Source organism: Pseudomonas sp. MF08875, from assembly GCF_059862525.1.
Genome location: NZ_JCBCUW010000031.1, coordinates 1 through 56,189 on the forward strand (window position 1 = coordinate 1; position 56,189 = coordinate 56,189).

General features: G+C 59.9%; 55 protein-coding genes and 1 pseudogene (1 of these 56 running past the window's edge). 21 read left to right on the forward strand and 35 right to left on the reverse strand.

Annotated elements, in window-relative coordinates; translation table 11 throughout:
* The first annotated feature begins 198 nt into the window (after positions 1-198).
* The 3 genes from AC19YT_RS18085 to AC19YT_RS18095 all read left to right on the forward strand — a co-directional run bounded on the left by AC19YT_RS18085 (position 199) and on the right by AC19YT_RS18095 (position 3,520).
* Positions 199-1,113 (forward strand): replication initiation protein, encoded by a 915-nt coding sequence (locus AC19YT_RS18085; RefSeq protein ID WP_500610752.1) that lies wholly within the window; start codon positions 199-201, stop codon positions 1,111-1,113.
* Positions 1,114-2,047: 934 nt separating this feature from the next.
* On the forward strand, positions 2,048-2,431 hold the full coding sequence (locus tag AC19YT_RS18090) for a hypothetical protein (protein ID WP_500610753.1): 384 nt from the start codon (positions 2,048-2,050) through the stop codon (positions 2,429-2,431).
* Positions 2,432-2,728: 297 nt separating this feature from the next.
* Positions 2,729-3,520, forward strand: coding sequence for a hypothetical protein (locus AC19YT_RS18095; protein WP_500610754.1), 792 nt, complete (start codon positions 2,729-2,731; stop codon positions 3,518-3,520).
* Positions 3,521-3,629: 109 nt separating this feature from the next.
* Here AC19YT_RS18095 and AC19YT_RS18100 read toward each other — a convergent pair whose 3' ends face one another.
* Positions 3,630-3,923 carry a hypothetical protein gene (locus AC19YT_RS18100; protein ID WP_500610755.1) on the reverse strand — a complete coding sequence of 98 codons (294 nt, stop codon included), beginning with the start codon at positions 3,921-3,923 and terminating at the stop codon, positions 3,630-3,632.
* 161 nt (positions 3,924-4,084) lie between these two features.
* Here AC19YT_RS18100 and AC19YT_RS18105 point away from each other — a divergent pair.
* A pseudogene (locus AC19YT_RS18105) lies at positions 4,085-6,178 on the forward strand (ATP-binding protein); the annotation flags it as partial.
* 209 nt (positions 6,179-6,387) lie between these two features.
* On the forward strand, positions 6,388-9,336 hold the full coding sequence (locus AC19YT_RS18110) for an HD domain-containing phosphohydrolase (RefSeq protein WP_500610756.1): 2,949 nt from the start codon (positions 6,388-6,390) through the stop codon (positions 9,334-9,336).
* Here AC19YT_RS18110 and AC19YT_RS18115 read toward each other — a convergent pair whose 3' ends face one another.
* On the reverse strand, positions 9,337-9,819 hold the full coding sequence (locus AC19YT_RS18115; RefSeq protein ID WP_095107509.1) for a free L-methionine (R)-S-oxide reductase MsrC: 483 nt from the start codon (positions 9,817-9,819) through the stop codon (positions 9,337-9,339). It abuts the gene before it with no gap.
* On the reverse strand, positions 9,816-10,706 hold the full coding sequence (locus tag AC19YT_RS18120; protein WP_500610757.1) for an ATP-binding protein: 891 nt from the start codon (positions 10,704-10,706) through the stop codon (positions 9,816-9,818). Before AC19YT_RS18120 ends, AC19YT_RS18115 begins: the two co-directional genes overlap by 4 nt.
* Before the next feature lie 165 nt (positions 10,707-10,871).
* Here AC19YT_RS18120 and AC19YT_RS18125 point away from each other — a divergent pair, with 165 nt between their 5' ends.
* Entirely contained in the window at positions 10,872-13,193 is a 2,322-nt protein-coding gene (locus AC19YT_RS18125; RefSeq protein WP_095107507.1) for a hybrid sensor histidine kinase/response regulator, read from the forward strand.
* Here AC19YT_RS18125 and AC19YT_RS18130 read toward each other — a convergent pair.
* From AC19YT_RS18130 to msrB, 3 genes are all read right to left on the reverse strand, one after another.
* Positions 13,177-13,638: a MarR family winged helix-turn-helix transcriptional regulator gene (locus AC19YT_RS18130; protein WP_095107506.1), complete on the reverse strand. Its 462-nt coding sequence runs from the start codon at positions 13,636-13,638 to the stop codon at positions 13,177-13,179. The genes AC19YT_RS18125 and AC19YT_RS18130 overlap by 17 nt on opposite strands.
* Positions 13,635-14,120 carry a glutathione peroxidase gene (locus AC19YT_RS18135; RefSeq protein ID WP_095107505.1) on the reverse strand — a complete coding sequence of 162 codons (486 nt, stop codon included), beginning with the start codon at positions 14,118-14,120 and terminating at the stop codon, positions 13,635-13,637. The genes AC19YT_RS18130 and AC19YT_RS18135 overlap by 4 nt, the downstream gene beginning before the upstream one ends.
* A gap of 113 nt (positions 14,121-14,233) precedes the next feature.
* Positions 14,234-14,629: a peptide-methionine (R)-S-oxide reductase MsrB gene (gene msrB / locus AC19YT_RS18140; RefSeq protein WP_095107504.1), complete on the reverse strand. Its 396-nt coding sequence runs from the start codon at positions 14,627-14,629 to the stop codon at positions 14,234-14,236.
* Between the two features lie 212 nt (positions 14,630-14,841).
* Here msrB and AC19YT_RS18145 point away from each other — a divergent pair, with 212 nt between their 5' ends.
* The gene (locus tag AC19YT_RS18145) at positions 14,842-16,053 is read left to right on the forward strand and encodes a pyridoxal phosphate-dependent aminotransferase (protein WP_095107503.1); all 1,212 of its coding nucleotides are present in this window, start codon (positions 14,842-14,844) and stop codon (positions 16,051-16,053) included.
* A gap of 315 nt (positions 16,054-16,368) precedes the next feature.
* Positions 16,369-17,256 (forward strand): protease HtpX, encoded by an 888-nt coding sequence (htpX, locus tag AC19YT_RS18150; RefSeq protein ID WP_095107502.1) that lies wholly within the window; start codon positions 16,369-16,371, stop codon positions 17,254-17,256.
* Between the two features lie 51 nt (positions 17,257-17,307).
* Here htpX and AC19YT_RS18155 read toward each other — a convergent pair whose 3' ends face one another.
* Entirely contained in the window at positions 17,308-17,964 is a 657-nt protein-coding gene (locus AC19YT_RS18155) for a thiopurine S-methyltransferase (RefSeq protein WP_500610758.1), read from the reverse strand.
* A gap of 102 nt (positions 17,965-18,066) precedes the next feature.
* Here AC19YT_RS18155 and AC19YT_RS18160 point away from each other — a divergent pair, with 102 nt between their 5' ends.
* A complete protein-coding gene (locus AC19YT_RS18160; protein ID WP_500610759.1) occupies positions 18,067-18,834 on the forward strand; it encodes a DODA-type extradiol aromatic ring-opening family dioxygenase in 768 nt (255 codons plus the stop codon).
* A 90-nt stretch (positions 18,835-18,924) separates the two neighbouring features.
* Here the strand turns inward: AC19YT_RS18160 and AC19YT_RS18165 are convergent, their stop codons facing one another.
* On the reverse strand, positions 18,925-20,598 hold the full coding sequence (locus AC19YT_RS18165; protein ID WP_095107499.1) for a DEAD/DEAH box helicase: 1,674 nt from the start codon (positions 20,596-20,598) through the stop codon (positions 18,925-18,927).
* A gap of 142 nt (positions 20,599-20,740) precedes the next feature.
* On the opposite strand from AC19YT_RS18165, the gene AC19YT_RS18170 reads away from it, so the two are divergent.
* Complete coding sequence (locus AC19YT_RS18170) at positions 20,741-20,932, forward strand: hypothetical protein (protein WP_176465052.1); 192 nt, start codon at positions 20,741-20,743, stop codon at positions 20,930-20,932.
* A gap of 109 nt (positions 20,933-21,041) precedes the next feature.
* On the opposite strand, the gene AC19YT_RS18175 is transcribed toward AC19YT_RS18170, so the two are convergent.
* Positions 21,042-21,797, reverse strand: coding sequence for a spermidine synthase (locus AC19YT_RS18175; RefSeq protein ID WP_500610760.1), 756 nt, complete (start codon positions 21,795-21,797; stop codon positions 21,042-21,044).
* A gap of 149 nt (positions 21,798-21,946) precedes the next feature.
* Here AC19YT_RS18175 and AC19YT_RS18180 point away from each other — a divergent pair, with 149 nt between their 5' ends.
* A complete protein-coding gene (locus tag AC19YT_RS18180; RefSeq protein ID WP_095107497.1) occupies positions 21,947-23,293 on the forward strand; it encodes a class II 3-deoxy-7-phosphoheptulonate synthase in 1,347 nt (448 codons plus the stop codon).
* Positions 23,294-23,310: 17 nt separating this feature from the next.
* Here the strand turns inward: AC19YT_RS18180 and AC19YT_RS18185 are convergent, their stop codons facing one another.
* Positions 23,311-23,520 (reverse strand): YjiS-like domain-containing protein, encoded by a 210-nt coding sequence (locus AC19YT_RS18185; RefSeq protein ID WP_256576509.1) that lies wholly within the window; start codon positions 23,518-23,520, stop codon positions 23,311-23,313.
* Positions 23,521-23,613: 93 nt separating this feature from the next.
* Here AC19YT_RS18185 and AC19YT_RS18190 point away from each other — a divergent pair, with 93 nt between their 5' ends.
* Entirely contained in the window at positions 23,614-24,468 is an 855-nt protein-coding gene (locus tag AC19YT_RS18190) for a LysR substrate-binding domain-containing protein (RefSeq protein ID WP_500597027.1), read from the forward strand.
* Here the strand turns inward: AC19YT_RS18190 and AC19YT_RS18195 are convergent.
* The gene (locus tag AC19YT_RS18195; protein ID WP_095107495.1) at positions 24,458-25,207 is read right to left on the reverse strand and encodes a sulfite exporter TauE/SafE family protein; all 750 of its coding nucleotides are present in this window, start codon (positions 25,205-25,207) and stop codon (positions 24,458-24,460) included. The two genes, AC19YT_RS18190 and AC19YT_RS18195, sit on opposite strands and share 11 nt — an antisense overlap.
* A gap of 105 nt (positions 25,208-25,312) precedes the next feature.
* On the opposite strand from AC19YT_RS18195, the gene AC19YT_RS18200 reads away from it, so the two are divergent.
* Positions 25,313-26,284, forward strand: coding sequence for a LysR family transcriptional regulator (locus AC19YT_RS18200; RefSeq protein WP_095107494.1), 972 nt, complete (start codon positions 25,313-25,315; stop codon positions 26,282-26,284).
* Between the two features lie 63 nt (positions 26,285-26,347).
* On the opposite strand, the gene AC19YT_RS18205 is transcribed toward AC19YT_RS18200, so the two are convergent.
* The 3 genes from AC19YT_RS18205 to AC19YT_RS18215 form a co-directional block, all read right to left on the reverse strand.
* Positions 26,348-26,974 carry a LysE family translocator gene (locus tag AC19YT_RS18205; protein ID WP_500597024.1) on the reverse strand — a complete coding sequence of 209 codons (627 nt, stop codon included), beginning with the start codon at positions 26,972-26,974 and terminating at the stop codon, positions 26,348-26,350.
* Between the two features lie 98 nt (positions 26,975-27,072).
* Positions 27,073-27,342 carry a hypothetical protein gene (locus AC19YT_RS18210; RefSeq protein WP_095107492.1) on the reverse strand — a complete coding sequence of 90 codons (270 nt, stop codon included), beginning with the start codon at positions 27,340-27,342 and terminating at the stop codon, positions 27,073-27,075.
* 67 nt (positions 27,343-27,409) lie between these two features.
* Positions 27,410-27,844: an antibiotic biosynthesis monooxygenase gene (locus AC19YT_RS18215; RefSeq protein WP_095107491.1), complete on the reverse strand. Its 435-nt coding sequence runs from the start codon at positions 27,842-27,844 to the stop codon at positions 27,410-27,412.
* A gap of 95 nt (positions 27,845-27,939) precedes the next feature.
* Between AC19YT_RS18215 and soxR the strand changes: the two genes are divergently transcribed.
* On the forward strand, positions 27,940-28,413 hold the full coding sequence (gene soxR / locus AC19YT_RS18220; protein WP_095107490.1) for a redox-sensitive transcriptional activator SoxR: 474 nt from the start codon (positions 27,940-27,942) through the stop codon (positions 28,411-28,413).
* 111 nt (positions 28,414-28,524) lie between these two features.
* Positions 28,525-28,989 (forward strand): VOC family protein, encoded by a 465-nt coding sequence (locus AC19YT_RS18225; RefSeq protein ID WP_095107489.1) that lies wholly within the window; start codon positions 28,525-28,527, stop codon positions 28,987-28,989.
* A gap of 146 nt (positions 28,990-29,135) precedes the next feature.
* Here AC19YT_RS18225 and AC19YT_RS18230 read toward each other — a convergent pair whose 3' ends face one another.
* Positions 29,136-29,570, reverse strand: a complete 435-nt coding sequence (locus tag AC19YT_RS18230; RefSeq protein ID WP_095107488.1) for a DoxX family protein — start codon at positions 29,568-29,570, stop codon at positions 29,136-29,138.
* Positions 29,571-29,672: 102 nt separating this feature from the next.
* The gene (locus tag AC19YT_RS18235; protein ID WP_095107487.1) at positions 29,673-31,094 is read right to left on the reverse strand and encodes an MltF family protein; all 1,422 of its coding nucleotides are present in this window, start codon (positions 31,092-31,094) and stop codon (positions 29,673-29,675) included.
* Positions 31,095-31,312: 218 nt separating this feature from the next.
* Here AC19YT_RS18235 and AC19YT_RS18240 point away from each other — a divergent pair, with 218 nt between their 5' ends.
* From AC19YT_RS18240 to AC19YT_RS18250, 3 genes are all read left to right on the forward strand, one after another.
* Positions 31,313-32,119, forward strand: coding sequence for a TatD family hydrolase (locus AC19YT_RS18240; RefSeq protein ID WP_500610761.1), 807 nt, complete (start codon positions 31,313-31,315; stop codon positions 32,117-32,119).
* A gap of 112 nt (positions 32,120-32,231) precedes the next feature.
* On the forward strand, positions 32,232-33,713 hold the full coding sequence (locus AC19YT_RS18245) for a methyl-accepting chemotaxis protein (RefSeq protein ID WP_095107485.1): 1,482 nt from the start codon (positions 32,232-32,234) through the stop codon (positions 33,711-33,713).
* Positions 33,714-33,878: 165 nt separating this feature from the next.
* Positions 33,879-34,241, forward strand: a complete 363-nt coding sequence (locus tag AC19YT_RS18250) for an Mpo1-like protein (protein WP_500610762.1) — start codon at positions 33,879-33,881, stop codon at positions 34,239-34,241.
* A gap of 7 nt (positions 34,242-34,248) precedes the next feature.
* Here the strand turns inward: AC19YT_RS18250 and AC19YT_RS18255 are convergent, their stop codons facing one another.
* The 3 genes from AC19YT_RS18255 to AC19YT_RS18265 all read right to left on the reverse strand — a co-directional run bounded on the left by AC19YT_RS18255 (position 34,249) and on the right by AC19YT_RS18265 (position 36,258).
* Positions 34,249-35,043 carry an acyl-CoA thioesterase gene (locus tag AC19YT_RS18255; RefSeq protein ID WP_095107483.1) on the reverse strand — a complete coding sequence of 265 codons (795 nt, stop codon included), beginning with the start codon at positions 35,041-35,043 and terminating at the stop codon, positions 34,249-34,251.
* A 97-nt stretch (positions 35,044-35,140) separates the two neighbouring features.
* Positions 35,141-35,908, reverse strand: a complete 768-nt coding sequence (locus AC19YT_RS18260) for a CHAD domain-containing protein (RefSeq protein ID WP_095107482.1) — start codon at positions 35,906-35,908, stop codon at positions 35,141-35,143.
* A gap of 71 nt (positions 35,909-35,979) precedes the next feature.
* Positions 35,980-36,258: a hypothetical protein gene (locus tag AC19YT_RS18265; RefSeq protein WP_095107481.1), complete on the reverse strand. Its 279-nt coding sequence runs from the start codon at positions 36,256-36,258 to the stop codon at positions 35,980-35,982.
* Between the two features lie 223 nt (positions 36,259-36,481).
* Between AC19YT_RS18265 and AC19YT_RS18270 the strand changes: the two genes are divergently transcribed.
* A complete protein-coding gene (locus AC19YT_RS18270; RefSeq protein WP_095107480.1) occupies positions 36,482-37,522 on the forward strand; it encodes a patatin-like phospholipase family protein in 1,041 nt (346 codons plus the stop codon).
* Between the two features lie 27 nt (positions 37,523-37,549).
* On the opposite strand, the gene AC19YT_RS18275 is transcribed toward AC19YT_RS18270, so the two are convergent.
* The 6 genes from AC19YT_RS18275 to kdpF form a co-directional block, all read right to left on the reverse strand.
* Entirely contained in the window at positions 37,550-38,239 is a 690-nt protein-coding gene (locus AC19YT_RS18275; protein ID WP_095107479.1) for a response regulator, read from the reverse strand.
* 47 nt (positions 38,240-38,286) lie between these two features.
* Positions 38,287-40,944, reverse strand: a complete 2,658-nt coding sequence (locus AC19YT_RS18280; protein ID WP_500597014.1) for a DUF4118 domain-containing protein — start codon at positions 40,942-40,944, stop codon at positions 38,287-38,289.
* 113 nt (positions 40,945-41,057) lie between these two features.
* Positions 41,058-41,603: a potassium-transporting ATPase subunit KdpC gene (kdpC, locus tag AC19YT_RS18285; RefSeq protein ID WP_095107477.1), complete on the reverse strand. Its 546-nt coding sequence runs from the start codon at positions 41,601-41,603 to the stop codon at positions 41,058-41,060.
* 48 nt (positions 41,604-41,651) lie between these two features.
* Positions 41,652-43,706 carry a potassium-transporting ATPase subunit KdpB gene (gene kdpB / locus AC19YT_RS18290; protein ID WP_095107476.1) on the reverse strand — a complete coding sequence of 685 codons (2,055 nt, stop codon included), beginning with the start codon at positions 43,704-43,706 and terminating at the stop codon, positions 41,652-41,654.
* Positions 43,707-43,723: 17 nt separating this feature from the next.
* On the reverse strand, positions 43,724-45,427 hold the full coding sequence (gene kdpA, locus AC19YT_RS18295; RefSeq protein ID WP_095107475.1) for a potassium-transporting ATPase subunit KdpA: 1,704 nt from the start codon (positions 45,425-45,427) through the stop codon (positions 43,724-43,726).
* A gap of 8 nt (positions 45,428-45,435) precedes the next feature.
* Positions 45,436-45,525: a K(+)-transporting ATPase subunit F gene (kdpF, locus tag AC19YT_RS18300; protein ID WP_095107474.1), complete on the reverse strand. Its 90-nt coding sequence runs from the start codon at positions 45,523-45,525 to the stop codon at positions 45,436-45,438.
* A 353-nt stretch (positions 45,526-45,878) separates the two neighbouring features.
* Here kdpF and AC19YT_RS18305 point away from each other — a divergent pair, with 353 nt between their 5' ends.
* Both AC19YT_RS18305 and AC19YT_RS18310 read left to right on the forward strand, forming a co-directional pair.
* Positions 45,879-46,046: a DUF2897 family protein gene (locus AC19YT_RS18305; RefSeq protein WP_095107473.1), complete on the forward strand. Its 168-nt coding sequence runs from the start codon at positions 45,879-45,881 to the stop codon at positions 46,044-46,046.
* A 227-nt stretch (positions 46,047-46,273) separates the two neighbouring features.
* Positions 46,274-46,897, forward strand: a complete 624-nt coding sequence (locus tag AC19YT_RS18310; protein ID WP_500610763.1) for a TetR/AcrR family transcriptional regulator — start codon at positions 46,274-46,276, stop codon at positions 46,895-46,897.
* Here the strand turns inward: AC19YT_RS18310 and AC19YT_RS18315 are convergent.
* From AC19YT_RS18315 to rpsA, 10 genes are all read right to left on the reverse strand, one after another.
* Positions 46,894-47,223 carry a ComEA family DNA-binding protein gene (locus tag AC19YT_RS18315; RefSeq protein WP_095107471.1) on the reverse strand — a complete coding sequence of 110 codons (330 nt, stop codon included), beginning with the start codon at positions 47,221-47,223 and terminating at the stop codon, positions 46,894-46,896. The two genes, AC19YT_RS18310 and AC19YT_RS18315, sit on opposite strands and share 4 nt — an antisense overlap.
* 112 nt (positions 47,224-47,335) lie before the next feature.
* Entirely contained in the window at positions 47,336-49,330 is a 1,995-nt protein-coding gene (locus tag AC19YT_RS18320) for a polysaccharide biosynthesis protein (RefSeq protein WP_095107470.1), read from the reverse strand.
* A 215-nt stretch (positions 49,331-49,545) separates the two neighbouring features.
* Entirely contained in the window at positions 49,546-50,556 is a 1,011-nt protein-coding gene (locus AC19YT_RS18325; protein ID WP_500610764.1) for an MraY family glycosyltransferase, read from the reverse strand.
* Complete coding sequence (locus AC19YT_RS18330; RefSeq protein ID WP_500610765.1) at positions 50,553-51,515, reverse strand: UDP-glucose 4-epimerase family protein; 963 nt, start codon at positions 51,513-51,515, stop codon at positions 50,553-50,555. Before AC19YT_RS18330 ends, AC19YT_RS18325 begins: the two co-directional genes overlap by 4 nt.
* Positions 51,512-52,438, reverse strand: coding sequence for a glycosyltransferase (locus AC19YT_RS18335; RefSeq protein ID WP_500610766.1), 927 nt, complete (start codon positions 52,436-52,438; stop codon positions 51,512-51,514). Before AC19YT_RS18335 ends, AC19YT_RS18330 begins: the two co-directional genes overlap by 4 nt.
* A gap of 54 nt (positions 52,439-52,492) precedes the next feature.
* Positions 52,493-53,383 (reverse strand): glucose-1-phosphate thymidylyltransferase RfbA, encoded by an 891-nt coding sequence (rfbA, locus tag AC19YT_RS18340; protein WP_500610772.1) that lies wholly within the window; start codon positions 53,381-53,383, stop codon positions 52,493-52,495.
* 173 nt (positions 53,384-53,556) lie between these two features.
* Complete coding sequence (locus AC19YT_RS18345; RefSeq protein ID WP_095107466.1) at positions 53,557-53,793, reverse strand: lipopolysaccharide assembly protein LapA domain-containing protein; 237 nt, start codon at positions 53,791-53,793, stop codon at positions 53,557-53,559.
* Between the two features lie 21 nt (positions 53,794-53,814).
* Positions 53,815-54,111 carry an integration host factor subunit beta gene (gene ihfB, locus AC19YT_RS18350; protein WP_007899751.1) on the reverse strand — a complete coding sequence of 99 codons (297 nt, stop codon included), beginning with the start codon at positions 54,109-54,111 and terminating at the stop codon, positions 53,815-53,817.
* Positions 54,112-54,273: 162 nt separating this feature from the next.
* Positions 54,274-54,555 carry a hypothetical protein gene (locus AC19YT_RS18355; RefSeq protein WP_500610767.1) on the reverse strand — a complete coding sequence of 94 codons (282 nt, stop codon included), beginning with the start codon at positions 54,553-54,555 and terminating at the stop codon, positions 54,274-54,276.
* A gap of 222 nt (positions 54,556-54,777) precedes the next feature.
* Positions 54,778-56,189 carry the 3' portion of a 30S ribosomal protein S1 gene (gene rpsA, locus AC19YT_RS18360; protein WP_095107465.1) on the reverse strand. 283 nt of this gene lie beyond the right edge of the window, so only the last 1,412 of its 1,695 coding nucleotides appear in the window; its start codon lies beyond the right edge, outside the window; its stop codon occupies positions 54,778-54,780.

Consider the following 56,189-nt stretch of genomic DNA (forward strand, 5'->3'; position numbering starts at 1 on the left):
GGCTGAAACCTTGGGCAAGGCCGAGTTGAAGGGTCGCACGTTCGGGGATACTGAGTTCGTGATAGGACATAGTGGCAGCACCGTACCGGAAAGGTCAGGTGTTGCACTCAGTTTTTGCGGCCGCCCATTATAAAAATTATTGTCAAGTCATCTCCCGAGGTTTTCTTTTTCTAAATAAACAATTAGAAGAGGATAACGATGGGATGCGTAAAACTATTTGAGGACTACTTACCAAAGAGACCTTATCACACTGACGATTTATTCAGCGGCTTAAAAATAAACAAAAAAGAAAAAGCAAAACTTGCAAGGCTTGTGCAACCTAACGGCCCTACGCATAGATATTGGATGGTTTTTGACTTGGATAGATCTGACGCCGGTATGCACTGGGATAACGTGGGGGCACCAGCTCCGAACCTAATAGCTCGCAATCCGGCCAATGGGCACGCTCATTTACTCTACCTGCTACAAACCCCTGTCCGAACAGCTATGGACGGCAAAACCGCCCCTTTACGCTACGCTGCAGCCGTTGAGGCAGGATTGCGTAACCGTCTAGGAGCAGACAGAGGCTACAGCGGCCTGATCTGTAAGAACCCCATAAATCCCCACTGGATAGTGACCCAATGGCAGGCCGATCCATACACCTTGGACGACTTGGCCGACTACATCGACCTAACCCCTGAAAAGGCCAAAGAAAAGCCCATAGAGGATTATGGCTTGGGTCGTAACTGTATGCTTTTTGACCAATTAAGAGCGTGGGCATACAAGGCGATTCGTCAGGGTTGGCCGACCTATGAACAATGGCTAAACGCTTGCCTAGACCGTGCCACCGGCTACAACGTTAATTTTACTACGCCGCTGGACATTTCCGAAGTAAAGCACACGGCCAAAAGCGTGGCAAAGTGGACGCATAGAAACTTTAACCGGGGCACCTTTGACGATTATGTCGCAAGAACCCATACAAGCGAGATACAGGCTTTCAGGGGTAAACAGAAGGGCAAGACCAAGAGAGAACGAGGTATTATCTTACTTGAAGCAGGAGCAACCATTAAGGAAGTCATGAAGGAGTTAAATGTAAGCCGTAGAACTGTATTTTATTGGAGAAAGCAACCCTAGCATTATAATTAGTGCAAAAGCCTATATCAGATAATAGCACGCCACCGGGTGTTTCTTCTTTCCACCCCATCCCCCCTTCCCTCCCCATATCCACCCACATATACATACACCGCCCCACCGATAGCCATAGAACGCACGAAAATGGTCAAAATCGGCCTGTATATACTCGATTGATACAAAGACACCACGAAGCCACCCCGCACGCCTAAAATGACTAATTACGTTACACCTCGCAGCATTATGGTTAGTGTAAAAAGCCTATATCAAAAACAGTCCCAAACAGCGTTAACCACTCAACCCATCACTTACCATGCTTTGGAGATATATCCTCCAACCTATATGTATGTATACATACATATCAAATTTCTTTCCTGATGAAAAATTCACACTTTTCCAAATTCATCGAAAACGGTGAATACCATTCACTCGGCTGGTGAGCGTAAATATCCCGAAAGCGATTTGGGGCAGTAACCAAAAATCGACTTTTTACAAAAATGATTTTCTTGAAAAAACCATCATGAAAATTTAACTTTTTTATCGGATTTTTTAGATATTTAATTTTTCCAACCATTGAATTATGGCGTACTTACAGCAAAAATCCTTGTCAATAGCAAAACGAAAATAAATATAAGGTCGGAGGTTAATGAGTAAATAGGGTTCGACTATAACTAAATTACTTAGTTGGGTTCTGCAACAAAGCACATCAAAAAATCAACCCCGGAAAGTTAAAAATCGCCCCCAGATTTACTTCACAAAAAAACATGGGGTATTGGTCACGTTAAAATTTTAAAAAACCGAAACTAGCCAATTTCCTACAATATATATCCCGGAAGCAAAACCCGAAACAGTTAAAGCTTTGGAGATATGACCTTGAAGCATTGACATATAAAAACGCTATGGTATTGGTATTATAACAACATAGGAGTTCTAATATATGAACAGGATGGAATATGCAGGAAAAATAGGCGGCATGGTTGGTGGATTTAAAAGACGTGAGCGTCAAAAATTTTTAATCATGTTCGTAAAGATAGTAGAAATGGATGAGCTTCATGATATCCGAATGACCTCAAACCTCGCTAAAAAGCTAATCGCAGCATTTTCAGGCTGCAAATCAATATCCAATGATGTTCTAATCAAGGAGTTTGCAAGAAGCGGGAACAGTGTCAAACAACAAAACCTCGACATGATTGTTCATTCATTAGTAGCACGATGGCAAGACTTCTACGAAGAGCAGTGGAGAGAGGCGAAAATAAAAATAGACATTGAAGCAGATGAATACAAGCAATCCATCATCGAAAAGTTTGATATACAAATATGAAATATGTATAATCCGCTTTACATACTTATACCCGTGAAGCTGGTTTTTGGCTTTGCGGACATATACCTACTCCCCCAGAGTAGAACACCCCGCTTATTCTTTCGAATACTCTAAACAGACACAGGTCTGAGGATATACCTCCAAAGCATTGTAGGCCGTTGACTGCACAGCGACTTCTACAAGGACACCAGCGATCGGTCGTATACAATTGATTGCCTAAAGTTTAACTATCTACTGCCGATACATATATTACACACACGCAACGCAAATTATGCTCTCACACAAGGTAAATACTTAATGAAAAATACAGCTGTGACTATATTCTGTATATCTCTGCTCGCATCATCTCATTCTTATGCTGAAGATGCGTATGACATTACATGCACCTTAGAAAGCGGCGATGTAATGACACTCAGTCACAGTAAAGATACTGCTTACGTAGCGTTTCTGGGGCCGAACGATGATCCGGACGAAGGCGGAAGCGTGATTAAGCTAGATATTCCGTCCGGTGGAGCACAGCAATATCTTGACAATAGCAGTGAGACTAAGAAGCTCTTCGTGCTTAGGGGAACTGACGATGACATTGAAGGTGCTGTCGCTGTGGGTTATGAAGATAATAAAGGAAAGCTGAATGCTTATTTCAGCACCATGAATAGCTTAGGGAAAGAGGTCGAAAGGTACACCTGTAAACCCCAGACAATTCGAGCAAGCCAAACACTGCTGACCGCAGGTATTGGGATAACGGCCCCCTCTCAGAAAAACCAGCTGGGATACACTGACAACAATGCAACAAATCCCAATACAGACTCTCCATTTAAAATATCTGTTAGCGAGGAATTATTCCAATACGGCACCATCAAGACCCCCTATAGAACAGTAAACATCGTCAGCACTTCAGACGACCTAGTAATTAATGGCGTTACAGTTAATCGAAATCAATGCTCAGAAAGCGTGGGAAACCCCAATAAGGCATTTAAATTACCGTTCGGCAAAACCATCACATATAAGTATAATATTCAAAGCAGACGATGCGATGTGGTTGAGATCATTGTCAAAACAAACAATAATAATTGGACCTTCAGGCCGTAAATATTTAGCCCACGCTATTCTATCAATAACGTATATTTCTGCCACCATCTGTGGCAGAAATATACCTGCTATCTATCACACAACAAATAGTATGACCCTGCACAAAAACCTACTTGTACCCACACCTTGAGCAAGTAGCACCAAAATCTTGATATGGCTCAAATGAACCACAGCCCCCACAAGTGTGAACCTTACCTTCACACGACAGACAAATGAAATTTGACCATTTACCACCGACTACAGCATCTTTAGCAAAATCGGCTGCAATTTTTGACTTTCCAAATAGCCCACCAGTTAAGAACGAAGCCCCCACACTAAATACAGAGCCTACATTCTCCCCAAATGTCCACTCCCTAAAACCCCTCTTTTCTTTGCAATAAGGACAGACACCAATAGCATTCATCACTTCGCTCCCTGTTTGAAATATTTAAATTTGCATAAAATCAAATTGCCATCATCACTTAAAAACTATTCGCCTTCAACAACGAAATCGGCCCCCAAAGCCACGGGTACAAGTCCCCGCACCTTTGGCGACCTCGATCATTATTATTAGAAAAAGGTAGACCCTGCGAACTGGGCATCATCAACAGCCGCTGGCGCGGCTACACCGCCGACCCGGACAGCTACTGGCGCAACTACTCTCGCCTGATCTACCAGATCGTCCTGGGCGCGGGCCTGTTGCTCCTGCTTTCCCTGGCCTGGAACGCCTACATGCGGCGCCAGATCAAGCAGCGGCAACAGGCCGAACGGGCGCTGAACGACCAGCTCGAGTTCATGCGCACGCTGGTCAACGGCACGCCCCACGCCCTCTACGTGCGTGACCGCGACGGCGTGCTGCAAAGCTGCAACGACAGTTACCTGGAGGCCTTTTCCACCTCCCGCGACGAGGTCATCGGCAAAACCGTGATGCAGGGCGCCTTGAGCAACGAGTTCGAGGCCCGGGAGTTCGAAGCCGACTATCAGCGGGTCATCGCCGAAGGCACGCCGATGATTCTCGATCGCGCGCTGTACATCGGTGATCGCCAGTTGACGATCTATCACTGGATCCTGCCCTATCGCGACTCCACGGGAGAGGTCCAGGGCATCATCGGCGGCTGGATCGACATCAGTGAACGGCGCCAACTCTTCGATGAACTACGCGCCGCCAAGGAGCAGGCCGATGACGCCAACCGCGCCAAAAGCACCTTCCTGGCGACCATGAGCCATGAGATCCGCACCCCCATGAATGCGGTGATCGGCATGCTCGAACTGACCTTGAAACGCGCCGACCAGGGCCATCTCGACCGCACAGCCATCGAAGTGGCCTACGACTCGGCCAAGGATCTGCTGGAGCTGATCGGCGACATTCTCGATATCGCCCGCATCGAGTCCGGTCGCCTGAGCCTGACGCCGGAGCGCGTCAGCCTGCGCGACACCGTCGAGTCGGTGATTCGGGTATTCGACGGCTTAGCGCGGCAGAAAAGCCTGAGCCTAGGGTTGGACTTCCAATCGAGTGTCGAACAGGCCGATGTGTTGATCGATCCACTGCGCTTCAAGCAGATACTCACCAACCTGGTGAGCAACGCCATCAAGTTCACCGAACGTGGCCAGATCAATATCCGCGTGCAAGTGCACGCTGGCACCGCGCCCCAACAGATCTGCATGCAGTTGCGGGTGGAGGACACCGGAATCGGCATCAGCGAAAGCGACCAGGCTCGTCTCTTCGAACCCTTTGCCCAGGCCGACGGCCCCAGCCACATGGCCCGGGCCGGCGCAGGGCTGGGGCTGGTCATCAGCCGCAGCCTGTGCGAAATGATGGGCGGGCAACTGACCCTCACCAGCCAACCGGGGACAGGCACTCAAGTCTGCGTGACGTTGCACTTGACCAGCCTGGCACCCCGGCTCGACGCCGATGAACAACAGCCCGAGATCACCACCGCCGGCACGCCCCTGAACATCCTGGTGGTGGACGACCACCCCGCCAATCGCCTGCTGATGTGCCAGCAACTGGGCTTCCTGGGGCATCGCTTCACCACCGCCCACCACGGTGGCGCTGGCCTGAAGGTTTGGGAAGACGGGCATTTCGACCTGGTGATCGCCGACTGCAACATGCCGGTGATGAATGGCTATGACCTGACCCGCGCCATCCGCCAGCACGAACAGCTCACACAACGGCCAGCTTGTACGATCCTGGGGTTCACCGCCAACGCCCAACAAGAGGAAAAACAGCGCTGCGCCACGGCCGGGATGGATGACTGCTTGTTCAAGCCCATCAGTCTGACCGCCCTCCACCAACGCCTGGCAGGGCTCAAGCCGCTGGCGGCCCGCAACGCCTTCAACCTCGATAGTCTGCATTTGCTGACGGGGGGCGAGCCGAAAATGATCCAGCGCCTGCTCGTCGAACTGCTGAGCAGCACCCAGCAAGATCGCCAGGCCCTGCTCGCCTTGCCCCATGACGGCGACCAGCAAGCCCTGATCGATATTGCCCACCGCATCAAAGGCGCCGCGCGTATGGTCCAGGCCTTGATGCTGACCCAGCATTGCGAAGCCTTGGAACAGGCGTGCGATGCACAGGCCAGCCACGAAGAGGTCGAGGCCTGCCGTAGCGCGATCGAGCAGGCCATGTTGGAGCTGGAGCAAACCCTGCAACGATATCTGCAATCCAACCCGGGGAACTGACACTTAACCCGGGGCCATCGCGCCCCGGGCACTTGGCCAGTCTTGCCTCGACAAAAACAAATCAAAAAGCCATCATCCCACCCAGTGACACACAGACTGCCAAAGCAGCCTGCGTGCCCTGGCACAGGTCCAACTCTCCAAGGCAGGTTGCTCCGGCCTTAACTATGCTTGAACGCTAAGCAGTGTGTACGACCACTCGGAGAGACTTGATGCCCAGCCCACTGCGCCCGGACAAACGCCGGTTCCCGCTGCACGTGCACATCAGCGTGATGTTTACCCTGCTGCTATTGCTGACCGGCACGGTGCTGGGCATTTTCAACTATCGACAAACCACCCAGATCATCCTTTCCAGCAGCCAGAAACTGTTCGATCGCATCGAACAGGACGTGCGCCTGGACTTGCAGTCAACCTACGAGCCCATCCGCCACCTGCTCAGCCTGCTGGCCCAGTACCCCCAAGCCCAGGCACCAGATCTGACGCAGCGCCTGGCGTTGCTCAAACCCTTCAGCCAGGCCCTGCGCGACAACACCAACCTGGCATCGCTGTACGTGGGCTATCCCGATGGCGACTTTTTCATGGTCCGGCCGCTGGCCACCCAGGCGTTGAAAGAGCGCTTCAAGGTACCGGACAACGCCGCGTACCAGGTCTGGAGCATCGAGCGCAGCCCCGACACTGGCACCACCCACTCGCAGACGCTGCTCTTCGACCGTTCGCTGAACCTGCTGGAACAACGCGACAACCCACGGGAGAACTACGACCCGCGGGCCCGCGAATGGTTTATCAGTGCCCGCAGCGATGACGACCAGATCACCACCGCACCCTACCTGTTTTTCTCCACGCGCAATGTCGGCACCACCCTGGCCCGACGCAGCGGCAGCGAGGCGGTGATGGGCGCGGACCTGACCCTGAACCAACTGTCCGCGACCCTGGCCAAGCACGTTGTCACCCCCAGCACCCAAATCGCCCTGTTCGATGCCGATGGCAACGCGGTGGCCTACCCCGACAGCAGCAAGTTGATTATCGAGAGCCAGACCGCGCGCCTTATCAAAGCCCGGGACCTGCATCCCGCACTCAAAGCCCTGCTCATGGACAACCCCGGCGGCAACCGCTTGACCCTCGACCGGCGCCAGTGGGTGGTCGCCCGCAGCAGCATGCACGAGGGCGGCCCCCAAGGCCTGCAACTGGCGCTGCTGGTGCCTGAAGACGAGTTGCTGGCCGATGCCTATCGCCTGCGCTGGCAGGGCGCGCTCATCACCTTGACCACCCTGCTCCTGTGCTTGCCCCTGGGCTGGCTGACCTCGCGCATTCTGGTACGCCCCTTGCGCGACCTGGTGGATGAAGCGGACGCCATCCGCAGTTTCGATTTCAACTACCCGGTGACACGCCGTTCGCCGGTACTGGAAGTCGATCAGTTGAGCCTTTCCATGGCTCGGATGAAGGAGACCCTGGCGAGCTTCTTTGAAATCACCGCCAGCCTGTCGGCCGAGACGCGTTTCGAACCGCTGCTGCAACGGGTGCTGTTCGAGACGGTAAAAATCAGCCAGGCCCAAGCGGGCCTGATCTACCTGCGCGACAGCGACGATGGTCGCCTTGAACCCCTCGGGCTGGTCATCGACGACATCGCCCAGGACCTGCCCCGCTTCCAGATCAAGGTCCAGACCCCACAGGACGAAACTGCCCCGCACTGGTTGCAGCAACTCAATCGTCAAGACAGCGCCGTTGCATCCCTGGGCTTTGAAGCAGCGCAAGACCTGCAAAGCGTGCTGCTGGCCATGCAATGCCCTCGAGCGCACTTGATTGCCATCCGCTTGCGCAACCGGCATAACGAAATGGTCGGGGTATTGGTGTTGTTGCTCGCCGACAGCGGCAGCGAGGCCGACCTGGAAAAACTGCGCCCTGACCGCATCGCCTTTATCCAGGCTGTTTCCGGCGCGGCGGCAGTGTGCATCGAGAGCCAACGGCTGCAAGCCAAGCAAAAACAGCTTCTGGACGCCTTTATCCAGCTATTGGCCGGCGCCATCGACGCCAAGAGCCCATACACCGGAGGCCATTGCCAGCGCGTACCAGCCCTGACCCTAATGCTCGCCCGCGCGGCTGCCGAGAGCCAACAACCGGCGTTTCGCGCCTACCGCCCCAGCGAGGACGAGTGGGAAGCCCTGCACATCGCGGCCTGGCTGCATGATTGCGGCAAGGTCACCACGCCAGAATACGTGGTCGACAAGGCGACCAAACTGGAGACCCTGTGCGACCGCATTCATGAAATCCGCACCCGCTTCGAGGTGCTCAAGTGCGATGCCTGGGTCAGTTTCTGGCAGGCCCGGGCCTTGGGCGGCGACGAGCAGCCACTGGCGGCGCTACGCGATGCCAGCCTGGCCAGCCTGGATGATGACTTTGCCTTTGTCGCCCGCTGCAACCTGGGCGGCGAATCCATGAGCGATGAGGATTTGCAACGCTTGCGCACCATCGCCGCCCGCACCTGGACCCGCACCCTGGATGATCGCCTCGGGGTTTCCTGGGAAGAGAATGCGCGCCAGGCGCGTACGCCCGCCGCCAGCCTGCCGGCCACCGAGCCCCTGTTGGCGGACAAGCCCGAGCACCTGTTCGAGCGCGCACCAAGCGAACTGATTCCGGCCGACAACCCCTGGGGTTTCAAGCTCGAGGTGCCGGCCTACAAGTACAACCGTGGCGAGCTGTACAACCTGAGCATCAACCGGGGCACCTTGACCCGCGAGGAACGCTACGTCATCAACCACCACATGGTGCAGACGATCCTGATGCTCAGCCACCTGCCGTTTCCCAGCCACCTGGGCAATGTCACCGAGATCGCCGGTGGCCATCATGAAAAAATGGACGGCACCGGTTACCCCAAGCAGCTCAAGCGCGCAGACATGAGCCTGCCGGCGCGCATGATGGCGATTGCCGATATCTTTGAAGCCCTCACCGCCGCCGATCGCCCGTATAAGAAGGCCAAGACCCTCAGTGAGGCGCTGGGCATCATGGCCGGCATGTGCCGTGATGCCCACATCGACCCGCAACTATTCGGCCTGTTCATCGAGGCGGGCATCTATCGCCAATACGCCGAGCAGTTCCTCGCGCCGCAGCAGATCGACCTCGTCGAACCCGACAGCTTGCTCAGCAAGGCTGGCCTCAAAGCCTGACTAACAGTCACTCAAGCGCAGGAACACCTGCGCCAACGCCTCGATCCCGGCCTGATCCTGCTCGGTAAAGCGGGCCAGCAAGGGGCTGTCCAGATCCAGCACGCCAATCAGGCGCCCGTCCTTGACCAGCGGCACCACCAACTCACTGTTGGATGCGCTGTCACAGGCGATATGCCCGGCGAAGGCATGTACGTCATCCACCCGCTGGGTCTGCAACGTGGCCGCAGCCGCGCCGCACACACCACGCCCGAACGGGATACGCACACAAGCGATCTGCCCCTGGAACGGGCCGAGCACCAGTTCCTCATGCTTATTGAGGTAGAAACCCGCCCAGTTTAGATCATCGAGTTGGTTGAACAGAAACGCCGAGAACTGCGCCGCATTGGCGATGAAATCACGCTCATCGGCCAGCAACGACTCCAGTTGCGCCAGGAGCAAGCTGTAGCCCTCTAGGCCCGCCACGTTTTGCTGCAAATCGATCATGGCTTTTGCTCCAGCAACTTGAGGCCCACCCAATAACGGGCGAACTGGTAGGCGCAACGCCCGTTGCGGTTGCCGCGCCCGGTGGCCCAGCGTACCGCAAGGATGTCCAGCTCCTCATCACGCTGCCAGGCCAGCCCGGCCTTGGCTGCGAGCTCGCCGACCCAGTGTTCGACCACGTTAAGAAAGTGCTCCTGAGTGAAGGGATAGAACGACAGCCACAAACCGAAGCGGTCCGACAGCGCGATCTTGTCTTCCACCGCTTCGTTGGGGTGCAGTTCACCGTCGACCATTTTCCAGTTCTCGTTGTCGCTTTCCTTCTCCGGCACCAAGTGCCGACGGTTGGACGTGGCGTACAACAAGACATTGTCCGGCGCCTGTTCCAGGGAGCCGTCGAGCACGCTCTTGAGCACCCGGTAGTCCCCCTCCCCGGTCTCGAACGACAGGTCATCGCAAAACAACACGAAGCGCTGGGGCAATTTTTGCAGTTGCTCGACCACACGCGGCAGGTCGGCCAGGTGATCGCGCTCGATTTCGATCAGGCGCAAACCGCGCTTGGCATGCTCAGCCAGCAGCGCCCGCACCAGGGATGATTTGCCCGTGCCCCGCGCGCCCCACAGCAAGGCGTGGTTGGCGGGCATGCCGTCGAGGAACTGCTCGGTGTTGCGGCCCAGTTGCTCACATTGCTTATCGACCCCGATCAGGTCGCTCAGGCGCATATCCAGGCTGACCTCCAGCGGCATCAGGTAGCCCGTGCGGCCATCGCGCTGCCAGCGCGCCGCCAGGCACGTCGTCCAGTCGATGGCGTGGCGCGGCGCCGGCAGCAAGGGCTCCAGGCGCGCCAGCACGGCGTCGGCACGTTCAAGAAACGCATTCAATCGAGAATCCACGACTTCTCCTCAAGGCTTGTTTGGACGATTTGTTGTAAAGCCAGGCCCCACGCCCGGCCACTGCGGGCCGTAACGGGATAAACACATAAACGAACTGCGCCGAAAAACAGCGATCATCGGCTATGCTTGCCCAGCGAAGGGAAACGGGACATGGCTCAGCATCCGATGGATATCAAGTTCACCAATCGCCTGTCCTACAAACAGGCCAGGCTCACTGTACTGGTCGGTTTCTTGCTGGGAACCCTGCTCAGCCTGCTGCAAATTGGCATCGATTATGCCAGTGAAGATGCCTCCATCAACCGTGAAATACACGCGCTCCTGGAAATCAGCCACAACCCCGCCTCGCGCATCGCCTACAACATTGACGCCGAACTCGCCCAGGAGCTGACCTTGGGCCTGTTGCGCTCGCCCGCCGTGATCGGCGCCCAGTTGATCGACAACAACGACAGCGTCCTGGCCAGCGTGCGCCGCCCCGGCCAGCAAAGCGGCTACCGGGTCATCAGCGACTTTCTATTCGGCGCCCAGCGCCAGTTCGAGGACCGCCTCTACCTCGACCATATGCCGGGCGAAGCCCTCGGCACCCTGCGCTTGGACATCGACACTTACGCCTTTGGCAGCCGTTTTTTGCGCCGGGCCGAAGTCACCCTGCTCAATGGTTTCGCCCGCAGCCTGATCCTCACGGGCATTCTGCTGGCGTTGTTCTACGTGATGCTGACCAAGCCACTGGTGCGGGTGATACGTGAACTGAGCCGCAGCGACCCGCGCAACAGCCAGCAGGCCAGGCTGGAGTTCCCCGCCGGCCATGAACATGATGAGATCGGCGTTCTGGTCAAGGTGGCCAACCAGCAGTTCGAGAACATGGCCACCGAAATCCGCCAGCGGCGCAACGCCGAAAATCGCCTCACCGATTACCTGGGGCAACTGGAAAACATCGTTTCGGCTCGCACCATGGAGCTCAAGGCGATCAACAGCCGCCTGAGCCAATCCAATGAAGAACTACAGCACGCCCGCACCACGGCGCTGGAAATGGCCGAGGCGCGGTCAGCGTTCCTGGCCAACATGAGCCATGAAATCCGCACACCGCTCAATGGCCTGCTGGGCATGATCGCCCTGTCCCTGGACAGCCCGCTCAACGCCGAGCAACGCCAGCAACTGGCAATCGCCCACGACTCCGGCAAAGTGCTGGTGGAGTTGCTCAATGACATTCTCGACCTGTCGAAATTCGACGCCGGCCAATTGGAGCTCGAACGCATCCCCTTCGACCTCGGCGCCCTGATCGAAGACACCGCCAACCTGCTCTCGCAGAATGCGGCGCCCAGCGTTGAACTGACCTGCCTGATCGACCCGCAATTCCCCGCCCTGGTGCTGGGCGACCCGACGCGGGTGCGCCAAATCGTCAGCAACCTGCTGTCCAACGCCCTCAAGTTCACCCGCTTCGGCCGTGTCGACGTGCGCCTCAAACAGGTGGCGGACGGGGTCAGGATCGAGGTCTGCGACACCGGCATCGGCATTGCCCAGGACGCCCAGGTGAAGATCTTCCAGCCTTTCACCCAGGCCGGCGCCGGCATTACCCGCCAGTTCGGCGGCACCGGTTTGGGCCTGGCGCTGACCTATAACCTCTGCGAAGCCATGCAGGGCCGGCTGATAATCAGCTCCGAAGCGGGTTTTGGCAGCCAGTTCTGTGCCGAGTTGCCCTTGCCTTGCCATACACCTGCCGTCACGCCCCAACCCTTGCGCGGTTGCATCGTCGCTCTGACCACGGCCGACAGTGGCCTGGCCGAGTTGCTGAACAGCCTGCTGCCCGGTTGGGGCCTGGACTACCATCGGCGCAACCTCGACGATTCATTGGCCAACCTCGACCCCGACTTGCTCATCAGCGATTGCCCGCAGTGCCTGTTCGGCCTGCGTCCGGGCCTCGCGGCGCCGATCCTGCTGGTCACCGCCTATGGCAATTTCCTGCCGAGCGAAGAAGCCAGCGCCCTGGCGCCACTGCAACAGCAGGCGCGGCCTTTGGCTCGCACGGCGCTGTACCAGACCTTGCGCCGCACTCTGCAAGTCGAAACCCACGTTATTGACGATGCCCAGCTCGCCACGCCGGCCCTGCAAGGCCGCGGGCGCATCCTTCTGGTGGAGGACAACCCGGTCAATCAACTGGTGGCCAAGGGCATGCTGGGTAAGCTCGGCTGCGAGGTCAGCGTCGCGGCCCATGGCGGCGAAGCCCTTGGCCTGCTGGAGCAAGGCTCCTTCGAGTTGGTGCTGATGGACTGCAACATGCCGGTGATGGATGGCTACGAGGCGAGCCGGCAGATTCGCCAGAGCGGGCGCTGGCCCGACCTGCCCATCGTTGCTCTCACAGCCAACGCCATGCCCGAGGAGCGCGAGCGTTGCCGTGCGGCCGGCATGGACGATTACCTGGCCAAGCCGTTTCGCCGCGAAGAACTGGCGGCCCTGCTCGACCGCTGGGTGCCACTCATGACAAAGCCTTGAGCTGACCCAGCAACTGATCCAGGCCTTCGCGCAAGGCCCCCAAGCCATCCAGATCCACGCCGCTATCGCACAACAGCCGTGCCTTGAGCGGTGCCACCGCATCGCGCAACGCCAGCCCTGGTGCGGCCAGACTCAAATGCACTTCCCGCTCATCCCGCGCCGAACGCTGGCGCTGCACCAACGCCATCTGCTCCAGACGCTTGAGCAACGGCGTCAGCGTCCCGGAATCCAGGCTCAGGCGCTCGCCCAGGGCCTTAACCGTGGGCTGCTCGGGCGGTGCGTCATGCCACTCCCACAGCACCAGCATCACCAGGTATTGCGGGTAAGTCAGGCCCAAGCGGTCGAGCATGGGCTTGTAGCCACGGATCACCGCCCGCGATGCGGCGTACAACTTGAAGCACAACTGACTGTCGAGTTGGAGCGAATTGGCTGACAGGTCCTTCATTTGAGCAAGGCTTCTATCTCGCCGGCCAACTCCTGGGGCTTGGTGGTCGGCGCGAAGCGCTTGACCCGTTGCCCGTCCTTACCGATCAGAAACTTGGTGAAATTCCACTTGATGCCCTGGGAGCCCAACAACCCCGGTGCGCGCTTCTTTAATTGCACGAACAGCGGATGGGCCCCGGCGCCGTTGACTTCAATCTTCTTGAACAACGGGAAAGTGACGCCGAAATTGAGTTCGCAGAATTGCGAGATAGCGCCTTCATCCCCCGGTTCCTGCTTGCCGAACTGGTTGCAGGGAAAGCCCAGCACCACCAGGCCTTGGTCCTTGTAGGTCTGCCAGAGCTCTTCGAGGCCCTTGTACTGCGGGGTGAAACCGCACTTGCTCGCGGTGTTGACCACCAACACGGCTTTCCCGGCGAAGTCCGCCAGGGTCTTTTGCTCGCCGTTGAGGGTGGTGCAAGGGATTTGCAGCAGTTTGTCGGTCATGGTTCAGGCGCTCCGTAGCGGAAAGAACGACAACCATAACGAGCAATTCAATTGCATACAATTGAATTGCTCAAAAAACAGCCCGCGAAGGGCTGCTTTCACTCAGGGCTGTGTCAGACGCGCGGCACCAGGTCCAGGCACACCGAGTTGATGCAATAACGTAAACCGGTGGGCGCCGGACCGTCGGGAAACACATGCCCCAGGTGCGCATCACAGTGGCTGCACACCACTTCGGTGCGAATCATGCCGTGGCTGACGTCGCGGATCTCGGTCATGGCGTTTTCGCCTATCGGCTCGTAGAAACTGGGCCAACCGCAGCCAGAATCGAATTTGGCCTGGGAATCGAACAGCGGTTCATTGCAGCAAATGCAGTGATACACGCCATCAACCTTGGAGTCGTTGTACTTGCCCGAAAACGGCCGCTCAGTGCCCTTCAGGCGGCATACGTTGTACTGCTCGGGGTCGAGCATGGCACGCCATTCTTCAAGGGTTTTCTCAAGCTTTGTCATCGTCTTACCTCTGTGGCTCAAAAAGCCTGATCTGTATCTTTTCCACGGATCAGGCGGCACGTATGATTGCGCCTCGTCAGACGCCAGTCTGGCAGCCGTGTCACGTGCATTCAAGCCGCTACGCCGGCCACAGGCCTGTGTGAGCACGCAGGATTCCCAGCCCGCAAGCACCGCGCTGCGCCTGGATCGTTCATTTTCGGGAACACATCGCCATGCAGGTCAGCAAATCGAACAAGCTCGCCAACGTCTGCTATGACATTCGCGGCCCAGTGCTCAAGCACGCCAAACGCCTGGAAGAGGAAGGCCATCGCATCCTCAAGCTGAACATCGGCAACCCGGCGCCTTTTGGTTTCGAAGCACCCGATGAAATCCTTCAGGACGTCATCCGCAACCTGCCCACAGCCCAGGGCTACAGCGACTCCAAGGGCCTGTTCAGTGCCCGCAAGGCCGTGATGCAGTACTACCAGCAAATGCACGTGGAAGGCGTCGGCATCGAGGACATCTATCTGGGCAACGGGGTGTCCGAGCTGATCGTGATGGCCATGCAGGCCTTGCTCAACAATGGCGACGAAGTCCTCGTCCCGGCCCCCGACTACCCGCTCTGGACCGCTGCCGTCACCCTGGCCGGCGGCAACCCGGTGCACTACCTGTGCGACGAGCAGGCCAACTGGTGGCCGGACCTGGCTGACATCAAGGCCAAGATCACGCCGAACACCAAGGCCCTGGTCATCATCAACCCGAACAACCCCACCGGCGCCGTGTACTCCAAGGAAGTGCTGCTGGGCATGCTGGAATTGGCCCGCCAGCACAACCTGGTGGTGTTTTCCGATGAGATCTACGACAAGATTCTCTATGACGACGCCGTGCACATTTGCACCGCCTCCCTGGCGCCAGACCTGCTGTGCCTGACCTTCAACGGTCTCTCAAAATCCTATCGGGTTGCCGGCTTCCGCTCCGGCTGGGTGGCGATTTCCGGCCCCAAGCACAACGCCCAAAGCTACATAGAGGGCATCGACATGCTGGCCAACATGCGCCTATGTGCCAACGTGCCAAGCCAACATGCGATCCAGACCGCCCTGGGCGGCTACCAGAGCATCAACGACCTGGTACTGCCCGCTGGGCGCCTGCTGGAACAGCGCAACCGTACCTGGGAACTGCTCAACGATATCCCCGGCGTCAGCTGCGTCAAACCGATGGGCGCGCTCTACGCCTTCCCACGGATCGACCCGAAAGTCTGTCCGATCCTTAACGATGAGAAGTTCGTCCTCGACCTGCTGCTCTCGGAAAAACTCCTGGTAGTTCAGGGCACGGCCTTCAACTGGCCATGGCCCGATCACTTCCGTGTCGTGACCCTGCCACGGGTCGACGACCTGGAGCAGGCGATTGGTCGGATCGGCAACTTCCTCAAGTCCTACCGCCAGTAAGTTCGTTGCGCTGTACGGCTTAAGCAAAGTCGTACAGCGAGCCATTCAGCAACACATCTTTGCCATTGCTCGCCTCATGCCATCCCAGGCTTCCATTTTAGAGACCTGAGAACCCGCATACCCAACGGCAGCAGGACCTTCGCGGAGAAAAAAAGATCAGACCAACCGGTGCATCTCGCGGGAAATACCCTACAGGCGGCTAAAAATCCACTGTAAGACACAGTTTGAAATAGTCACCCGGTTGAATAGCCCGGTGCAGCACCTTATATACCCCGCAGTACGCTACGTCTTTAGCATGAGGAGAGTTCTACAACCATGATGCGCATTCTGCTGTTTTTGGCCACTAACCTGGCGGTCGTGCTGATTGCCAGCATCACCCTGAGCCTTTTCGGCTTCAACGGGTTCATGGCGGCCAACGGGGTTGACCTGAACCTCAATCAGCTGCTGATCTTCTGTGCGGTCTTCGGTTTTGCCGGCTCCCTGTTTTCGCTGTTCATCTCCAAGTGGATGGCGAAGATGAGTACCAGCACCCAGATCATCAGCCAGCCGCGCACTCGCCATGAACAATGGTTGTTGCAGACTGTAGAGCAACTGTCCCGCGAAGCCGGCATCAAGATGCCCGAAGTCGGGATCTTTCCGGCCTACGAGGCCAACGCCTTCGCTACAGGCTGGAACAAGAACGACGCACTGGTCGCCGTAAGCCAGGGCCTGCTGGAGCGCTTTTCCCCGGATGAAGTCAAAGCCGTGCTGGCCCATGAAATCGGCCACGTCGCCAACGGTGACATGGTCACCCTGGCACTGGTGCAAGGCGTGGTGAACACCTTCGTGATGTTCTTTGCGCGGATCATCGGCAACTTCGTCGACAAGGTGATCTTCAAGAACGAAGAAGGCCAGGGCATCGCCTACTACGTAGCGACCATCTTCGCCGAACTGGTACTGGGCTTTCTGGCCAGCTCCATCGTCATGTGGTTCTCGCGCAAACGCGAGTTCCGCGCCGACGAAGCCGGCGCCCGGCTGGCCGGCACCAACGCGATGATCGGTGCGCTGCAACGCCTGCGCTCGGAACAGGGTTTGCCCGTGCACATGCCTGACACCCTGAATGCCTTCGGCATCAATGGTGGTGTCAAGCAAGGCCTGGCTCGCATGTTCATGAGCCACCCACCGCTGGAAGAGCGTATCGACGCTCTGCGTCGCCGCGGCTAACAACCAAACAAAAAGGGGTGACTGTGTCACCCCTTTTTGTTTGCCCGTGGCTCAGCGTTTGCTCAACTGATAAACCCGCTCATCCAAGCGCGTGACGCCACCCTTGAGGAACTTCCAACTCTCACCCAGGATGTCTTTCTCGTACCCGATCCGCAGTTGCCAATCTGCCCCGAACAGCTGCTGGACCTCTGGGTCAGTGACCGCAAACGGCGGCCCGTTCATCTGCGACTGATCGTAATCGAGGGTAATTAGTAACCCTTTACAGCCGTCCTTGAGGATGCGTTCCAGGTGCTGGGCATACTGCTCGCGCATCGGCTCAGGCAACGCGATCAGCGCAGCCCGATCATAAAAAGCCGCACACTCAGCAACATCCTCGGCACTCAAGGCGAAAAAATCCCCACACCACACCTCCAACGTTCCGGCCTGATAGACACGGAAAGCACCACGCTGGCAGAGCTGTGGTTCCACCTGTTGTTCCGCGAAAAAGTCCTCCACTGCCTTGGCCGACAGCTCCACCCCCAGCACCCGATACCCCTGCCCCGCAAGCCAGCCCATATCCAGGCTTTTTCCGCACAACGGCACCAGCACCTGGCTGCCCGGAGCCAACCCCAAACCAGGCCAGAATTGCGGCAAGTAAGGGTTCACTTCAGGTAAGTGGAAACCAATCTGGTCGCGCTCCCAGCGCTTGTGCCAAAACTCTGGCTGCATAAACACCTCTGATAAATCGATCAAAAAGCGCTAAAACTTATATTAGATTTAGATCAATGATCTGGCTGAAGATGGCGTCATCTTAACGCTCAGGACCGTCTTATGCTTCCCAGCCTGTTTATCTCACACGGCTCGCCCATGCTGGCACTTGAACCCGGCGCCAGCGGCCCGGCCCTGGCCCGATTGGCCGCCGAGCTGGAGCGGCCCAAGGCCATAGTAGTGGTGTCCGCCCACTGGGAAAGCCAGGGCCTGCGGGTCAGCAGCCATCCGCACCCCAAAACCTGGCACGACTTTGGCGGCTTCTCCGCCGCCCTGTACGCCGTGCAATACCCCGCCCCCGGCCAACCCGAATTGGCTGGCGAAGTCGCCGGGTTATTGCACGCCGCCGGCCTGCCGGCGGAATTGGACGCCCAACGGCCGTTCGACCACGGCGCTTGGGTGCCGCTTTCGCTGATGTACCCGCGCGCCGACATACCGGTGGTGCAGGTGTCGTTGCCCAGCCATCTGGGCCCGGCTCTGCAAACCCGCGTTGGCCGCGCCCTGGCGGACCTGAGGGCGCAAGGCGTGTTGTTGATCGGTTCTGGCAGCATCACCCACAACCTGGGCGAGCTGGACTGGCGCGCCGGCCCCGAGACCATCACACCCTGGGCCCGGGAGTTTCGCGACTGGATTGTGGACAAACTCCAGGCCGGCAATGACGCCGCCCTCGACGACTATCGTCGCCAGGCCCCCAACGCCGCGCGCAACCACCCCAGCGACGAGCACCTGCTGCCGCTGTACTTCGCCCGAGGTGCCGGCGGGACCTTCGGCATCGTCCACCAGGGCTTCACCCTTGGTGCGCTGGGCATGGACATCTACCGGTTCGACTGAGCCGCAGCCGCCCAGACGAAACGCCAGGCATAAAAAATCCCCGAACCAGTCGGGGATTTTTCATGTGCGATCAATCAACCCGCAAGCGGATCAATCTTCGCGATAGCGACGCAGTTTGAGCTGCTTACCGGCAACGCGAGTGTCTTTCAGTTTGGTCAGCAACTTCTCCAGACCATCTTCCGGCAACTCGACCAGGCTGAAGCTATCACGCACTTGGATACGACCGATCGCTTCGCGCGCCAGGCCACCCTCGTTGAGGATAGCGCCCAGCAGGTTCTTGGCGGCGATGCCATCACGCGCGCCCAACGCGGTGCGGCAACGGGCACGACCTTCGGCCAGTGGAACCGGAGCGCGGCGCTCGCGATCACCACGGTCCGGACGGTCGCCGGTACGCTCAGGACGATCGCCACGGGGTGCGTTGTTCGGCACCAGTGGGCGTTCTTTCTCGATGGCCGCCAGGGTCAGGGCTTGACCGTTGGTGGCCTTGCGCAGCAAGGCTGCGGCCAGGGCGCGCGGGGTGCAACCGATGTCGGCGGTCAGGCGATCGAGCAGATCGCCGTGGGTCGATTCGGCGTCAGCCACCAGCGGCGACAGGCTGTTGGTCAGCTTCTTGATGCGCGCATCGAGCACAGCCTGGGCGTCTGGCAGGCGAACTTCGGCAACTTTCTGCCCGGTCACGCGCTCGATCACTTGCAGCATGCGGCGCTCGCGTGGCGTCACCAGCAGCAGCGCACGACCTTCGCGACCGGCACGGCCGGTACGGCCGATACGGTGCACGTAGGACTCAGGGTCGTAAGGCATGTCCACGTTGAACACGTGGGTGATGCGCGGAACGTCCAGGCCACGGGCGGCAACGTCGGTCGCCACAACGATGTCCAAACGGCCATCCTTGAGGGATTCGATCACGCGCTCACGCTGGTTCTGGGCAATGTCACCGTTCAGTGCAGCGGCTTTGTAGCCTTTGGCTTCCAGGGCGCTGGCCAGGTCCAGGGTTGCTTGTTTGGTGCGCACGAACATGATGAGGGCGTCGAAGTCTTCGACTTCCAGCAGGCTCAATACAGCCGAGGTCTTCTGGTCAGCGTGAACCAGCAGGTGTGCCTGCTCGATCGCGGTAACGGTCTGGGTCTTGGTCTGGATCTTCACGTGCTGCGGATCGCGCAGGTGGCGCTCGGCGATGGCACGGATCGACTGTGGCAGGGTCGCCGAGAACAGTACGGTTTGGCGGCTGGCGGGCAGGGCTTTGAAGATGACTTCCAGGTCATCCATGAAGCCCAGCTTGAGCATTTCGTCAGCTTCGTCCAGAACCAGGTGGTTCACGGTCGCCAGCACTTTTTCGTCGCGACGCAGGTGGTCGCACAGGCGGCCCGGGGTGGCGACGACGATTTGTGCGCCGTTGCGGATGGCTTTGAGTTGCGGGCCCATGGGCGCGCCACCGTAGACAGCCACGACGGTAACGCCCGGCATTTGCTTGGCGTAGGTTTCAAAAGCGGTTGCTACTTGCAGCGCCAACTCACGGGTTGGCGCCAGGATCAGGGCTTGCGGTTCGCGCTTAGCAGGATCGATGCGGTGCAGGATCGGCAGGGCGAACGCGGCAGTTTTACCCGTACCGGTTTGCGCCTGACCAATCATGTCGTGACCGGCCATGATGATCGGGATCGATTGCTGCTGAATAGCCGAAGGTTCTTCGTAGCCGGTTGCGATGACGGCGGCGAGAATGTTCGGATTAAGATTAAAAGCGGCGAAGCCGCCGGTTTCCTGGGTCATGGGTCTGCCTCTAAGTGCATCCGCAAAGACCCATGCTCCAAAGCTGCGCATGCCGTGTAAGACTCAAGAGTCGCCCTGGCTGCTTTGTCGGCGGGGATTTGCGAAAACGAATGAATGAAAGGATCGTCAAGGAAGAGTCCGTTTGTACGGACGTGCAGCCGAAGCTGACTTCGGGGAATTGCGCTACCTGAACGCGGCCTGGCTAAAGGCCGGCGCGCACTATACCGGAATTCACCAAAAAAGGGAGTTTTTTTTAATGCCCAAGCCGAGCGCAGGCCTTGATGTCGCGGGCTTTGCCCATTCCCGTGCCAAGGTCGACGCTCTAAAAGCCTGAGCCTGCCAGGTGAGAGGCTTAAACGTTTCATCGCTGCGCCCCTGTGCCGCGGACAACCGTCATCACTCAAGCCGGCGTTCGGGGCTGTTCAAGGGGCGCTGGCCCACGATCAGGTCGCGGGGCGCATCGCCTTGATAAGCGCCTGCAGCGAATAGCCCAGGCGGGGTGCCAGCGCCTCGGCCCGGGCGGTCAGGGCAGGCAGGTCCAGCTCCTGCTCCAGGTCGGCGGGCACGATCAGGATCACGTTGCCCTCCTTCACCGGCAGTTCCCAGTAATGTCGGTGGTAAAGGCCGCGCAGCAACGCCGCGCCCAGGGGTTTGCCGTCATCCGTGGCCCATTGGTTGATGACCAGCCAACCGCCCGGGTTCAGGCGTTTCTGGCAGTCGGTCAGAAAACCCCAGGCCAGATGCCCTACACCGGGGCCGACATCGGTATAGAGGTCGACGAAAATCAGGTCGGCGGATTCGGCGCTGGCCAGCAGCTCCAGGGCATCGCCCACGCGGATATACAGGCGCGGGTCGTCGTCCAGCCCCAGGTACTCGATGGCCAGGCGTGGCACGTCGGGGCGCAGCTCGATGGCTTCGACATCTTCCAGGGGCAGGAACTTGAGGCAGGCCTGAGTCAGCGTGCCGGCGCCCAACCCCAGGAACAGCGCGCTTTCCGGCGCCTCGTGGCACAGCGCGCCAATCAGCATGGCGCGGGTGTAGTCGTACTCCAGCCAGCTCGGGTCGGCGGTGAACACGCAACTCTGCTCGATGGCATCGCCAAACTCGAGAAAGCGGTAGTCCGCCACTTCCAGCACGCGAATCACGCCGTACTCGTCCTGCACCTCGGCGAGCAAATGCTCGACGCGCTCCTCAGTCATTTCGTCTCCTGATCGCCGCCGGGCCCGGCGACGCAATAAACTGCCGGTTGAACGCGGCAAAGGCGCGATTGTGGGCGAAGCAGCGCGCACAGGTCACGTACTAATTGCTGATAACATGCCGCTCCCACCGTAAAACACTAGAGCCTGCGATGAGCCAACCCTGGAGTCCCGATAGCTGGCGTGCCCTGCCGATCCAGCAACAACCCCACTACCCCGACGCGGCGCATTTGCTGCGGGTCGAGCAAAGCCTGGCCAGTTACCCGCCGCTGGTGTTTGCCGGTGAGGCCCGGGAGTTGCGCCGCCAGTTTGCCGAAGTGACCCAGGGCCGCGCGTTCCTGCTGCAGGGCGGTGATTGCGCCGAAAGCTTTGCCGAGTTCTCGGCGGCAAAAATCCGCGACACCTTCAAGGTGCTGCTGCAAATGGCGATTGTCATGACCTTTGCCGCCGGTTGCCCGGTGGTCAAGGTCGGGCGCATGGCCGGGCAATTTGCCAAGCCGCGTTCAGCCAATGACGAAACCCTCGCCGGCGTGACCCTGCCGGCCTACCGTGGCGATATCGTCAACGGCATCGGTTTCGACGAAAAAAGCCGCGTGCCGGACCCGGAACGCCTGCTCCAGGCCTATCACCAATCCACCGCCACCCTGAACCTGCTGCGCGCGTTCGCCCAGGGCGGGTTTGCCGACCTGCACCAAGTGCACAAGTGGAACCTGGATTTCATCGCCAACTCGGCCCTGGCCGAAAAGTACAGCCATTTGGCCAACCGCATCGACGAGACGCTGGCCTTTATGCGCGCCTGCGGCATGGACAGCTCGCCGCAACTGCGCGAAACCAGTTTCTTCACCGCCCATGAGGCCCTGCTGCTCAATTACGAAGAAGCCTTCGTGCGCCGCGACAGCCTGACCAACGACTACTACGACTGCTCGGCCCACATGCTGTGGATCGGCGACCGCACCCGCCAACTGGACGGTGCCCATGTCGAGTTCCTGCGCGGGGTGAACAACCCCATCGGGGTCAAGGTCGGCCCGAGCATGAACACCGACGACCTGATCCGCCTGATCGACACCCTCAACCCGGACAACGACCCCGGGCGCCTGAACCTGATCGCGCGCATGGGCGCCAGCAAGGTGGGCGACCACTTGCCACAGCTGATTCGCGCCGTGGAACGCGAAGGCAAGCAGGTGCTGTGGAGCTGCGACCCGATGCACGGCAATACCATCAAGGCCAGCAGCGGCTACAAGACCCGCGATTTTGCGCAGATCCTCGGCGAAGTGAAGCAGTTCTTCCAGGTTCACCAAGCCGAGGGCAGCTATGCCGGCGGCATTCATATCGAGATGACCGGCCAGAACGTCACCGAGTGCATCGGCGGCGCCCGGCCAATCACCGAGGATGGCTTGTCGGATCGCTACCACACCCACTGCGACCCACGGATGAACGCCGACCAATCCCTAGAACTGGCCTTCCTGATCGCCGAAACCCTCAAGCAAGTCAAACGCTGAGCCCCGCCTAGACAGGGTCAGCGGCCCAAAGGGTCGCGCCAGCACGGGTCTGCCGTGCTGGCGCGCACATCCGCCGGGTTCAGGCCGATATCCCGGAGCGCGTCATCGCTGAGCCCCGCCAACAGCCGCCGCTCTCGGCGCACCTCGCGCCAGCGGCCGAGCCGTTGCAGCAGCGGGCGCCACGGCGCCTGGGTCACTACCAAAAAGCCGCGTTGAGCTTTCATCATCCTGTTCTCCAATGGGGATGACGGCAGTCTGTTATCAGGGCTAAGATCAATCCAACGAATGTTTCTGATGCAATACATCTCAGAGATTGATTGATGAGCCACTACCCCAGTATCGACACCGAAGTCCTGCGCACCTTTGTCGCCATCGCCGACCAGGGCGGGTTCACCCGCGCCGGGGAGGTAGTCAACCGCACCCAATCGGCGGTCAGCATGCAGATGAAGCGCCTGGAAGAGGACGTGCTGCAACGCCAGCTCTTCCAGCGCGACGGGCGCCAGGTGCGGCTCACTCCCGAAGGCCAGATTCTGCTGGGCTATGCGCGGCGCATCCTCAAGCTGCACAGCGAAGTGTTCAACACCCTGCGCGAGCCGCACATGGTCGGCACCGTGCGCATCGGTACACCGGACGACTACGTGATGCGGTTTCTGCCGGGCATCCTGTCGCGCTTCGCCCAGGCCTATCCGCTGATCCAGATCGAAATGCACTGCGAGGCCTCCAGCATCCTGATGCAACGCCAGGACCTGGACCTGACCGTCATCACCCGCAAACCCGGCGAGGAAATCGGCCAATTACTGCGCCACGAACGCCTGGTGTGGGCCGCCGCGCCGGGGTTCTGCCTGGAGGAACACACCGTGCTGCCCCTGGCCATGCCCGGCCCGGAGTTCTTTTGCACCCAATGGGCGTGCAAAGCGCTGGAGGGTTGCGGCCGGGATTTTCGCCTGGCTTACCACAGCTCCAGCGTGGCGGCGATTATGGCGGTGGTCAGCGCCAGCCTGGCGGTCACCGCCCATATGGGCAGCCTGGTCACCGATGACCTGCGGGTGCTGGGCGCCGCCGATGGCATGCCGGAACTGCCCGCCGCCAGCATCATGTTGTTGCGCCATCCGCAAAAAAACTCGCCCATCACCGAATGCCTGGCCGAGCACATCGTCGAAGGCTTCAGACTTTAAAAGCCAGCATCACCGCGCAGACCACCAGAAAACCGCAGAACAACCCACGCAGCAGGCGCTCCGGCAAGGCGTGGGCGATCTTCACCCCCCAACTGATGCTCAGCAGGCCACCGATGGCCAACGGCACGCCAACTCCCCAGTTGACCTGCTGGTGCAGGGCGTAGGTCACCAGGGTCACGCCGGTGCTCGGCAGCGCCAGGGCCAGTGACAAGCCCTGCGCCACCACCTGGGTGGTGCCGAACAGGCTGGTCAGCACGGGCGTTGCCACCACCGCGCCGCCCACGCCGAACAAGCCGCCCATCGACCCCGAAGCGGCCCCCAGCACACCGAGCCAAGGCCAGCCATAGCGCATCTGCGCCGAGGGCGCGGCCGTGCGGGTGAACATGCGCGCCAGGTTGTACACCGATAGGGCTATCAGGAACGCCACAAAGCCCAGGCGCATCAACCGCGCGTCCAGGCCCACCGCCCAGATCGAACCCAGCCAGGCAAAACAAAAACCCATGCTCGCCAACGGCAAGACATGGCGCAGCTCGATGCGGTTGCGCTGGTGGTAACGCCACAAGGCCAGCATCACGTTGGGCACCACCATCACCAGCGCCGTGCCCTGGGCGATCTGCTGGTCCAGGCCGAACAACACGCCCAGCACCGGGATCGCGATCAAACCGCCGCCAATGCCGAACAACCCGCCCACGGTGCCCAACGCCGCACCCAGGGCCAGATACATCGCTAACTCAATCACAGGCCACTCCTCACAAGGTGCCCGCATGCTACGCAACCTGGCCTAGCCTGGAAACGCACAGCAACGCACAATGGCTATGCGCTATCCGCACAAGCGAGCCCCTCCGTGAATCCAAACCTACTCACCGACCAACTCGGCCTTTTTCTCGACGTACTGGAAACCGGCAGTTTTTCCGCCGCCTCGCGCCGCCACCCCTTGACCCCGTCGGCCGTGGCCCGGCGTATCGACAGCCTGGAAAGCGCCCTGGGCAGCCAGTTGTTCATCCGCAGCACCCACGCCGTGCGCGCCACGCCCGCCGGCTTGGCCTTTGCCGAGCGGGCACGGCGTATCGTCAGCGAATTGCGCCTGGCCCGCGCCGAAGCGGTATCCCTGAGCACTGCCCCGCAAGGCCTGATCCGCATCGACGCCCCTGCCGCGTTCGGCCGCCGCCATTTGGCACCGGTAATCGCGGATTTTTTGCTGGCCTACCCGGGGCTGGATGTGCAGTTGCACCTGATCGACAGCTTTGTCGACATGCAGGGTGCGCACTTGGGCAAGGTCGACCTGGTGCTGCGCGCCGGGCTTATGGCCGACACGCGGCTGGTGGCTACCCCGCTGGCGAGCATGGTGCGCATCGCCTGCGCCAGCCCGGCCTACCTCAAGCGGCGCGGCACGCCCACCCACCCCGGCGAACTGGGCGACCACGATGGCCTCGATTGGGATGGTTTGGCGCCGCCCTTCGCCTGGCGTTTTACGGTGGACGGTCAGCAGCAGGCTCATCGCCCACAGCGGGTGCGCATGAGCAGCAACAACGCCGAAGCCTTGGTGGACGGTGCTCTCGCCGGGCTGGGCATCGCGCACCTGCCCACCTGGCTGATAAGCCAATACCTGCTGCGCGGCGAACTGCTGCCGCTGTTCTGCGACGACGGCTTGCCCCGGCCCGAAGCCAGCGGCATCTACGCCCTGCGCCTGGAGCAGCAGGCCAACTCCCGCAGCCGCTTGCTGCTGGAATACCTCAAGAGCCGCTTCAGCCCGATGCCGCCCTGGGACCTGGCCCTGCAAAGCGACCTGCGCTGGCGCCAAAACTCGGGGCAATGACGAAAAAACCGCCACAAAAAAGCCGCAAAGCCCTCTAGAACGGACTTCGCGGCTGTCGTGGCTTCAGCCCAGCAGATGCCGCAGGCTATCGGCCAGCAGCGGGTACAAGGACATCACCAGCAGCAGCGCCATGCCCCAGTTGAACAGCCGCAACCAACGAGGCTCGCGCAGCACATTGCGCAACAGCGTACCGCACACCACCCACATGCCCACGCTGGGCAGGTTTATCAGGGCAAACACGGCAGCAATCACCACCACATTAGTGAAGTAACCCTGCAACGGGGTGTAGGTGCTGATAGCGCCAATGGCCATGATCCACGCCTTGGGGTTGACCCACTGGAACGCCGCCGCCCCCAGGTAACTGATGGGTTTACCCTCGCTCCGCTCGCCCTCTGACACCGGGCCGCTGTGGGCGATTTTCCACGCCAGGTACAACAGATACGCCGCGCCGACATAGCGCAGTACGTTGTAGACCAGGGGATAAGTCTCGAACACAGCACCCAAGCCAAAGCCAACCGCCAGCACCAGGATGAAAAAACCGCAGGTGATACCGAGCATATGGGGGATTGTGCGGTGGAAGCCGAAATTCACCCCTGACGCCAGCAGCATGGTGTTGTTCGGCCCGGGGGTGATCGACGTCACCAAGGCAAACAGGGCGAAGCCCAACAGCAAGTCCAGCGAGAGCGTCATGGTGCAATTCCATCAAGGTCGTTCAGGCCTCGACCCTATCGGAGCACCGCGGTGAAACCCACGCACAGTTGCACAAAACTTGCGGCAGTACAGTTAGCTCAGCTGGAGCGACTGCGTAAAACTGCACTACGATCGGCATTCATCTCGCCCTGGCGATCGAAACCCAAGTGCGGCGCCGCCGGTTTGAGCAACTCGGCCCGTTTGCGCTGGTACTCGTCAAAAGACAAGCCACGGCGGTTCAGGGCCTCGAGCGCCAGCTCCTGGCTTTCCTGCACAGTGAACGGCCGCGCCTGCGGGCCTGGCGGCGTCGCGCAGCCGGCCAATGACACGGTGCCAAGCAGCGAAAGGGCAAGCGCAAAACGGTTCATCACAGACTCCTGGCAATCGCGGTGAAGCAATGGCCATAGGCTACGCCTGTGGGGCAACCGACAAAAATCAACCTTCTCGATAGTGGCTATTGGCATGTGCAGCAGGGTCGCCACACATCACCTGTGGATAAACCGTCGCGTGCACTAGGTTGCAGTGCAGGGCGTCATCGTGGCTGCGTTCGATACTGCGCAGCACCTGGAAGGAGCCGAAAGTGACAGCCTTGGCGTGATAGGCGCGGATCAGTTGCCAAAAATCCTCCTCCCCGCGCTCAAACCGCACGAACGCTGCCTCTCCCGCCTCGCGGGATTCCCATTGCAGGTAATTGAGCACCCGGCGCCCATCCTCACTGGCCTGCACGCTGGCGTTGAGAAAACCACCGTACCCCTGGGCCAGATGTTCGGATTGCTCGGCCAGGGCGCTGACCAGCCCTTGCAGTTGATGGGGTTCGATCTCGAATTCGATCAGTTGGGTGAAGCTGCGGTTGTTCTCTGATACGTGCATGAACCGTTCCCTCGCGACATGGAAGCCAGACCTTGCGATCTGAAGGCCTGCAGGGTAAAACCTCTACCTAAGTCAAGGTCAAGCGGCAAAACCACATGATTACCAAAGAAATGCTGCACAAGGAATTGAGCGTCGGCCAACTCTCTGCCCGCAGTGGCGTGGCGGTGACCGCCCTGCACTTCTACGAGGCCAAGGGCCTTATCAAGAGCAACCGCAACCAAGGCAACCAGCGCCGCTACCCGCGCGAAGTGCTGCGGCGGGTGGCACTCATCAAGATCGCCCAACGACTGGGCATTCCCCTGGCGACCATTCACGATGCCTTGCACGCACTGCCTGATGGCCGCGCCCCGACAGCGGCGGACTGGAAGAACCTGTCTGCCCAGTGGCGCAACGACCTGGACGAGCGCATCAACAAACTGGTGTGGCTGCGCGACCAGCTCAACGGCTGCATGGGCTGCGGCTGCTTGTCCATGGAGGCCTGCCCACTGCGCAATTTCGGCGATGTGCTGGGCGAGCAAGGCCCCGGGGCGCATTTGCTGGAACCGAGCGAGCGTGGGAAATCCCGCTAACCGACGTGCTCCCCGTCGGCTGAAACCTGGTGACGGGTGCCCGCGCCTATAGTGAAAACGTTGCACAACCATGAAGGTTCACCCCCATCCCCCACCAAAAGGAGAACGGCCATGAATGTCAAACCCATCCCCGAGGGCTATCACAGCATCACGCCTTACTTGGGCATCAAGGCTGCCGCCAAAGCCATAGAGTTTTATAAAGAAGCCTTCGGCGCCAACGAAATCATGCGCCTGGACATGCCCAACGGTGACGTCGGCCACGCCGAACTGCGCATCGGCGACAGCGCCATCATGCTTGCCACCCCGTGCTCCGAATCAGGCCTGGGCGGCCCCGACGCCTTGCAGGGTACGTCGGTGGGCCTGCATTTGTACGTCAATGACGTTGACAGCCAGTTCGCCCGCGCGCTCAAGGCCGGGGCCACGGCGATTTCCGAGGTCAAGGATCAGTTCTACGGCGACCGCAGCGGCGCGCTCAGAGACCCTTTCGGCCATGTGTGGTTCATCTCCACCCACAAGGAAGACCTGAGCCCCGAAGAAATCGGACGGCGGGCGCAGGAGCTGTTCAAACAGGGCTAAACAACCTGTGTGCAGGTTTGTGTGGGAGCGGGCCTGGTTCGCGCGGCGATCCGACGATGGCGATTTCAGCCGACATTCAGGCTGAATTTGCCATTGCTATCGCGAGCAAATCCGCTCCCACAGGGGTGCTTCTTTTATCCCCTCAATTACCGGGCAATCGCCGCGTCGGCCGACAACTTGCCCGCGCCTTCAAACAACACTGCGATCGTGCCGCCCAACAGCGCCAGGGCGAATTCATAACCGTTGTTGGCCATGAACAGGCCGTGGCTGATGTGCACCGAGAAAATCGCCACCAACAGGGTGAACGACAGGCCCAACGCCGCAGGACGCGCCAACAGGCCAATAATCAGGGCCAAGCCGGCGAAGAACTCGGTACCGCCGGCCAGCGATGCCATCAGGTAGCCCGGCGCCAGGCCGATGCTTTCCATCCACTGCGCCGTGCCGGCCAAGCCGCCGCCGCCAAACCAGCCAAAAAGTTTCTGCGAGCCGTGGGCAGCGAAGATGATGCCGACAAAGATGCGCAGGACCGTCAGGCCATAGCCTGCGCGAGTGAACAGTACGCGGTTAATCAGTGTGCTCATGCTGGGTCATCCATTGTGTTGTTGGGGGCATGGCCGCCATATTAATCAGTAACCGAAATGTTAAAAGCGCTAAAAACGCGAGATAACAATCAGATTATTCGATCACTTGCGTGAGACGACCTTCTGCGTCCCGGGCTCCAAGGACTCCCGTTCCCGGTCGAATGCCAAGTAATACTTATTGACGCTATTAACATAGCTGACCGCCCCCATTCCCACCTGCTCCATGGCGATGCGTTCGACCTGGAAGAACCACTGATCGGGGTTCAGGCCCCGGCGCCGGGCCTCGGCGCGCATGCCCTGGACCCGCTCCGGGCCCATGTTGTAAGCCGCCAGCACGAACGCCATGCGCTCACGCTCGTTGAGCTTGGGGCTGGCGAAGAACTTGCGGCGGATCAACGCCAGGTACTTGGCGCCGGCCTGCACATTGCTGTCCAGGCTCTGGATATTGTTGACCCCCACCCGCTGGGCCGCCGACGGCGTGATCTGCATCAACCCCGTGGGCCCACCGCCACTGCGGGCACTGGGCTGCAGGGCGGACTCTTTGAAGGCCAGCGCCGCCAGGTTGAGCCAGTCCATACCCTGCTCGCGAGCGTGTTTTTGCAGGACCGGGCGCAGTTTTTCCAAACGCTGGCGGGTGACCCGCGCCAAAGGGTTGTGCACCTTGTACAAGCGCCGGTAGATGCGTAGGAATGCGGCGTCCTGGTCGGACGGGGCTCGATAGGTTTTCAGGAACCGGTCGATGCTGGCGCGCAACATCGATGCGTCGCGGCGCACAAACCAGTACTGCTCCCCCGGCTCGCTCACCAGCACCTGGCGATCGAAGCGCAATTTAGGCAGGATCTTGCCCCAGCGCTCGGCAATCGGTTGCTCGACGATGGTCAGGTGAAAGATCCCGGCCTGGACCATCTCCAACACATCCTCCACCGCCAGGCTGGGGTCCACCCACTCGATCAGCACCGGCGGTAACTTGCGCAGCGCCAGTTTCTGGTTGATCTGGTCGATTGCTCCGGCCGCCGCGCTGCCAGTGGCCAGGGTCAGGGTCTTGCCGGATAACTGCTCCAGGCGCGTGTAGCGCCGCTCGCCCTTGATGCCCACCAGCAACAGCGGCACATCGCTGGCAATCGGCTCGCTGGTGCTCACACCATGGCCGGAATGGGGGTCGAGCAACTCACCCGGTGCCACCAAGTCGCCTTCACCGCGCTGCAACGCACCGAGCAACTGCTCCTTGGCTTTGGGAATGATCTTGAGGCTGATTTCCTGGCCATCACGGGCATGGCCATTGAGGTACTGCTCGAAGGCCCGCAAGCGATGGTACTCCACGCCAATGGACTGGCCCTGGACCTCGCCTGAGCTGTTGCGGCTCTGGTTGACCAGCACCCGCAACACCCGGCTGCTGCGGATTTGCGCCAGGTCGCGGACCTTATCCGTGGCCACGGCCTGCACCGGCCCGGGCAGGCGCGCCGCCGCCGGCAGCGGCAACAGGGCCGCCAGGCATAGCAAAAGCCATAGGGTGGGTCGCGTCATCCGCTCTCCGGGATCAGTAAGGCCGGGAGATCCCGGGCGATAAACACAAGGCCAGCCAAGCCAGAAAAGGACGCGAGACTGGCACATGGATAGCACTGCTGTCAGCCCAGGCATTCCCAAGGGCCTCAAATGACCGCGATAAGCCGTTGTAGTTCTTGGCTTTTCTTATAAAACCGGGGCTCTGATATGCTTTGCGGCCGCGAGGCAGAGGTAGCACCATGCAACTCATCGATATCGGCGTCAACCTGACCAACCCCAGTTTCGCCGACAAGCACCAGGCCGTACTGGAGCGCGCGCAAGCGGCCGGGGTCTGCCAAATGGTGCTCACCGGCACCAGCGTGGAGGGCAGCGAACAGGCCCTGGAGCTGTGCCAGCAACTGGACAGCAGCGGCCAACGGTTGTTCTCCACCGCCGGCATCCACCCCCACAGCGCCAGCGACTGGAACGCCGATAGCGCCCGGCGCCTAAGCGACTTGTGCAAGGCGCCCACGGTGCGCGCGGTGGGCGAATGCGGGTTGGACTTCAACCGCGACTTCTCGCCGCGCCCGCAACAGGAAAAAGTCCTGGAACAACACCTGGCCCTGGCCGTGGAGCTGCAATTGCCCGTGTTCCTTCATGAACGGGACGCCAACCAACGCTTGCTGGAGATCCTGCGGGACTTTCGCGACCAGTTGCCCGCCGCCGTGGTGCACTGCTTCACCGGCGAACAACGGGCACTGTTCAGCTACCTGGACCTGGACCTGCACATCGGCATCACCGGTTGGATCTGCGATGAACGCCGCGGCACCCACCTGCATCCCTTGGTGCGTGAAATCCCCCGTGGGCGCCTGATGCTCGAAAGCGACGCGCCCTACCTGCTGCCGCGTACCCTGCGACCCAAACCCAAGAACGGGCGCAACGAGCCGGCCTACCTGGGCGAAGTGCTGCGCGAAGTGGCGCGCCACCGCGACGAAACCGAAGCCGACCTGGCCGCCCACACCACCGCCTGCGCCCGCGACTTTTTTGGGCTACCCTTCCTCGATTGAATCAGCCTGCGCCGCGACCTCATTTGACCCATATCAAGGTTCCTTTTCCTGGATAGCGGCACAATAATGGCACCTTGCCAAAAATGTTTCCGCTATCAGAGAAGACCTTCCTATGGGTGCCTGGCTTAGCAACATCTCGTTGAAGTACAAGTTCTGGGCCGTCAACGCGGTCGCTTTCGTCACCACCCTGCTGCTGGTGCTGTACGCCGTGCAACTGGAACAACAGTCGCGTACCCACGCCTCCCAAGAGTCGGCCCAGGCCCAAGCCACCCTGCTCAAGGCCTGGCCCGCCGGCCAACCGCTGCCCCAGGCCGAGCATTTGCTGGCGTTTCGCGCCGGGCAAATCCCCAGCCTCAATGAGCAGGCTCTTCCAGAACTGGCCGATGCCAACGAGTGGGTGCTGATCGACGCGATGCCGTTCTTTGGTGAGAACCCGTTGATGGGCGCCAACGTGATAACCCGCGCCGACGGCCAGAAAGTCGCCGTGCTGGCCTTCGCCCCAAGCCTGATGCAAGTGTTCAGCGAGCGTTTTTCCAACTACGCGGTGGCCGTGTTCATCCTGATGTTCGCCATGCTCTGCGCCTCGCAACTGCTGATCCGCTTCCTGCTCAGCCAGCTCAACACCCTCAAGGACGTGATGCTGCACGTCGAGAAAACCGGCGACCTGTCCGCCCGCGTGCCCCTGGCCTGCACCGATGAAGTCGGGCAGATGGCCAGTGCGTTCAACGCCATGCAGGCCGGTTATCAGCGCGTGGTCAGCACCGTGGCCAACACCGCCCGGCAACTGGACGTGGGCGCCGCGCGCCTGGCCGCGAGCATGGACGAAGTGCGCCACGGCATGCTCGGCCAGCAAAGCGAAACCGACCAAGCGGCCACCGCCATCAACGAAATGACCGCCACGGTCTACCACATCGCCCAGCACGCCGGCGCCACTCGTGACCTCTCGAAAAGCGCCGATACCCTCGCTGGCAGTGGCCAGGAAGTGGTCAGCCGCGTGCAGAAATCCATCGCCGGCCTCTCCAGCGGCGTGCAGCAAACCGCCGAGATGATCCAGCGCCTGGCCGAAGACAGCCAGAAAATCAACGGCGTGGTCAGCGTGATCCACAGCATCGCCGAGCAAACCAACCTGCTGGCCCTCAACGCGGCCATCGAAGCGGCCCGCGCCGGGGAAATGGGCCGCGGCTTTGCCGTGGTGGCCGATGAAGTGCGCAACCTGGCCAAGCGGGTGCAGGCCTCCACCGATGAAATCACCCTCATGGTTTCGGCCCTGCAGGCCGGCACCCGCGACGCCGTAGACTTCATGCAAGAGAGCTCGTTCAAGGCCGATGACTGCGTACAGCAGGCCCAAGAGGCCGGCGCCTCGCTGATGGAGATCACCAGCGCCGTGGCCCAGATGCGCGAAAGCAACACCCAGATCGCCGTCGCCGCCGAACAGCAAAGCCAAGTGGCCGAAGAAATGAACCGCGCTGTGGTGAGCATCCGCGACGTGACCGAAAACACCGTGCAGCAAACCGTCGACTCGGCCACCACCAGCAACGAACTGGCCACCCTGGCCGGCGAACTGAACAAAGCCATCGGCCAACTCAAACTCTGAAGAACGGCCGTTGTAGCAAGCAGGCGAGCCCGCTTGCTTCAACAACAGCCGCAGCAGGCCCGATGGAAATTGCCGATGATAGCCATAGGCAATCACGATTCGCGGATCAGCCAGGGCGCCCCTATTCTTTGTCCATATGTTTCATACGGACAGAGGATTATCACCATGGGCAAACGTCACCCCAATCTCCCCGCCTGGCAATGGCGCCAGTACCCACACAACCACAGCAACCCGACCAACCTGGTGTTGCACCTGATTGCCGTGCCGCTGTTTATCGTGGCGTTTTTGTTGATCGTATCGGGCGTGTTCGCCCTGAGTGCGGCCAGTGTGGCCATTGGCGTGATCGGCCTGCTCGCGGCCCTGGGCCTGCAACGCCATGGCCATAGCCTGGAGCAGCAGGCCAGCGAACCGTTCAGCGACCGTGCCGACGCCGTGCAGCGCCTTTTGACCGAACAGTTCCTGACGTTTCCACGTTTTGTCCTCAGCGGTGCCTGGTGGCGCGCCTGGCGCCAGCGCCACCGCCGTTGAACCGTGCTTAGGCGAATACCGTGACCGTTTGGCGGCTCAGGGCGATCAAACGCCCGTCCTCGCTCCACAACGCCGCGGCGGTGTGGCCATAGCCATCGCGGGCGTGTTCGATTTCCACTTGGTACTTGCACCAGTCCAGCGTCGTCAGCGCCAGCAACGGCTGCACGAACTCGATGGTCCAGGTCAGGGTGCTGCCCGCCGCCGGTTTTTTCAGGTACGGCAATAGCGCCGGCGGCCAGGCGTCCACCAGGGCCAGGATATGGGCCTCGGTCAGCGCCGCTTCGGCCTCGTCACGCAAACGCACCCAGCCGCCCATGTGCCGCGATTTCACGCCGCTGAACGGATAGCCACCCACCGCCCAACGCAAGCCCAGGTGGCGCATGAATTCCGGGGTCACGCCCTTGATGTAGGGCAGTTCCTGGCAGGCTTCCCAATGTTTGAGGTCCGGCGCCGCTTCGGCGGCCACCTCGATTTCCGACGGCCGCGACGCGCCGAAGCTGCCCTGCACCAACGTGACGACCTGGCCGTTCTGCACTGCACGGCCCAGCACTTGACTGACGGCCTTGCCCTCGCGCAGCACCTCCACTTCAAAACGGATCGGCACATCCGGCTCGGCCGGACCGACAAAGGTGATCGCCAACGAACGCACCGGGCGATCCGCCGGCACCTTGGCGCGCATGGCTTCGTATTGCAGCGCGGCCATCAGCCCGCCAAAACTGGCGCGGCCCTGGGCCCATTGCGCCGGGATCGAGACGTCCAGCGGCTGCTTGCGTACCGCTTCGAGTAAATCGCTAAAGCCCATGTGCACCTCAAGGCAAAGAAAAGACTTCGGGATGTTAACCAGCCGCCCAGTGCTGGCACAGTGCTTATTCCCGCCAAAAACACCGACAGATAAGCCGTCAGGCGCCGAAGCAGTCCTGTTGCAAACGCTCAAGCACGCGGTCTGCACGGCCTTGGGCGGTGGCCATGGTCTTGCGCCACACCGCCACGCACGGCAGCAGGTCCGATTCCTGCTCGGCGCGCAGCAGCCATTGCCAGCAATCGTGCCAGTCGCCCAGGGCGCCTTGCGCAGCCTTGAGCCGGGGCATGGCCTGGGCCGGCAAGCGGTTCAATTCGGGGTAGGCCTCGATGCCATAGCGCACGCGCTTAATCAGCAGGCGCAAGCGATGGCGATCGTGGTTGGGGTCGCGCAGGGCCTGCGCCAACTCTTTCCATTGTTTGGCCAGGCGCTTTTCGATGCGCAGGCGCAAACCGCCGAGCAAGCCCTGGCGCTGGGAGGCGCGCAAAAACCGCGGGAAGGCGTCGAGCATCAGCAGCAACTGAGCCAGTTCGGCACCGTCGGCCACGGCCGGATAGGTATCGGCCATTTGCAAGCTACGCTGGCGGGCCGCTTCCACATGGCCGTGGCGCAACAGGTAGGCCGCCAGCACCTCGCGGTCGCGCAGGGGCGTGGTCAGGTTGCCCACCTCGGCCGCCGCCGCTTCCAGTTGATCCACCCCCGGCAAGCCGCGCAGCGGGCGCAACAGGCTGCGCAAGCGCCGCACCGTGGTGCGCAAGCTGTGCAGGGCCTCGGCATCGGTGCTGGCGCTCAGCCGCGCCTGACACGCCCAAAGACGAACTTCCAGGTCCATGACCCGGGCCACCAGACGATCAACCAACACAGACATGTACGGCTCCACGGGGGGTGCAGCTGCGAGCGATACGCTGTTAGCTGCAAGTTTTGACAGGATCGGCGCAATTAACGGCCGGCGCGGGATTCACGAATGTAGAAGCGTGCCTTCTCGGCCTTGCTGCTGCAACCTTCAAAGGCCTCGAACTGTTGTTGGGTCTTGGCGCCGGTCAGCAATGACAGGGCCTTGGAGTAACTGACCGTACCGGCAAAACCCTCGGCCTTGGCCAGGTCCAGTTCACGCCAGGCGGAATCGAGTTGCGTCGCGCAGCTGTCGCGGTACGCGGTTTTGCCGGCGCAACCGGCCAGCGCCAGCACCATCAAAGGCAGACAGATCCAGGCTTTCATCAAAGACACCTCAATAAGGGAAGAACAGACGTGCTCGGTAAGACGACCGGCGGCGCAAAAAGTGCCTTGCCCGCGCAGATCAATATAGCTGGCGCCAGGCCATGCGTGCTCCGGCACCCGTTGTCGAAAAAACTACCGCTTTGCCGTTGCGACCCGCTACGGCGATTGAAGCCCGCCCCCCGATAGGTGCATTGTTGAGGCCTGTTTGACCAAAGGATGAACGATGAAAAAGCGTGTTGCATTGGTACTCGGCTCCGGCGGCGCCCGGGGTTATGCCCATATCGGGGTAATTGAAGAGATCGAACGCCGCGGCTATGACATCGCCTGCGTGGCCGGTTGCTCCATGGGCGCGGTGGTCGGCGGCATCTACGCTGCCGGCAAACTCGACGACTACCGCAACTGGATCGAAAGCCTGGATTACCTCGATGTGCTGCGCCTGGTGGACGTGAGTTTTCGCCTGGGGGCGATTCGCGGCGAGAAGGTGTTCGGGCAGATCCGCAAGATCGTCGGCGACATCAATATCGAAGAGCTGCGCATCCCCTACACGGCGGTGGCCACCGACCTGACCAACCAGCAGGAAATCTGGTTCCAGGAAGGCTGCCTGCACCAGGCCATGCGCGCCTCGGCGGCGATCCCCAGCCTGTTCACCCCGGTGATGCAGGGCAACCGCATGCTGGTGGACGGCGGCCTGCTTAACCCGCTGCCCATCGTGCCCGTGGTGTCGAGCCACTGCGACCTGATAATCGCGGTCAACCTCAACTCCACCAACCAGAAGCACTATCAACTGCCGGTGATCCAGCGCCCGCCAGCCTTCAAGAGCCGCTTCGACGGGCTGATGAGTTCCCTGGGCTCCCATATGCCCTTTCGCCGCAAACAGGCCGAGCAGTTGCTGTTGCTGGAACAAGAGACCCTGCGCCCGGACGCCGAAAAGGAACGCAACCCCTGGCTCGAAGGCGCCGAGCCCGAGGCCCAGCAACCGGCCGCCGCCCCCGAAGGCCCCGGCGCGCCAAAATCCGCGACGGGCTCGTTCATCATCGACAACGTCGGCCCGGCGTCTTTGCTGGACCTGATTAACCAAAGCTTCGAGGTGATGCAGACCTCACTGGCGCAGTACAAGATCGCCGGTTATCCACCCGATATCCTCATCAACGTGCCCAAACGCGTGTGCCGCTTCTTCGAGTTCTACAAAGCCCCGGAACTGATCGCCCTGGGCCGGGAAATCGCCCGCGATACCCTGGACCGTTATGAGAATGAACAAAGCTGACCGCCGCCGTCGTGGTAACAACGGTGGTTACGGCGCCAACAACCGATACCCCACCCCCGCCTCGGTCAGGATGAACCGCGGGTTGGTGGGGTCGTCGGCGAGTTTCTGCCGTAAGTGCCCCACCACGATGCGCAGGTAATGGCTGTCTTCGGTGTGGGTCGGGCCCCAAATGTCCTTGAGCAATTGCTGTTGGGTAATCACGCGCCCGGGGTGGCGCGCCAGTTGCGCCAGCACCGCGTATTCCTTGCGGGTCAGGGCCACTTGGGCGCCGTCCAGGACCACGCGGCGGTACGCCAGGTCGATGGTCAGCGGGCCGAAGGTCAGCGCCGCTTGCGGCGCTTCGCCGGTGGGGGCCTGGCGCAGCAGGGCGCGCACCCGAGCGAGGAATTCCTGAATGCCGAACGGCTTGGTCACGTAGTCGTTGGCGCCGCCGTCCAGGGCATCGACCTTCTGCCCCTCGCTGGCGCGCACCGACAGCACCAGCACCGGCATGCTGGACCATTGGCGCAACTCACGCAGCACCTGCTGGCCGTCCATGTCCGGCAGGCCCAGGTCGAGCACCAGTAAATCCGGCTGGTTTAGCGCGGCCTGGGCCAGGCCTTCAGTGCCGGTGCCCGCCTCCAACACTTTGTAGCCCTGGGAGGCGAGGCTGATACGTAGAAACTTGCGGATCTGCGGTTCGTCGTCGATGACCAAAATGGTCGCGGTCTGGCTCATGGCATCCATTCAAAGCAAAAAGTGGCAAAAGAGTAGCGCAGGCGGCTTCAGGCTTCACCGTCCAATGGCGGTTGGGTGGCCAGCGGCAGGTGCAGCGTGATGCAGGTTCCTCGGCCGTCGATGCCATCGCCGACGCTGATGCGCCCGCCGTGGGCGCCGACCATCCCTTGGCAGATCGCCAGCCCCAGGCCTGTGCCCTGCCCGCCCCGGTCACCCCGGGCGGCGGTGTAGAACATGTCGAAAATCTTCGCCCGGTCCTCTTCAGGGATACCCGGGCCTTCATCACAAACGGTGAAAAACAACTCCTCGTCGCCCGCCCCTGCGCTCAATTGCAAACGCCCGTGGGGCGGCGAAAACCGCGCCGCGTTCTCCAATACATTGACCAGCGCCTGTTCGATCAGCGCCGCGTGCACATACAGCAGCGGCAAGGTGCCCGGCACGTCGACGCTGACCTGCAACGGCGCCAGCACCGTGCGCAAACGGTTCAAGGCACTGCCGGCGATGTCGGCCGGCGACACCCAGTCGCGGGCCAGTTTCAGGGCGCCGTGGCCCAGGCGCGTCATGTCCAGCAGGTTCTGGATGTAGCGGTCCAGGCGCTCGGCTTCGTCGCGGGTGCCTTCGAGCAGTTCACGGCGATCTTCCAGCGGGATCGCCTCGCCCAGCGCCAAGAGGCTATCGATGCTGCCGCGCATGGACGTCAGCGGTGTGCGCAGGTCATGGGACACCGACGCCAGCAGCGCGCTGCGCAGTTGTTCGGTTTCGCCGTGCAGGCGCGCTGCTTCCAAGTCTTGCGCCAATTGGGCGCGGGCCAGGGCCTGGGCCAGCGGCTGGCTCAACGCGGTCAACAAACGCCGACGCTGGCCGCTCAGGGGCAAGCCATCGTGGGTCGAGACGCCCAGCAGGCCCAGCGGACCATCGTCCACCGACAGCGGCCACCACCACCAACGCCCGAACGGCAACGTGCCGGTGCCCAGGCCCGCCGCTTGGTCGTGTTGCCAGGCCCAATCGGCGGCGGCGCGTTCGGTCTCGTTCAGTTGCAACGGGCCACCGCTTTCCACTTGCCAGCCGTCGGCAGCCTGGCCCTGGCGGTTGACCAGGCACAGTTGCACATCGCGCCAGCCTTCCAAGTGCTGCGCCGCTGCGCTGATGACCGCCCGCCGGTCGGTGGCGGCGGTGAGTTTGCGCGACAGGTCGAGCAGTTCGCTGGTTTCCTCCTGGGTGTCGCGCAACGCCCGCAACTGCTGGCGCTGGCGGGCTGCGAGGTTACCGGTGAGCGCCGCCATCAGCAGGAAGAACAACAGGGTCAGCACGTCTTCTTCGCGCTGGATGCTCAGGGAGAAATTCGGCGGGATGAACAGAAAGTCATAGGTCAGGAACGACAGCGCCGCGCACACCAGCGCCGGGCCGAGGCTGCTGCGCACCGCCACCAGCAGCACCGCCGCGAGGAACACCAGGGAGATGTTGGGCAACGGCAGCACACTGGCCACGCCCCAGGCCAAGGCACTGGCCAGCAGCGTGGCCAGTACCGCCAGGGCATAGTCGAACCACACCAAGGTGTGGGCCGCCCGCGAGCGCGGCGGTGGCTGGTCGGTGTCGCTGTCCAGCACGTTGATTTCCAGGCCCCGGGCATCGCGCAGCAAGCGCGAGGCCAAGCCTCCACCGAGCAATCGGCGCCGCAAACGGGGCCGCGACTGGCCCACCAGCAACAAACTGGCACGGCGCTCGCCGGCGTGCTGGATCAGGGTCTTGGCCACTTCGCCGGCGCGCAGCAGCACCACTTCGCCGCCCAGGCGTTCGGCCAGTTGCTGGGCGCTTTGCAGGCGCAGGCGTGATTGCTCATCGGCCACCCGACCGTTGTCCACATGCACCAGGCTCCAGGGCAAATGCCGGCGCCGCGCCACGCGGCTAGCATGGCGCACCAGGCGTTCGGCCTGGCTGTCGCCGTCCACGCCCACCAGCAAGCGCCCGCGCACCGCGGGTGCGGCTTGGCCCAATTGGCGATAGCCCAGGGCCAGGTCGTCGTCCACCTGGGCGGCAGCGGTCTGCATCGCCAGCTCCCGCAGGGCGGTGAGGTTGGTCTGGGTAAAAAACGCGTCGATGGCGGCCCGCGCCTGCTCCGGCACGTAGACCTTGCCGTCGCGCAGGCGCTCCAGCAGTTCGCGGGGTGGCAAGTCGATCAGCAGCAGCTCGAAGGCTTCTTGCAGCACCCAATCGGGGAGCGTCTCGCGCACCTGCACGCCGGTGATGCCGCGCACCTGGTCGTTGAGGCTTTCCAGGTGCTGGACGTTGACCGTGGTGTACACGTCGATGCCGGCGGCCAGCAGTTCCTGGATATCCTGCCAGCGCTTGGCATGGCGGCTGCCGGGGGCGTTGCTGTGGGCCAGTTCGTCCACCAACACCAATTGCGGCTTGGCCTGGAGCAAGCCGTCGAGGTCCATTTCCTCCAGCACCACGCCGCGGTATTCCGAGCGCACCAAGGGTTGCTGGGGCAGGCCGGCGAGCAGGGCTTCGGTTTCGGCGCGGCCATGGGTTTCCACCACGCCCGCCAGCACCTTCACCCCTTGACGCAACTGGGTGTGGGCAGCCTGAAGCATGGCGTAGGTTTTGCCCACGCCGGGAGCAGCGCCCAGAAAGACCTTGAGGCGGCCGCGACCGTCCCGTGGCAGGTCGGCTAACAGGGCGTCGGCGCGGGTGGCGTTGCTCATCAAAAGGGTCCCTTGTTTGCGGGTGGTTATATGGGGTTTTCGCAACCGTCGTCGCGGGCCGGCGCGCTCATCCTAAAGAGGGAGCGGCCGGCCCGCGATGCTGCCCTACGGCTCTACAACTTTTCCAGAGCCCGGTTCAGCGCCAGCACGTTGACCACCGGCGGCCCCACCAGGGGTTGTTCGATGTGCTCGTCCAGCAACTGCGCCAGGGTCGCCACGGGCAGGTTGCGGGCAGCGGCGACTCGCGCCAGTTGATAGCCAATTGCCTCGGGTGGCAAGTGTGGATCGAGGCCGCTGCCGGAGGTGGTCAACAGCGCCAGCGGCACCGGGCCTTGGCCGGGCACTTGCTGTTTGTTGGCGTCGTCGATGACGCGGGTGGCCAGGGCCGGGTTGCTCGGTGCCAGGTTGCTAGCCCCGCTCGCCACCGTGGCGAAGGCCCCCGCCGAGGGCCGCGGGTGGAACCACGCATTGCCGGTAAAATCCTGGGCGATCAGCGCAGATCCGCGCACCTTACCCGCCTCATCACGCACCAGGCTGCCATTGGCCTGTTCGGGGAACGCCACTTGGGCCACGCCTGTGACCACCAGGGGATAGGCCACGCCGGTAATCAGGGTCATCAAAATAATCAGGCTCAAGGCCGGACGCACTACAGTCGACATATCAATTTCCTCGTTTCCAGAGAACAGATTCAGCACTGTGACCAGCACTCACACCAGGTGCAGTGCCGTCAGCAGCAGGTCGATCAACTTGATCCCCACGAACGGCGCCACCAAACCACCCACGCCATAAATCAGCAGGTTGCGCCGCAACAGGTGCACCGCACTGGCCGCTTGTACCCGCACCCCGCGCAGCGCCAGGGGGATTAGCACCACGATAATCAGGGCGTTGAACACAATCGCCGAGAGGATCGCGCTCTGCGGGCTGCTCAGTTGCATCACATTGAGCACGCCCAGCTGTGGATAAATCGCCGCGAACAGCGCCGGCAGGATGGCGAAGTACTTGGCCACGTCGTTGGCGATGGAGAACGTGGTCAGGGCGCCACGGGTCACCAGCAGCTCCTTGCCGATTTGCACCACGTCCAGCAGCTTGGTTGGGTCGCTGTCCAGGTCGACCATGTTGGCCGCCTCGCGGGCTGCCTGGGTGCCGTCGTTCATGGCCATGCCCACGTCAGCCTGGGCCAGGGCCGGGGCATCGTTGGCGCCGTCGCCGCACATGGCGACCAAACGGCCATCGTTTTGCTCATGGCGAATGCGCGCCAGTTTTTTCTCCGGCGTGGCCTCGGCCAGCACGTCGTCCACGCCCGCCTCGGCGGCGATGGCGGCGGCGGTCAGCGGGTTGTCGCCGGTGACCATCACGGTGCGAATACCCAACTTGCGCAACTGCGCAAAACGCTCGCGGATGCCGGGTTTGACCACGTCCTTGAGGTGAATGGCGCCCAGCAACTGGCCGTCGAGGCACACCAGCAACGGCGTGCCGCCGCTTTGGGCGATCTTGTCGATTTCCCGCGACAGCGCCGGCAGCACGTCGCTGCGCTGTTGGCCGATGAAGGCCAACACCGAATCCACCGCGCCCTTGCGGTACACGTGGCCCTGGTAGTCCACGCCCGACAGGCGCGTTTCGGCGCTGAACGGCACGGCGGTCAAGGTGTGCAACGGCGGCTCCACTTGCGGGTGCAAGCCGCGCAGAAAATCAACCACGGACTTGCCCTCGGCCGTCTCGTCGGCCAGGGAGGCCATCAACGCGCCTTCGGCCAAGGCCTTGGCGCTGACGCCGGGGGCGGCGTAGATCGCGGTGCAGCGGCGGTTGCCGAAGGTGATGGTGCCGGTCTTGTCGAGCATCAGCACGTGCACGTCGCCCGCCGCTTCCACCGCCCGGCCGGACTTGGCGATCACGTTCAGGCGCACCAGGCGATCCATGCCGGCGATGCCGATGGCCGAGAGCAGGCCGCCGATGGTGGTGGGGATCAGGGTCACCAGCAGCGCCACCAAAAACACCAGGGGCACGTTGCCCTCGGCAAAGCGGGCAAATGGCTGCAGGGTGACCACGACCACCAGGAAGATCAGGGTCAGGCCGATCAGCAGGATGTCCAGCGCCACTTCGTTGGGGGTTTTCTGCCGCTTGGCGCCTTCGACCAGGGCGATCATGCGGTCCAGGGTGGACTCGCCGGGGTTGGCGGTGATGCGCACCAGCAGCCAATCGGACACCAATCGCGTGTTGCCGGTGACGGCCGAGCGGTCGCCGCCGGATTCACGGATCACCGGTGCCGACTCGCCGGTAATGGCCGCTTCGTTGACGGCGGCGATGCCTTCGATCACTTCGCCATCACCGGGGATCATCTCCCCGGCCTCGACGCGCACCACATCGCCCTTGCGCAAACGGGTGGCAGGCAGCACTTCAAAACTGCCGTCGGCCTTCTTGCGCCGTGCGCTCATGCCTTCGCTGCCGGCCTTGAGGCTATCGGCGCGGGCTTTGCCGCGCCCCTCGGCCAGGGCCTCGGCAAAATTGGCAAAGAGCACGGTGAACCACAGCCACAGGGCAATTTGCGCGGCGACGCCAGTGGGCACCGCCGGGTCGGGGATAAAGCACAGCACGGTGGTGAAGACGGCTGTCAGTTCCACCACCAGCATCACCGGCGAGCGTTTGAGCTGACGCGGGTCGAGCTTGACAAAGGCTTGGCGCAACGCCGGGCGCCACAGGGCGGCGAAGGCGGTTTTTGCTTGCGGCGCCACGTGGGCGACGGCTTTGGGTGCAGGCATGTTCATGTTCAATTCCCTCGCTCTCAATGGGCAAACGCGGCCAGGCCCAGCTGTTCAGCCACCGGCCCCAGTGCCAGGCTCGGCAGGAAGGTCAGGCCGCCGACCAGCAAAATGGTCACGGTCAACAGGGCGACAAAGAGCGGGCCGTGGGTGGGGAAGCTGTCTTGGCCGATGGGCGCCGGCTTCTTCATCGCCAGGCTGCCCGCCAGGGCCAGCACCGGCAGGATGTAGCCGAAGCGGCCGATCAACATGCCCAGGCCCAGCATCAGGTTGTGGAACGGGGTGTTGACCCCAAGCCCTGCGAACGCCGAGCCGTTGTTGGCGCTGGCCGAAGTGTAGGCGTAGAGCAACTGGCTGAAGCCGTGGGGCCCAGGGTTGCTCACCGCCGCGGCCGGCCCCGGCAGGCTGGTGGCGAGGGCACCGAGCACCAGCACGCCGACGGGCATCACCAGCAGGGTCGCCACCAGCAACTTCACTTCCCGCGCTTGCAGCTTTTTGCCCAGGTATTCCGGGGTGCGGCCAATCATCAGGCCGGCGAGGAACACCGCGATCAGCACGTTGAGCAACATGCCGTAGAGCCCCGCACCGACGCCGCCGAAGATCACTTCGCCGACCATCATGTTCACCAGCGCGACCATGCCACTGAGCGGGTTGAGGCTGTCGTGCATGGCGTTGACCGAACCGTTGGACGCGGCGGTAGTGGTCACCGACCAGAGCACGGTGGCGGTGGTGCCGAAGCGGCTTTCCTTGCCTTCGAGCGGCGCGGTCTGCTCCACCGCCGCGTTGGCCAGGGTCGGGTTGGGCTGGTACTCGGCCCACAGCGACGTCGCGCCGCCAATCAGGAACAGGGCCAGCATGCAGGCGATGATCGCGCGGCTCTGGCGCAGGTCCTTGACGTAGTGGCCGAAGGTGAACACCAACGCCACGGGGATCAAGATGATCGACGCCACCTCGAACAGGTTGCTCCACGCGGTCGGGTTCTCGAACGGGTGGGCCGAATTGACACCGAAGAAACCACCGCCGTTGGTGCCCAACTGTTTGATGGCAATCTGGCTAGCGGCCGGGCCGAGGGGGATCACTTGGTCTGCCCCTTGCACCGTCAGCGCGTGGACGTACTGGGCAAAGGTCTGCGGCACACCCTGCCACACCAGAAACAGCGCCAGCAGCAGGCACAGCGGCAACAGGCCATAGAGGGTGGCGCGGGTCATATCAACCCAGAAGTTGCCCAGGGTTTGCGCCGACTTGCGGCCAATCCCACGGCACAGCGCCACCAGCACAGCCAGGCCGGTGGCGGCGCTGACGAAGTTCTGCACCGTCAGGCCCGCCATCTGGCTGAAGTAGCTCAGGGTGGCCTCGCCGCTATAAGACTGCCAGTTGGTGTTGGTCATGAAGCTGACGGCGGTGTTGAACGCCTGTGTCCACTCCTGCCCCGGCAACTGCTGCGGGTTGAGCGGCAAATAGTTCTGCCACAACAGAATCGCGAACAGCAAAAGGAACCCGGCCAGGTTGAAGGCGAGCAAGGCCAGGGTGTACTTCTGCCAACTCTGTTCGGCCTGGGGGTCGACCCCGGCCACGCGATAGCAGCCGCGCTCCAGCGGCCCGAGCACCGGCGACAGCCAAGTGCGTTGCCCTTCCATCACCTTGTAGTAGAAGCGCCCCAGAAAGGGGGCCGGCACCAGCACCAGGGCAAAGAAGGCCAGGATCAGCCAATAGTCATAACTGTGCATAGCCGCTCCTAGTGCCGATCTGCGCGCAACAGCGCAACCAGTAGATAAATGAACAGCCCCACTGCCAGCAGCAGTGACCCTGCGTCCAGAACATTCATGGAGTTTCTCCGGGGTATGGCGGTGGTCGCCTGTTGCGCAATTGTCCGCGCCGCGCCTGTAAAGGAACGAGATCGAGGGCTGTGGCTGCACATAAAGAACGCGTAAAGAAGCCGCTTAAGGCGTGTCAGCGAGGGGGCTCATCTTTAATGCGACGCGCACATGGCTAAGTTGTCGCACTTGGCGATACTCACCGCCGTGTGGTTCAGCATCCTGGTCGGGCGCCAGAGAAACAGTCGCGGCCAAGGGCCGGTATCGGGCATAGAATGGAACCACTGCCAATTTCCATCGCTCAAAGTGTTAGGCAGGCTGCGCGGCGACCCTCGCCCCACAGGCTGCCCTCAAGGAGAACCCTATGCCCTGGTATGCCTGGATGATTCTGATCGTTGCCATCGGCTCGATCGTGGGTGGCCTGATGATGTTGCGCGACACCGCGAACAAGGTCGAACTGACCGACGAGCAACGCAAACGCGTGGCTGAGCGCAATGCCGAGATGGACGCCAAAGACGCTCAAGACCGCTAATTCAACGCCCTAATCAATAAAACCCTTCATTGCAAAGTGAAGGGTTTTTAACTTTGCGCCGCCATCCATTAGTTCTTATACAAAACCTGTACAACTAATAGTACGGAAAAGCCTGACAGTTAAACCTCAATCCGTGTTGTAGATCTGCGTGCTTTATTGGAGTAGAAGTACAGTCACCATCCAATTAACCTTGGTTAAGATGGCCCACCGCTGTGGAGACTTCTTAAATGCGTTATTCGCAAGACCATAAAGCCCAAACCCATCAACGCATTATTGAAGAAGCTTCGGCACGCTTTCGTCGCGACGGTATCGGCGCAACAGGCCTGCAACCTTTAATGAAAGCACTGGGGCTGACCCATGGCGGCTTTTACTCCCATTTCAAATCCAAAGACGAACTGGTGGAAAAAGCCCTGCAAGTCGCCAGCGACCAACTGGACGCCCACTGCGCCACCTTGTTTGCCCAGGACGAGCCGCTGGAGGCCTTTGTCGACAGTTATCTCTCCCAATGGCATGCCACCTCCCCCCATCAAGGCTGCCCACTGCCAACGATGTGCTCCGAACTCGGCCAACGCGGCCAGCCCAGCGCTACCACAGACGCAGTGCTCAACGCCAGGTTGCGGCAGCTCGAACACAGCCTGGGCAGCCCTGACGCCCGCGAACAAAGCATCATCATCATGTCGGCCCTGGTGGGGGCGCTACTGTTGTCACGCAGCGTCCAGAACCCGCAACTGGGTCAACAAATTCTCGACACCGTGCGTGAACACCTGAAACAGAACACTTCGCGACCTAACCGCGGCCCACAAAAAAGGCCGATCAATGATCGGCCTCACCCATACAACCCACTCACTTAGTTGACGACTAACTTGTCCCGGTTCTTTTCCAGGATAGCTTTGCCAATTCCCTTGACTTCCAGTAGCTCATCTACCGAAGCAAAGGCGCCATTGCTTTCACGGTAAGCCACGATGGCCCGGGCCTTAGCCTCCCCGACCCCGGCAAGCTCGCGTTGCAGAGTCGGCACATCGGCGGCGTTAAGGTCGATTCTAGAGGACTGTTCGCTGGGAGCGACTTGTACGGCAACGGGTGCGGATGTCTCTGTTTTGACAGGTGCAGCATTCACGGCGAGGGATGCGCTGGCCAGCAAGGCAAAGGCCAGGGAAGAGAGATGAGCTATACGCATAAGTAAAACTCCATGACTTTGATAGGGGAAAGCAGCTTTTCCCAAGCTGCTTTCCAAACCTAGACGAGGCCCGGAGCATGTCAAAAATGGCAGCGTTACAGCGTATGTGAAGTCACGGGTCGAGGCGGCGTTGCTGGTACACCCAATCAACGATCTCACCATCGGGCGTATAGCCACTGACGGTATCGCGCAGCAATTGGCGAACACGCGAATAATCGTCCTTTTCCACTGCCGCCAACAGTTCGTTGAGCTTGCCCTTGAGCGTGTCCCAGGGCAGGTGTTCTTCATTGGCGCTCATAATCATCGGGTGCTGGGTCGCCGCGACGTTATCGCCAATCAGTAACTCCTCGTAAAGCTTCTCCCCGGGACGCAGGCCGGTAAATTCGATGGAAATCTCGCCATGGAGATTTTTTTCTGACCGCACACTCAGGCCAGAAAGGTGAATCATCTTCTCGGCCAACTCGACGATCTTCACCGGCTCGCCCATGTCGAGCACGAAGACATCGCCGCCCTGCCCCATGGAACCGGCCTGAATCACCAGTTGCGCCGCCTCAGGGATCGTCATGAAGTAGCGGGTAATCTTCGGATGGGTGACCGTCAACGGCCCACCCGACTTGATCTGCTTGTGGAAGAGCGGGATCACCGAACCGGAAGAGCCCAGTACATTGCCAAAGCGGACCATGGTGAAGCGGGTTTTGTTGACCCGCGAAACATTGGCCCGGTCACCGAACAATACCGGTGCCAGCTCTCGGCTCAGCGCCTGCAAGGTGAGCTCCGCCAGGCGTTTGGTGCTGCCCATCACATTGGTCGGGCGTACCGCTTTATCCGTGGAAATCAGCACAAAGTTGGCAACCCCGGCCTGCAACGCCGCCTGCGCGGTGTTGAGGGTGCCTATTACATTGTTCAACACGCCTTCGGCGATGTTGTGCTCGACCATCGGCACATGCTTGTAGGCTGCCGCGTGATAGACGGTCTCTACATTCCAGGTCTTCATCACATCCAGCAATTTATCGGGATGGCGGATGGAACCGAGGATCGGCAGCAAGCGCACCGGCACGGACTCGCGGGCGATACGCTGTTCGAGTTCAGACAGAATGCTGTAGAGGTTGAACTCGCTGTGATCGAACAGAATCAGGGTGGTTGGGCCGATGGAAAAGATCTGCCGGCACAACTCTGAGCCAATCGAACCGCCCGCCCCGGTGACCATCACGGTCTTGCCCTTGATGCAGCGGGCCAGTAACTCGCACTGGGCCGGGACCGCATCACGTCCCAACAGGTCGGCGATATCGACTTCCTGGATGTCGTCAACCTTGACCAGGCCACTGGCCAGGTCCGTGAAATTGGGCACGCTTCGCACATGCAGCGGAAAGCCTTCCAGGAGGTTCAGAATCTCCCTACGCCGCGCGCGAGTGGAGGACGGCAGGGCCAGGAGGATTTCCTGCGCCCCGGTTACGTCGATCATCTGCTGGATGTGCTTGGGCTTATACACTTGCAAACCGGAAATGGAGCGATCGGCTATACCCGCGTCATCGTCGATGAACGCTACGGGGCGCATCACCCGCCCCATCCGCAGCGCCGCGACCAACTGATTGCCAGCCACCCCGGCTCCGTAGATCGCTACCTTGGTCAAGCCATCATCACGGTTGGTAAAAGGCACGTGCTGGGCGGCCGTGAACCAGTCACCCATAAAGTATTGGCGCATGCACAGCCGCAGCCCGCCGATGATGACCAGGCTCAACCACCAGTAGTTGAAAATGATCGAGCGCGGCACGACGGCCTGATGGTTGCTGTACCAATAGACCACCACCGCGAGGATCAACGACGACAGGCTGACAGCCTTGACGATGGCAATCAGCGCATCATTGCCGAAATAACGCATGACCGCGCGGTACATGCCAAAACGGATAAATAGGGGAATAGCCACCACCGGCGCAGAGGCGAAAAGCCAGAAATGAGCCCGGACGGGGTTGTACATGTCATCGACACCCAGGCGCACGATGAACGCCAGCCAGAGCGCGACCCAGACCAACACAACATCGGTGGCCAGCTGCAGCAGCCTTTTTTGCCGGCGCGGCAGACCCAGTAAAGATGCTTTCAATTTGTCCATAAATACTCGACCTGACGGTCTCGCCCCCATCAATCAATCTGAATCGTCGCTGTTCGCCTGCATCAGACCGCTTCATTTCAAACTTGGTTGCAGACGCCAAGCGCCGGCAACGACACTCTCACAAAACCCTAGCCGTGAATATCCAATAACTTGGATCTTACATCGTCACTAGAACAGGCTTTGTGAATAGATTCTTTGACCTGGACCCAAACCTTTTATTCCAAAGTCCCGGCTTTAAAGAACCAAGCCGAAAACACCAGAGGCGTGTATGCGAGCGACAACCCTGCAATGGGCTCCAGCATCCCCATCACCACAAACAGCGCGATGGGCAGTAGCCACAACACATTAATTGCAACTACAGCTAGCGTTACCGCCCTGTGACTCTGAAACCTGCGAGCGGCAAATTGGTAGGCATGGCTGCGATGTGCCTGGAAAACCTTGTCACCGCGCAGCAAACGCCGCAGCAATGTCCAGGTGGCATCGACAACAAATACGCCTAACAAGATCACCCAACCCCAGAACAACTCGGGCCCGACCCATGCGGCTTGAAGCGCCAGAGCCCCAAGAATCAACCCCAGAAATCCACTGCCCGCATCTCCCATGAAGATACGGGCTGGGGGGAAGTTCCAGCACAGAAATCCAAGCACCGCACACGCCAGCATCAACGCAAGCCAGATCAGTGAAACCTGGCCACCCACCCAGTAAAGCAGACAAGCGCCCAGGCACACGCAAAGGGCCTCGACACTGGCCAAACCATCGATGCCATCCATGAAGTTGTATAGGTTGAGCATCCACACCAAATAAACCAGCGCCAGCCCGTTGCCCAGCCAACCCAGATCGACCAGCAAGCCAAAAACAGACAGAGGAGCGAGTCCGCCGATCCAGAAAAGCACCCAGGCCGCCGCGACAAAATGCCCCAAGAGCCGCCACTTTGCGGCAATGTGCCCATGGTCATCGGCAAACCCGATGCCGGCCACCAACAGCCCCGCCCCCAAAAAACCCTTGAGTTCAGCACCCCCAAGCCCATCAAGGCTGGCCAGCACAAGCATCGCAGTTGAAAAGGCCACAACAATCGCCATTCCACCACCACGAGGCGTGGGAATCGTGTGGGAACTGCGCTCATTAGGCACATCCAACAAGCTTTGGGTGAGCGCGTAATGACGTAGAGCCAGCGTCAGTAACCAGGAAACGGCAAACACCACGGGTAGTAACCACCAGAAAATCATTGAGCCTTGTTATCCAAATAATGACGGGCAGTTTTTTCCAAGGCGCGCCCCACACTGACCGGCGGCAGCCATCCCAAGATCGCACAGGTTTTGGCCATATCAACCTGCAATGATCCGCACAGACGTTGAACCATGGCCCTTTTTCCCAGCATTGCGGCGGCCGAATTCAACAGTACACAGGGGATGGGGATGAGGTACGCACGCTTGCCGAGCGCCTCGGCCATGCGCTGAAGCAATTGAGTCGTGGAGAGGTCTTCACCATCACTGACCAGAAAGGTATTACCACTAGCCGCGGGATGCTCAATACACGTCACGATGAGATCCACGAGGTTCTCGAGCGCAACAAAACTACGCCGGTTGTGAATAGCCCCCAGAGGCAAGGGAATACCTTTATGCAACCAGTTCATCATGCTCAGGAAATTGGCCTTGACCCCAGGCCCGAAGACCAGCGGCGGCCGGATGATGACTATCTCCATACCGGTTTCACGCCCAAGCGCCGTCAAGGCACTTTCAGCTTCCCACTTCGATACGCCGTAGGGATCAGTAGGCTGAGGACTGTCCTCAGCACAAAAAGGGCTCCCTTGCACGGTCTCTTCACCATTGACCTTGATAGAACTGATAAAAACAAACCGCGTCACCCCTGCCTCGGCGGCCTTTTTCGCGAGCCGGACAGTGCCTTCGACATTGGTTTTACGGAACGCTGAAAGAGGATCAGCGCAGGTGTCATGCATAACGTGCACACGAGCTGCAGCGTGGACGACGACTTTAATGTTTTCGAGAGAAGGGAGTTCACTTTCACTATCAAGGTCAAAGCGAATGCTGGGGCAAAGACCACTTAACCTGGAACTACGCCGAACTGCGGCCACAGGAACGAACAGGCGATCCCTCAACAAACGAAAAACCAGCGCTTCGCCAACCCAGCCCGATGCTCCAGTAATTAAAACCTGCGCTCCATTCATTTAGTCTTACTTCCAATCAAGGCACTGGTGAGGCAGATAAAAAAGAAAAACAGCTTATCTCGAAAACGTCGTCTGCACTGCCAGGAATGAAGGGACAACCGAAGCAAGTGAATTCGTTCTAGTGGCAACCAAGTGCTGACAAAATGATCGTCCCCTCTACCAACCAAGCAAGTAATCATCCGCACTTGTTTAAACCACCATCCTTCATGAATAGTCTTGTAGCGGACCATGAGTGAAAAAAGGCTGGTATTGGCGCCCACCTGATTGTTTTCGTGCTGCCTATATTGCATAGAGGGCACAGGGTCAATAAACCATTTAAAGTTCTGACTGCGAGCGAATGCGTAAAAGTACCAGTCATGCAGGCTAACACCCTGGAACGCCTTCCAGCGGGAGACTATCGAGTCCTTCAAGGGGTCAGCTAAGCGCCGGCTCAGCACATAGGTGCAGCCAGGGCCGGCGGCTTCAAACAAGAAGTCCCACGCAACTTGCGGCTGGGCCTTGTCGAGCAAGTGGGTCCTACCATCCTGCCAAAACGCAGTCACATTGCTTGAGTACGCATCATAGTCAGTGCTGCTCAGGGTCTGGACAGCCCGCCAAAGTTTATCCGGGTGCCAGATATCATCCTGATCGGCGAGCGCCACAAAATCGTAATCAGCAAACTCCACATCAAGAATAAGACGAAAAAAATTTGGAGCGGCTCCACCAAAGCGACCCGCCTCTGCCAATACCACCACATTGGGGTGCGCATCGCTGAGCGTTGAACACCATATTTCAGTTCCATCGGTGGAAGGGTCGACGCTTATATAGAGAGTCACATCAACTGCCGACTGTTCAAGGATTGATTTCACCTGTTCATCAATCCACTGCATCCCGTTATAAGCGGCTAGTAGCACGGCTACTTTATAGGGTTGGTCCAAGGGCATTAAACATTCGCCTACGTTCATTGAACGTTGTCACACGCTGAGTTCTAGATCATATCAATGGCAGGATAAATCCACGATTCTTTGCAGATACCGACCGTAACCGGTTTTCTTCAATCGCTGCGCCTGGATAGCCAACTGCTCGGTAGTAATCCATCCGTTGGCGTAGGCAATTTCCTCAAGGCACGCGACCTTGAGTCCTTGTCGATGCTCTATGGTGTGAACAAAATGGCTGGCTTCAAGAAGGGACTCATGGGTACCGCTATCAAGCCAGGCAAAACCTCGACCCAGCATTTCAACATTCAAAGAACCCTGCTGGAGATAAGCCAGGCTGACATCCGTGATTTCAAGCTCGCCGCGGGCAGAAGGTTTAATGCTTTTGGCGATATCAACAACCTGGTTATCGTAAAAATACAAGCCTGTAACGGCATAGTTTGACTTTGGCTTGAGCGGCTTTTCCTCAATACTCAGCGCCTGTCCATCGCCATCGAACTCTACGACGCCGAACCGCTCCGGATCAGACACGTGATACCCAAAGACCGTTGCACCGTGGGTTCGAGCATTAGCGACGCGCAAATTATCAGAAAAGTGCTGTCCGTAGAAAATATTGTCCCCAAGAATCAAGCAACATGGATCTTTGCCAATAAACTCTTCGCCAATAATAAATGCTTGGGCCAATCCCTCCGGGCGCGCCTGCTCGGCATAAGTAAGGTGGATACCGTACAAACTGCCATCACCGAGGAGCTTGCGAAAGCTAGGCAAATCCTCAGGCGTGGAGATAATGAGAATTTCTCTCATGCCCGTAAGCATCAATACCGATAGTGGATAAAAAATCATCGGTTTGTCATAGATAGGCAACATCTGCTTGGAGACGCCCAAGGTCAATGGGTGTAAGCGCGTGCCTGAGCCGCCCGCGAGAATAATGCCTTTGCGACCTGAAGTAATCATGAGCGAAGCTTCCGTCAGCATTCCGGTACAACTTTCCTACAACCAGAAAATATAAAAATTAGTCATACCGAAGACTGCTGGTACAGACAATAAATACGCACCTACAATTCTACCTAACAGCCCTGCAGGTGGCGCTTTCACGATTAGTCGGCCAAAACTCAGGATGAAAAAAATCAAACCATACGTTTATGAAGCCTGGACTGGCGCCCAAGGAATAGCCTTAAGAGAGGGCCAGCCAACATACCAATAAGCAACGCAATCACCACCACCACCGATACAGGTAGTTGCGGGGCTGCCCACCCCAGAAACAGCAGGGAAACAGGCTGTTGATTTTCAAGCATAAAGGTGAGAATTACCAGAACCAACAATAGCCCTGTGACAGCCAGCATACTACGGCTCAGATTACGCATGAGTTGCTCCTTGGCTTCTAATCAAAGCCCTTCTTCCTCTTCTTCATTCACTCGATCGCGCAACTCTTTACCCGGTTTGAAATGGGGCACGAACTTTCCGTCGAGACTGACCGATTGACCAGTTTTTGGGTTACGGCCAACCCGTGGCGCGCGGTAATGCAGGGAGAAGCTACCAAAACCCCGGATCTCGATTCGATCACCGGTGGCCAGGCACTGGGACATTTGCTCAAGCATGGTCTTGATGGCCAACTCTACATCCTTAGATGAGAGCAGCCCTTGATGGGTGACAATTCGTTCGATCAACTCCGACTTCGTCATATTTTTCCCTTCTTTTTCAAGCAGCTAGATCAGCGCTCCAAAGGTTTTAGCATGCGGGAGAGATTTTGAACAGCCTACATATTGACTTATCTTTACGCCCTAGCAGACAAGGCTGACAAACCGCTTCGCGCCATCTTTCACCCTTCATAAGCGTGAAAAACCTCACCGACAGATAACCAGCATGTTGCGCGATAAATACCCAGCCGGGTTCCAGCCAAAGAGGTAATCACCAGGCTCCTCATTCACGTCGCTCGATTTAGTAATCACTTTGTAGCCAGCGGTACCACACTCTCTTGCGGCGCGCTTGTAGCACCTCTCCCAGCTCGATCCTAGCCCGGAGCAGTTAATTTCCACACCACTGACTCCGCGCACCACATGGGTTTTAGCCCCAGTTGTACAGCCCAGCAGAATCAAACTCGTAATAACGATACAAAAGCCCTTCATTTCGCGCCCTCGGCCAGAAACCCAACAAAACAGCATGCGCTTCGCTCAAAGCTTAGACCCGATTGAAATATAGGCGCACACAAGGAAATAGATACTGGGAGCAGCAGTTGGTTTCTTGCGATCAGCCACATGAGGTCGAGAGCATCCGAGGGAAAAGAACCATCAAATCGCAGGCACAAAAAAGGGCGACCGAAGCCGCCCTTTTCTATGGTCCGACAGAACTTAGTTCTGTTTTTCCATCTGTGCACGCAACAGGTCACCCAGAGTGGTAGGACCAGCAGCAATGTCAGAGGTAGCTGGCTTGTCGCGCAGGCTCTGGATTGCTTCTTTCTCTTCAGCATCGTCTTTCGACTTGATGGAGAGCTGGATTACGCGGCTCTTACGGTCAACGCTGATGATCTTGGCTTCTACTTCTTCGCCTTCTTTCAGCACGTTACGCGCGTCTTCAACACGGTCACGGCTGATTTCGGAAGCTTTCAGAGTCGCTTCGATATCGTCGGCCAAAGTGATGATGGCGCCTTTAGCGTCAACTTCTTTCACAATGCCTTTAACGATTGCGCCTTTGTCGTTCTCTTGAACGTACTCGGAGAACGGATCGCTTTCCAGTTGCTTGATACCCAGCGAGATGCGCTCACGCTCCGGGTCAACCGACAGGATAACGGTGTCCAGTTCGTCGCCCTTCTTGAAACGACGCACGGCTTCTTCGCCCACTTCGTTCCAGGAAATGTCGGACAGATGAACCAGGCCGTCGATGCCGCCGTCCAGACCAATGAAGATACCGAAATCGGTGATCGACTTGATGGTGCCGGAGATTTTATCGCCCTTGTTGAACTGGCCAGAGAAATCTTCCCATGGGTTAGATTTGCACTGCTTGATGCCCAGGGAGATACGACGACGCTCTTCGTCGATGTCCAGAACCATAACTTCCACTTCGTCGCCAACTTGTACGACTTTCGAAGGGTGGATGTTCTTGTTGGTCCAGTCCATTTCCGAAACGTGAACCAGGCCTTCAACGCCTTCTTCCAGCTCAGCGAAGCAGCCGTAGTCGGTCAGGTTGGTAACACGTGCGGTAACGCGAGTGCTTTCTGGGTAACGGGCTTTGATAGCAACCCATGGATCTTCGCCCAGTTGCTTGAGGCCCAGAGAAACACGGTTGCGTTCGCGATCGTATTTCAGAACCTTGACATCGATCTCGTCGCCAACGTTGACGATTTCGGAAGGATGCTTGATACGCTTCCAAGCCATGTCGGTAATGTGCAGCAGGCCATCGACGCCACCCAGATCGACGAATGCGCCGTAATCGGTGAGGTTTTTGACGATACCTTTGACTTGCTGGCCTTCTTGCAGGGATTCCAGCAGAGCTTCACGCTCGGCGGAGTTCTCTGCTTCCAGGACGCTACGACGGGAAACGACAACGTTGTTGCGCTTCTGATCCAGCTTGATGACCTTGAATTCCAGCTCTTTGCCTTCCAGGTGCGTGGTGTCGCGCACTGGACGAACGTCGACCAAAGAACCTGGCAGGAACGCACGGATGCCGTTAACGTCGACAGTGAAGCCGCCTTTAACCTTACCGTTGATAACGCCCTTGACCACTTCTTCGGCTGCGAAGGCTGCTTCCAGAACAATCCAGCATT

Coding starts and splice junctions, on each gene's coding strand:
- AC19YT_RS18085 (WP_500610752.1), top strand. CDS start 199: ATGGGATGCGTAAAACTATTTGAGGACTACTTACCAAAGAGACCTTAT.
- AC19YT_RS18090 (WP_500610753.1), top strand. CDS start 2,048: ATGAACAGGATGGAATATGCAGGAAAAATAGGCGGCATGGTTGGTGGA.
- AC19YT_RS18095 (WP_500610754.1), top strand. CDS start 2,729: ATGAAAAATACAGCTGTGACTATATTCTGTATATCTCTGCTCGCATCA.
- AC19YT_RS18100 (WP_500610755.1), bottom strand. CDS start 3,923: ATGAATGCTATTGGTGTCTGTCCTTATTGCAAAGAAAAGAGGGGTTTT.
- AC19YT_RS18110 (WP_500610756.1), top strand. CDS start 6,388: ATGCCCAGCCCACTGCGCCCGGACAAACGCCGGTTCCCGCTGCACGTG.
- AC19YT_RS18115 (WP_095107509.1), bottom strand. CDS start 9,819: ATGATCGATTTGCAGCAAAACGTGGCGGGCCTAGAGGGCTACAGCTTG.
- AC19YT_RS18125 (WP_095107507.1), top strand. CDS start 10,872: ATGGATATCAAGTTCACCAATCGCCTGTCCTACAAACAGGCCAGGCTC.
- AC19YT_RS18130 (WP_095107506.1), bottom strand. CDS start 13,638: ATGAAGGACCTGTCAGCCAATTCGCTCCAACTCGACAGTCAGTTGTGC.
- AC19YT_RS18135 (WP_095107505.1), bottom strand. CDS start 14,120: ATGACCGACAAACTGCTGCAAATCCCTTGCACCACCCTCAACGGCGAG.
- msrB (WP_095107504.1), bottom strand. CDS start 14,629: ATGACAAAGCTTGAGAAAACCCTTGAAGAATGGCGTGCCATGCTCGAC.
- AC19YT_RS18145 (WP_095107503.1), top strand. CDS start 14,842: ATGCAGGTCAGCAAATCGAACAAGCTCGCCAACGTCTGCTATGACATT.
- htpX (WP_095107502.1), top strand. CDS start 16,369: ATGATGCGCATTCTGCTGTTTTTGGCCACTAACCTGGCGGTCGTGCTG.
- AC19YT_RS18155 (WP_500610758.1), bottom strand. CDS start 17,964: ATGCAGCCAGAGTTTTGGCACAAGCGCTGGGAGCGCGACCAGATTGGT.
- AC19YT_RS18160 (WP_500610759.1), top strand. CDS start 18,067: ATGCTTCCCAGCCTGTTTATCTCACACGGCTCGCCCATGCTGGCACTT.
- AC19YT_RS18165 (WP_095107499.1), bottom strand. CDS start 20,598: ATGACCCAGGAAACCGGCGGCTTCGCCGCTTTTAATCTTAATCCGAAC.
- AC19YT_RS18175 (WP_500610760.1), bottom strand. CDS start 21,797: ATGACTGAGGAGCGCGTCGAGCATTTGCTCGCCGAGGTGCAGGACGAG.
- AC19YT_RS18180 (WP_095107497.1), top strand. CDS start 21,947: ATGAGCCAACCCTGGAGTCCCGATAGCTGGCGTGCCCTGCCGATCCAG.
- AC19YT_RS18185 (WP_256576509.1), bottom strand. CDS start 23,520: ATGATGAAAGCTCAACGCGGCTTTTTGGTAGTGACCCAGGCGCCGTGG.
- AC19YT_RS18190 (WP_500597027.1), top strand. CDS start 23,614: ATGAGCCACTACCCCAGTATCGACACCGAAGTCCTGCGCACCTTTGTC.
- AC19YT_RS18205 (WP_500597024.1), bottom strand. CDS start 26,974: ATGACGCTCTCGCTGGACTTGCTGTTGGGCTTCGCCCTGTTTGCCTTG.
- AC19YT_RS18210 (WP_095107492.1), bottom strand. CDS start 27,342: ATGAACCGTTTTGCGCTTGCCCTTTCGCTGCTTGGCACCGTGTCATTG.
- AC19YT_RS18215 (WP_095107491.1), bottom strand. CDS start 27,844: ATGCACGTATCAGAGAACAACCGCAGCTTCACCCAACTGATCGAATTC.
- soxR (WP_095107490.1), top strand. CDS start 27,940: ATGATTACCAAAGAAATGCTGCACAAGGAATTGAGCGTCGGCCAACTC.
- AC19YT_RS18225 (WP_095107489.1), top strand. CDS start 28,525: ATGAATGTCAAACCCATCCCCGAGGGCTATCACAGCATCACGCCTTAC.
- AC19YT_RS18230 (WP_095107488.1), bottom strand. CDS start 29,570: ATGAGCACACTGATTAACCGCGTACTGTTCACTCGCGCAGGCTATGGC.
- AC19YT_RS18235 (WP_095107487.1), bottom strand. CDS start 31,094: ATGACGCGACCCACCCTATGGCTTTTGCTATGCCTGGCGGCCCTGTTG.
- AC19YT_RS18240 (WP_500610761.1), top strand. CDS start 31,313: ATGCAACTCATCGATATCGGCGTCAACCTGACCAACCCCAGTTTCGCC.
- AC19YT_RS18245 (WP_095107485.1), top strand. CDS start 32,232: ATGGGTGCCTGGCTTAGCAACATCTCGTTGAAGTACAAGTTCTGGGCC.
- AC19YT_RS18250 (WP_500610762.1), top strand. CDS start 33,879: ATGGGCAAACGTCACCCCAATCTCCCCGCCTGGCAATGGCGCCAGTAC.
- AC19YT_RS18255 (WP_095107483.1), bottom strand. CDS start 35,043: ATGGGCTTTAGCGATTTACTCGAAGCGGTACGCAAGCAGCCGCTGGAC.
- AC19YT_RS18260 (WP_095107482.1), bottom strand. CDS start 35,908: ATGTCTGTGTTGGTTGATCGTCTGGTGGCCCGGGTCATGGACCTGGAA.
- AC19YT_RS18265 (WP_095107481.1), bottom strand. CDS start 36,258: ATGAAAGCCTGGATCTGTCTGCCTTTGATGGTGCTGGCGCTGGCCGGT.
- AC19YT_RS18270 (WP_095107480.1), top strand. CDS start 36,482: ATGAAAAAGCGTGTTGCATTGGTACTCGGCTCCGGCGGCGCCCGGGGT.
- AC19YT_RS18275 (WP_095107479.1), bottom strand. CDS start 38,239: ATGAGCCAGACCGCGACCATTTTGGTCATCGACGACGAACCGCAGATC.
- AC19YT_RS18280 (WP_500597014.1), bottom strand. CDS start 40,944: ATGAGCAACGCCACCCGCGCCGACGCCCTGTTAGCCGACCTGCCACGG.
- kdpC (WP_095107477.1), bottom strand. CDS start 41,603: ATGTCGACTGTAGTGCGTCCGGCCTTGAGCCTGATTATTTTGATGACC.
- kdpB (WP_095107476.1), bottom strand. CDS start 43,706: ATGAACATGCCTGCACCCAAAGCCGTCGCCCACGTGGCGCCGCAAGCA.
- kdpA (WP_095107475.1), bottom strand. CDS start 45,427: ATGCACAGTTATGACTATTGGCTGATCCTGGCCTTCTTTGCCCTGGTG.
- kdpF (WP_095107474.1), bottom strand. CDS start 45,525: ATGAATGTTCTGGACGCAGGGTCACTGCTGCTGGCAGTGGGGCTGTTC.
- AC19YT_RS18305 (WP_095107473.1), top strand. CDS start 45,879: ATGCCCTGGTATGCCTGGATGATTCTGATCGTTGCCATCGGCTCGATC.
- AC19YT_RS18310 (WP_500610763.1), top strand. CDS start 46,274: ATGCGTTATTCGCAAGACCATAAAGCCCAAACCCATCAACGCATTATT.
- AC19YT_RS18315 (WP_095107471.1), bottom strand. CDS start 47,223: ATGCGTATAGCTCATCTCTCTTCCCTGGCCTTTGCCTTGCTGGCCAGC.
- AC19YT_RS18320 (WP_095107470.1), bottom strand. CDS start 49,330: ATGGACAAATTGAAAGCATCTTTACTGGGTCTGCCGCGCCGGCAAAAA.
- AC19YT_RS18325 (WP_500610764.1), bottom strand. CDS start 50,556: ATGATTTTCTGGTGGTTACTACCCGTGGTGTTTGCCGTTTCCTGGTTA.
- AC19YT_RS18330 (WP_500610765.1), bottom strand. CDS start 51,515: ATGAATGGAGCGCAGGTTTTAATTACTGGAGCATCGGGCTGGGTTGGC.
- AC19YT_RS18335 (WP_500610766.1), bottom strand. CDS start 52,438: ATGCCCTTGGACCAACCCTATAAAGTAGCCGTGCTACTAGCCGCTTAT.
- rfbA (WP_500610772.1), bottom strand. CDS start 53,383: ATGATTACTTCAGGTCGCAAAGGCATTATTCTCGCGGGCGGCTCAGGC.
- AC19YT_RS18345 (WP_095107466.1), bottom strand. CDS start 53,793: ATGCGTAATCTGAGCCGTAGTATGCTGGCTGTCACAGGGCTATTGTTG.
- ihfB (WP_007899751.1), bottom strand. CDS start 54,111: ATGACGAAGTCGGAGTTGATCGAACGAATTGTCACCCATCAAGGGCTG.
- AC19YT_RS18355 (WP_500610767.1), bottom strand. CDS start 54,555: ATGAAGGGCTTTTGTATCGTTATTACGAGTTTGATTCTGCTGGGCTGT.